Origin of the sequence: Clostridium tyrobutyricum (assembly GCF_019144085.1) — a bacterium.
Classification (GTDB): Bacteria; Bacillota; Clostridia; order Clostridiales; family Clostridiaceae; genus Clostridium_B; species Clostridium_B tyrobutyricum_A.
The window spans coordinates 115,344-170,276 of record NZ_JAHHUY010000003.1 but is presented as its reverse complement, the minus strand read 5'-3'; the positions used below and the strand labels follow the sequence as shown (position 1 = coordinate 170,276).

General features: G+C 30.2%; 52 protein-coding genes and 2 pseudogenes (1 of these 54 cut by a window edge). 9 read left to right on the top strand and 45 right to left on the bottom strand.

Translation table 11 applies throughout. The features are described 5' to 3' along the window. Window positions 1–23: 23 nt before the first annotated feature. The 11 genes and pseudogenes from KM800_RS02425 to KM800_RS02375 form a co-directional block, all read right to left on the bottom strand. Window positions 24–347 (bottom strand): annotated as a pseudogene (locus KM800_RS02425) (helix-turn-helix transcriptional regulator); the annotation flags it as partial. 410 nt (window positions 348–757) lie between these two features. Continuing rightward, window positions 758–1,180 carry a MaoC family dehydratase gene (locus KM800_RS02420; RefSeq protein ID WP_017751821.1) on the bottom strand — a complete coding sequence of 141 codons (423 nt, stop codon included), beginning with the start codon at window positions 1,178–1,180 and terminating at the stop codon, window positions 758–760. A 211-nt stretch (window positions 1,181–1,391) separates the two neighbouring features. After that, complete coding sequence (locus tag KM800_RS02415) at window positions 1,392–2,318, bottom strand: DUF4097 domain-containing protein (RefSeq protein WP_217811641.1); 927 nt, start codon at window positions 2,316–2,318, stop codon at window positions 1,392–1,394. A gap of 4 nt (window positions 2,319–2,322) precedes the next feature. Further along, window positions 2,323–2,979: a permease prefix domain 1-containing protein gene (locus KM800_RS02410; protein WP_017751823.1), complete on the bottom strand. Its 657-nt coding sequence runs from the start codon at window positions 2,977–2,979 to the stop codon at window positions 2,323–2,325. Window positions 2,980–2,981: 2 nt separating this feature from the next. Further along, window positions 2,982–3,314, bottom strand: coding sequence for a PadR family transcriptional regulator (locus KM800_RS02405; RefSeq protein WP_217811640.1), 333 nt, complete (start codon window positions 3,312–3,314; stop codon window positions 2,982–2,984). Between the two features lie 341 nt (window positions 3,315–3,655). After that, complete coding sequence (locus tag KM800_RS02400) at window positions 3,656–4,135, bottom strand: S-ribosylhomocysteine lyase (protein ID WP_017751825.1); 480 nt, start codon at window positions 4,133–4,135, stop codon at window positions 3,656–3,658. Window positions 4,136–4,174: 39 nt separating this feature from the next. Beyond that, a complete protein-coding gene (panD, locus tag KM800_RS02395) occupies window positions 4,175–4,558 on the bottom strand; it encodes an aspartate 1-decarboxylase (RefSeq protein ID WP_017751826.1) in 384 nt (127 codons plus the stop codon). A 27-nt stretch (window positions 4,559–4,585) separates the two neighbouring features. Continuing rightward, window positions 4,586–5,431 (bottom strand): pantoate--beta-alanine ligase, encoded by an 846-nt coding sequence (panC, locus tag KM800_RS02390; protein ID WP_217811639.1) that lies wholly within the window; start codon window positions 5,429–5,431, stop codon window positions 4,586–4,588. 2 nt (window positions 5,432–5,433) lie between these two features. Next, window positions 5,434–6,273 (bottom strand): 3-methyl-2-oxobutanoate hydroxymethyltransferase, encoded by an 840-nt coding sequence (gene panB, locus KM800_RS02385; protein ID WP_217811638.1) that lies wholly within the window; start codon window positions 6,271–6,273, stop codon window positions 5,434–5,436. A gap of 339 nt (window positions 6,274–6,612) precedes the next feature. Then, window positions 6,613–7,398 carry a polymer-forming cytoskeletal protein gene (locus tag KM800_RS02380; RefSeq protein ID WP_217811637.1) on the bottom strand — a complete coding sequence of 262 codons (786 nt, stop codon included), beginning with the start codon at window positions 7,396–7,398 and terminating at the stop codon, window positions 6,613–6,615. 1 nt (window position 7,399) lies between these two features. Further along, window positions 7,400–8,032: a YhbD family protein gene (locus KM800_RS02375; protein WP_217811636.1), complete on the bottom strand. Its 633-nt coding sequence runs from the start codon at window positions 8,030–8,032 to the stop codon at window positions 7,400–7,402. A 128-nt stretch (window positions 8,033–8,160) separates the two neighbouring features. Here KM800_RS02375 and KM800_RS02370 point away from each other — a divergent pair, with 128 nt between their 5' ends. Next, entirely contained in the window at window positions 8,161–8,730 is a 570-nt protein-coding gene (locus KM800_RS02370) for a TIGR00730 family Rossman fold protein (RefSeq protein WP_217811635.1), read from the top strand. A gap of 27 nt (window positions 8,731–8,757) precedes the next feature. Here the strand turns inward: KM800_RS02370 and KM800_RS02365 are convergent, their stop codons facing one another. Beyond that, complete coding sequence (locus tag KM800_RS02365) at window positions 8,758–9,834, bottom strand: stage II sporulation protein P (RefSeq protein WP_217811634.1); 1,077 nt, start codon at window positions 9,832–9,834, stop codon at window positions 8,758–8,760. Window positions 9,835–9,890: 56 nt separating this feature from the next. Beyond that, the gene (locus tag KM800_RS02360; RefSeq protein ID WP_217811633.1) at window positions 9,891–11,033 is read right to left on the bottom strand and encodes a YibE/F family protein; all 1,143 of its coding nucleotides are present in this window, start codon (window positions 11,031–11,033) and stop codon (window positions 9,891–9,893) included. 163 nt (window positions 11,034–11,196) lie between these two features. Between KM800_RS02360 and KM800_RS02355 the strand changes: the two genes are divergently transcribed. Then, window positions 11,197–12,120 (top strand): metal ABC transporter substrate-binding protein, encoded by a 924-nt coding sequence (locus KM800_RS02355; RefSeq protein ID WP_217811632.1) that lies wholly within the window; start codon window positions 11,197–11,199, stop codon window positions 12,118–12,120. 405 nt (window positions 12,121–12,525) lie between these two features. Here KM800_RS02355 and xdh read toward each other — a convergent pair. Beyond that, window positions 12,526–15,089 (bottom strand): annotated as a pseudogene (gene xdh, locus KM800_RS02350) (selenium-dependent xanthine dehydrogenase). 241 nt (window positions 15,090–15,330) lie between these two features. Here xdh and KM800_RS02345 point away from each other — a divergent pair. Beyond that, window positions 15,331–15,840: a dihydrofolate reductase gene (locus KM800_RS02345; RefSeq protein ID WP_217811631.1), complete on the top strand. Its 510-nt coding sequence runs from the start codon at window positions 15,331–15,333 to the stop codon at window positions 15,838–15,840. On the opposite strand, the gene KM800_RS02340 is transcribed toward KM800_RS02345, so the two are convergent. The 7 genes from KM800_RS02340 to KM800_RS02310 all read right to left on the bottom strand — a co-directional run bounded on the left by KM800_RS02340 (window position 15,830) and on the right by KM800_RS02310 (window position 22,202). Beyond that, window positions 15,830–16,738 (bottom strand): LysR family transcriptional regulator, encoded by a 909-nt coding sequence (locus KM800_RS02340; protein WP_136711090.1) that lies wholly within the window; start codon window positions 16,736–16,738, stop codon window positions 15,830–15,832. The two genes, KM800_RS02345 and KM800_RS02340, sit on opposite strands and share 11 nt — an antisense overlap. Before the next feature lie 97 nt (window positions 16,739–16,835). Beyond that, a complete protein-coding gene (locus KM800_RS02335; RefSeq protein WP_254906438.1) occupies window positions 16,836–17,174 on the bottom strand; it encodes a thioredoxin family protein in 339 nt (112 codons plus the stop codon). After that, window positions 17,167–18,003, bottom strand: coding sequence for an ABC transporter ATP-binding protein (locus tag KM800_RS02330; protein WP_217811629.1), 837 nt, complete (start codon window positions 18,001–18,003; stop codon window positions 17,167–17,169). The genes KM800_RS02335 and KM800_RS02330 overlap by 8 nt, the downstream gene beginning before the upstream one ends. A gap of 12 nt (window positions 18,004–18,015) precedes the next feature. Then, complete coding sequence (locus KM800_RS02325) at window positions 18,016–19,056, bottom strand: glycine betaine ABC transporter substrate-binding protein (protein ID WP_217811628.1); 1,041 nt, start codon at window positions 19,054–19,056, stop codon at window positions 18,016–18,018. Continuing rightward, window positions 19,056–19,862, bottom strand: a complete 807-nt coding sequence (locus KM800_RS02320) for an ABC transporter permease subunit (protein WP_217811627.1) — start codon at window positions 19,860–19,862, stop codon at window positions 19,056–19,058. Before KM800_RS02320 ends, KM800_RS02325 begins: the two co-directional genes overlap by 1 nt. Continuing rightward, on the bottom strand, window positions 19,855–20,202 hold the full coding sequence (gene trxA, locus KM800_RS02315) for a thioredoxin (RefSeq protein ID WP_217811626.1): 348 nt from the start codon (window positions 20,200–20,202) through the stop codon (window positions 19,855–19,857). The genes KM800_RS02320 and trxA overlap by 8 nt, the downstream gene beginning before the upstream one ends. Window positions 20,203–20,210: 8 nt before the next feature. Further along, window positions 20,211–22,202, bottom strand: a complete 1,992-nt coding sequence (locus tag KM800_RS02310) for an alkaline phosphatase family protein (protein ID WP_217811625.1) — start codon at window positions 22,200–22,202, stop codon at window positions 20,211–20,213. A 343-nt stretch (window positions 22,203–22,545) separates the two neighbouring features. Between KM800_RS02310 and KM800_RS02305 the strand changes: the two genes are divergently transcribed. Together KM800_RS02305 and KM800_RS02300 are read left to right on the top strand one after the other, a co-directional pair. Next, window positions 22,546–22,869 carry a DMT family transporter gene (locus KM800_RS02305; RefSeq protein ID WP_017751844.1) on the top strand — a complete coding sequence of 108 codons (324 nt, stop codon included), beginning with the start codon at window positions 22,546–22,548 and terminating at the stop codon, window positions 22,867–22,869. 14 nt (window positions 22,870–22,883) lie between these two features. Then, complete coding sequence (locus KM800_RS02300; RefSeq protein WP_217811624.1) at window positions 22,884–24,680, top strand: DUF2207 domain-containing protein; 1,797 nt, start codon at window positions 22,884–22,886, stop codon at window positions 24,678–24,680. Between the two features lie 21 nt (window positions 24,681–24,701). On the opposite strand, the gene KM800_RS02295 is transcribed toward KM800_RS02300, so the two are convergent. From KM800_RS02295 to KM800_RS02250, 10 genes are all read right to left on the bottom strand, one after another. Further along, on the bottom strand, window positions 24,702–26,639 hold the full coding sequence (locus KM800_RS02295; protein WP_217811623.1) for a GTP-binding protein: 1,938 nt from the start codon (window positions 26,637–26,639) through the stop codon (window positions 24,702–24,704). A 7-nt stretch (window positions 26,640–26,646) separates the two neighbouring features. Next, window positions 26,647–27,366, bottom strand: coding sequence for a phosphatase (locus KM800_RS02290; protein ID WP_017751847.1), 720 nt, complete (start codon window positions 27,364–27,366; stop codon window positions 26,647–26,649). Window positions 27,367–27,512: 146 nt separating this feature from the next. Then, the gene (locus tag KM800_RS02285; protein ID WP_217811622.1) at window positions 27,513–28,931 is read right to left on the bottom strand and encodes an APC family permease; all 1,419 of its coding nucleotides are present in this window, start codon (window positions 28,929–28,931) and stop codon (window positions 27,513–27,515) included. 36 nt (window positions 28,932–28,967) lie between these two features. Then, window positions 28,968–29,483: a cob(I)yrinic acid a,c-diamide adenosyltransferase gene (locus KM800_RS02280; RefSeq protein ID WP_217810618.1), complete on the bottom strand. Its 516-nt coding sequence runs from the start codon at window positions 29,481–29,483 to the stop codon at window positions 28,968–28,970. Between the two features lie 16 nt (window positions 29,484–29,499). Continuing rightward, on the bottom strand, window positions 29,500–30,270 hold the full coding sequence (gene eutC / locus KM800_RS02275) for an ethanolamine ammonia-lyase subunit EutC (protein WP_080755990.1): 771 nt from the start codon (window positions 30,268–30,270) through the stop codon (window positions 29,500–29,502). A 12-nt stretch (window positions 30,271–30,282) separates the two neighbouring features. Next, complete coding sequence (locus tag KM800_RS02270; RefSeq protein ID WP_039658493.1) at window positions 30,283–31,641, bottom strand: ethanolamine ammonia-lyase subunit EutB; 1,359 nt, start codon at window positions 31,639–31,641, stop codon at window positions 30,283–30,285. 32 nt (window positions 31,642–31,673) lie between these two features. After that, window positions 31,674–33,089, bottom strand: a complete 1,416-nt coding sequence (locus tag KM800_RS02265; RefSeq protein ID WP_217811621.1) for an ethanolamine ammonia-lyase reactivating factor EutA — start codon at window positions 33,087–33,089, stop codon at window positions 31,674–31,676. 258 nt (window positions 33,090–33,347) lie between these two features. Beyond that, window positions 33,348–35,099, bottom strand: a complete 1,752-nt coding sequence (locus KM800_RS02260; protein WP_217811620.1) for an SEC-C metal-binding domain-containing protein — start codon at window positions 35,097–35,099, stop codon at window positions 33,348–33,350. Window positions 35,100–35,137: 38 nt separating this feature from the next. Further along, a complete protein-coding gene (locus KM800_RS02255; protein WP_217811619.1) occupies window positions 35,138–36,556 on the bottom strand; it encodes a sensor histidine kinase in 1,419 nt (472 codons plus the stop codon). Beyond that, a complete protein-coding gene (locus KM800_RS02250; RefSeq protein WP_217811618.1) occupies window positions 36,549–37,139 on the bottom strand; it encodes an ANTAR domain-containing response regulator in 591 nt (196 codons plus the stop codon). Before KM800_RS02250 ends, KM800_RS02255 begins: the two co-directional genes overlap by 8 nt. A 208-nt stretch (window positions 37,140–37,347) precedes the next feature. On the opposite strand from KM800_RS02250, the gene KM800_RS02245 reads away from it, so the two are divergent. Further along, complete coding sequence (locus tag KM800_RS02245) at window positions 37,348–37,512, top strand: histidine phosphatase family protein (protein ID WP_017750528.1); 165 nt, start codon at window positions 37,348–37,350, stop codon at window positions 37,510–37,512. A 432-nt stretch (window positions 37,513–37,944) separates the two neighbouring features. After that, on the top strand, window positions 37,945–38,076 hold the full coding sequence (locus tag KM800_RS15405) for a hypothetical protein (RefSeq protein WP_254906437.1): 132 nt from the start codon (window positions 37,945–37,947) through the stop codon (window positions 38,074–38,076). Between the two features lie 49 nt (window positions 38,077–38,125). Here the strand turns inward: KM800_RS15405 and KM800_RS02240 are convergent, their stop codons facing one another. After that, window positions 38,126–38,587: an EAL domain-containing protein gene (locus KM800_RS02240; RefSeq protein ID WP_254906436.1), complete on the bottom strand. Its 462-nt coding sequence runs from the start codon at window positions 38,585–38,587 to the stop codon at window positions 38,126–38,128. 247 nt (window positions 38,588–38,834) lie between these two features. Continuing rightward, a complete protein-coding gene (locus KM800_RS02235) occupies window positions 38,835–39,512 on the bottom strand; it encodes an RsiV family protein (RefSeq protein ID WP_217811617.1) in 678 nt (225 codons plus the stop codon). A gap of 171 nt (window positions 39,513–39,683) precedes the next feature. Here KM800_RS02235 and KM800_RS02230 point away from each other — a divergent pair, with 171 nt between their 5' ends. Further along, window positions 39,684–40,394, top strand: coding sequence for a LysE family translocator (locus KM800_RS02230; RefSeq protein WP_217811616.1), 711 nt, complete (start codon window positions 39,684–39,686; stop codon window positions 40,392–40,394). Here the strand turns inward: KM800_RS02230 and KM800_RS02225 are convergent. Next, window positions 40,371–40,637, bottom strand: coding sequence for a hypothetical protein (locus KM800_RS02225; protein ID WP_217811615.1), 267 nt, complete (start codon window positions 40,635–40,637; stop codon window positions 40,371–40,373). The two genes, KM800_RS02230 and KM800_RS02225, sit on opposite strands and share 24 nt — an antisense overlap. A gap of 198 nt (window positions 40,638–40,835) precedes the next feature. On the opposite strand from KM800_RS02225, the gene KM800_RS02220 reads away from it, so the two are divergent. After that, window positions 40,836–41,174: a rhodanese-like domain-containing protein gene (locus KM800_RS02220; protein ID WP_217811614.1), complete on the top strand. Its 339-nt coding sequence runs from the start codon at window positions 40,836–40,838 to the stop codon at window positions 41,172–41,174. 1 nt (window position 41,175) lies between these two features. On the opposite strand, the gene KM800_RS02215 is transcribed toward KM800_RS02220, so the two are convergent. From KM800_RS02215 to KM800_RS02165, 11 genes are all read right to left on the bottom strand, one after another. Further along, window positions 41,176–43,050, bottom strand: coding sequence for a sigma-54 interaction domain-containing protein (locus KM800_RS02215; RefSeq protein WP_217811613.1), 1,875 nt, complete (start codon window positions 43,048–43,050; stop codon window positions 41,176–41,178). A gap of 50 nt (window positions 43,051–43,100) precedes the next feature. Continuing rightward, complete coding sequence (locus tag KM800_RS02210; protein ID WP_217811612.1) at window positions 43,101–43,718, bottom strand: histidine phosphatase family protein; 618 nt, start codon at window positions 43,716–43,718, stop codon at window positions 43,101–43,103. Beyond that, window positions 43,711–44,817 carry a DVU_1551 family NTP transferase gene (locus KM800_RS02205; RefSeq protein ID WP_217811611.1) on the bottom strand — a complete coding sequence of 369 codons (1,107 nt, stop codon included), beginning with the start codon at window positions 44,815–44,817 and terminating at the stop codon, window positions 43,711–43,713. Before KM800_RS02205 ends, KM800_RS02210 begins: the two co-directional genes overlap by 8 nt. Beyond that, entirely contained in the window at window positions 44,804–45,862 is a 1,059-nt protein-coding gene (locus KM800_RS02200; RefSeq protein WP_217811610.1) for an XdhC family aldehyde oxidoreductase maturation factor, read from the bottom strand. Before KM800_RS02200 ends, KM800_RS02205 begins: the two co-directional genes overlap by 14 nt. Next, window positions 45,859–47,178 (bottom strand): DVU_1553 family AMP-dependent CoA ligase, encoded by a 1,320-nt coding sequence (locus tag KM800_RS02195; RefSeq protein WP_217811609.1) that lies wholly within the window; start codon window positions 47,176–47,178, stop codon window positions 45,859–45,861. Before KM800_RS02195 ends, KM800_RS02200 begins: the two co-directional genes overlap by 4 nt. Continuing rightward, on the bottom strand, window positions 47,159–48,535 hold the full coding sequence (gene trsS, locus KM800_RS02190) for a radical SAM (seleno)protein TrsS (protein ID WP_217811608.1): 1,377 nt from the start codon (window positions 48,533–48,535) through the stop codon (window positions 47,159–47,161). Before trsS ends, KM800_RS02195 begins: the two co-directional genes overlap by 20 nt. A 2-nt stretch (window positions 48,536–48,537) precedes the next feature. Next, window positions 48,538–48,990, bottom strand: coding sequence for a DVU_1555 family C-GCAxxG-C-C protein (locus tag KM800_RS02185; protein ID WP_217811607.1), 453 nt, complete (start codon window positions 48,988–48,990; stop codon window positions 48,538–48,540). Window position 48,991: 1 nt separating this feature from the next. Further along, window positions 48,992–49,717 carry a DVU_1556 family methyltransferase gene (gene trsM / locus KM800_RS02180; RefSeq protein WP_217811606.1) on the bottom strand — a complete coding sequence of 242 codons (726 nt, stop codon included), beginning with the start codon at window positions 49,715–49,717 and terminating at the stop codon, window positions 48,992–48,994. Further along, on the bottom strand, window positions 49,717–49,923 hold the full coding sequence (locus KM800_RS02175; protein ID WP_017750544.1) for a DVU_1557 family redox protein: 207 nt from the start codon (window positions 49,921–49,923) through the stop codon (window positions 49,717–49,719). The genes trsM and KM800_RS02175 overlap by 1 nt, the downstream gene beginning before the upstream one ends. A gap of 2 nt (window positions 49,924–49,925) precedes the next feature. Then, entirely contained in the window at window positions 49,926–52,199 is a 2,274-nt protein-coding gene (locus tag KM800_RS02170; protein ID WP_217811605.1) for a pyridine nucleotide-disulfide oxidoreductase/dicluster-binding protein, read from the bottom strand. Window positions 52,200–52,334: 135 nt separating this feature from the next. Continuing rightward, window positions 52,335–54,933, bottom strand: the 3' portion of a protein-coding gene (locus KM800_RS02165; protein ID WP_217811604.1) for a molybdopterin-dependent aldehyde oxidoreductase. 125 nt of this gene lie beyond the right edge of the window; the window shows 2,599 of its 2,724 coding nt (coding positions 126–2,724); its start codon lies off the right edge, out of view; it ends in the stop codon at window positions 52,335–52,337.

Genomic DNA, 54,933 nt, shown 5'->3' with positions numbered 1-54,933 from the left:
TTATATTACGAATTGAAGTTATATGGTATAATACTCTTGACTTTTTCCATGGCTATTTCAACATTTCTATCATCCAAAACTCCATTTATATTTTTCAAAGCTTCCACTATGGAGATCATATCATTCAGTGTTAGAAACTGATGATTTATTTTGTAGTTGTCTAAAATATAAAATCCTCCATTGTTTCCCTGTCGTGAGGCTATTGGAATCCCTGACATATCAATTGCCTCAATATCCCTGTAAATAATTCTTATGGAAACTTCAAATTTTTCCGCCAACTCTGCTGCTGATATTTTATCCTTGTTTAAGAGCATAACTACAATTGCCAGCAACCTGTTTATCTTCATAAATTTCAAACCTCATTTTTCGTCACTATACTAAAATTCTATTATACATATATTAACACAATAATATAAAAATCAGCCATAAATTATTAAAGATACATTGGCTAAACAAGCTCATACATCTTTAATTGATTTTAAAATATATTAGATTTCTGAAGTTTAAACAGATAATTGTATGATCCCTTTGGATTTATCAATTCTTTGTGTTTGCCCATTAGTTCTTTTTTTGAGAAAAGATTTTCATGATTTTGATATTTCCCAGATACTCCTGAATTCCTTTGCTCACACTAAGCTTTGCATTACGATTTTTCAATGTCTTGATTAGTAGTAATAAAGCAAAAAGAAAATCCTCCTGTAATATATACAGAAAGATTTTTATAAAAAATTAAGTTGATTGGCATGTTAAATAACTTCTATACTACAGCTGGTGGCATAACAAGAGCTTCTCCTTCTATTACTGTCTTCCCAAGTTGATTGGTACAAGTAGTTTTCAATTTAAGTCTATTTTTTGCAATATTCATATCTATTACCTGTACCTCTGCTTTTATTGTATCACCAATATGCACAGGGGCTGTAAATTTAAGTTGTTGTCCCATATAAATGGTTCCAGGTCCAGGGAGATACATTCCAAGACATGCTGAAATAAGTCCTGAAACCAATATTCCATGAGCTATTCTTCCTTTAAACATGGTACCTTCAGATTTAACTTGATTTATGTGTGCAGGATTTAAATCACCGGTTATTCCAGCAAATAGATATACATCGGTTTCAGATATAGTCTTTTCTATGGAAACTTTATCTCCTATTTTTATTTTATCAATAGTCAAACCTTCCATAATTATTTCCCCCTTTATTTTAATATATAAGTACTTGACTTTACCTATATACACAGCAATAACCATGCCATAATACGCAAGCTTGATTTTAGATGCCATAAAAGTTTATGTACTGTTAATTATTTATACACAATATTGTAGGATACATTGAATTCAATGTATCCTACAATATTGTGTATTTAGTTTACATGTATTATATGCATACATGTGATTACTTTGAAATTTTTATATCTCCAGATACTGCATTTGCATTTATTTTTTTATATGGCCCACTGCCTACTTTAGCCGATGTCCTGCTCTTCCTTTCATTTTGATAATTCAACGGAAAGTTTGCATTTACATTGCCTGAAGTACAATTACCGTCAAATTCAAAACTCATATTTTCAGGAACTATCAAATTTATATCTCCGGAGATTGAACTCATATTTGAATATTCGTTTATACCTGAATAGTTTATCTTTACATCACCTGATATTGTCTTTACATTTCCAGAACCCGATATTGAATTTATATCCAGGTCCCCAGAAGTAGCATGTATATCATAATGTTTGGAATTTAATTTTTCTGCAGTTATATCTCCTGAAATAGATTTTATATATATATTACTCCCGCTAATGCTATTGTTAACATGAAAATCCCCTGAACTCTGACTACATTCTATATCATTTAATTTAATATCCGAATTAAAAGTAATATCTCCAGATGCCACATGAATATTTAAATTTTTAGTATAATTTTTAGGGATGTATAACTCTATTTTTTCATTAAAATTCCCAAAATCAAATATATTAAACACTCTATTATTATTTTTTCTGATTACAATACTGTTGCTTTGTCTATCTACTATAAATTTTTCTGCATCTTTAAGATTTGTGGATGCTTTCTGAACAACTTTAAGACCGTTCCCATCTGTTGTACTCACGAATACATCTGAGCTTGGGAAATCAATATTTATATTATCATAACCCTTGATTGCTATATTCTCATCTTTTTGTATGATATTAGCTTCACCAAATCTCTTTTCAAAACTAAAACCTCTAATGCCTTTATATCGTATACCATATACAAGAAAACACGAAGCTGTAATGGCAATAATCATCCATATTACAATTAAAATTTTTGTTAATCTTCTATTCATGCTTTTACTCCTTCAATCTAAAACTTAACGTAATAATTTTTTCTACGGCTGCTCCTATTATAAATATAATCCATGAATACGCCCATGCACCAAATACAAAACTCAAAATAAAATATAATGCAACTATACCAAGCCATACTATGGATTTTATAGATTTCATAATTTCCTTCTCGGCATTATTGGAAGATTTCCACTCTTTAAATTCTTCTACTATAGTATCATCTGATTTCACATATCTAGGTCTTGAAGCCGCATTATATATAATAAAACAAGTAGCTATAGCATCAATAGTCAACATAATACAAACAGATATGTTTTCATTTACCATAAAAACTTCATTAAGCATTATAAGAACTACTACACTCATTATATATAATCCTATTGATATGGACAGTATAAATGCACTCCTTTTACGATGCTTCTGCATCTGATCATAGTTAAACATATCCTTTTCTTTTAATCCTTCTATTAATTCATCTATGTCACCAATACTTGAAATTGCTATTTTAAAAGCATCTTCCTCATTTTTACCTGAAGATACAAGATCATCATACTTATCTATGAGGTTGGCTAAAAGTTCTTCTTTTAATTCATTAGCTCTGTTGGTCTTTGGGGCATTTTCAAATAACTCCTCAACGCTCTTTCTCAATTTTTCATACATATTTAAATACCTCCATTAATCAGTTTATTAATTAATTTTTTAGACTCATCCCAGTCCTTCTTATTCTGAATTAGTGCTTCTTTTCCCAATTCCGTTATAGAATAATATCTTCTTCTTGCTCCAGTAGTCTGATCTCCCCAATAGGAAGTTATAAGTGAAGCTTTTTCCAATCTTCTGAAAGTAGAATAGAGAGTGGACTCTTTAAGTTCATATTTGTTGTTGGTCTTTTCCTTTATAAATTTATTTATTTCATAGCCATAACTATCTTTTTCAATCAAATGTGCCAAAATTATGGTATCAGTATGGCCTCTTATTATATCGGATGTTATAGACATAGCATCACTCCTTCAATCACTTTAGTTTATGAAATTATATACTTTAATAACATATTTATAGTATATAAATATATACTTCGTCTGTCAATGTATATTTTATTTTGTTATATATAAAAATAGACTATAGAGTAAAATTTTCTATAATCCACTCCATAGTCCATTTTTTATTTTTATGTTAATGATTATCATAACTTTAATGATTCAAAAATTCTCTAGCTATAGCCTGACACTGCAGAATTAGGATGGGAATTATCACCTCTACCCTTTGCTAAAGAATCTCCCACCAGTAAAATATTTACAGCAGGCAATTATAAAATTACCTGCTATCCAATAGTAAAAAATTATTGTGGATAAATTAATCTATCCTCTGTTATATTATTCAAAACTTCATTGAGATATTTGTTGCCCCAGTAATTTGCCATAGAAAGATTCATGTCTAGATAATTTCCACAATCCTTTGCTGCAGCACCAGGGACATCTCCCTTAAAGTTAGCAATAAATCCGTACATCTCTTTCAACAGATCAATTATATCTTTTGACTCATAATCTCCGTTTAGTATAAGATAAAATCCAGTTCTGCAACCCATAGGTCCAAAATATACTGTATTAGGTCCATATGTCTTGTGATTTCTCAAAAAAGTAGCACCTAAATGCTCTATTGTATGAACCTCAGCAGTATTTATAACAGGCTCAAGATTTGGTGTTGTCATTCTTATATCAAAAGTAGTTATGATTACTTCCCCAAATTTATCTTTTCTTGAAACATAAACTCCCGGTTTGAGTTTCAAATGGTTAACTGTAAAGCTTGCAATTTTTTCCATAATAAGCTACCTCCTATAGGTTTAATTATATAGCAATAGCTATTTTATTTCACCATGTTTTTCATAATTTTTTATTTCAATTATTGAGTTATTTTCGTCCACAAATACTACTATAGGATTATAATTTTTAGCTTCACTCTCATCCATCTGACAATATGTCATAAGTATAACTTTATCTTCTGGCTGTACATATCGCGCAGCTGCTCCATTCAAACAAATAACCTTACTACCTTCATCTCCTGCTATTACGTATGTTTCAATCCTATTTCCATTATTTATATCAACTACTTGAATTTTTTCATATTCAAGTATATTGGCACTTTCCATCAACTTTCTGTCAATTGTTATACTGCCAACGTAGTTTAAATTAGCTTCAGTTACAGTTGCTCTATGAATTTTTGACTTTAGCATATTTAATTGCATAATCTTCCTCCTTGCCCAATACAGTCTCTAAATTTTAAAAGTAAAATTATCTATAAGTCTTATTTTCCCTATATAAACGGCAATTGCAACCAAAATATTTCCGTCAATATTTGAAACAGGTTTCAAATTTAAACTGTCCACTATCTCTACATAATCTATTTTTGCAAGAGATTCTGAATTCAACTTTTGTATAATTATTTTTTTTACTTTATCTGCATTTCTCTCTCCTGAGTTCAATGCTTTTTTCCCACACTCAAGACTTTTACCTAGCACTACAGTTGCCTTTCTTTCATCTTTTGAAAGGTAGGCGTTTCTAGAACTTTTTGCAAGTCCATCTGCTTCTCTTATTATAGGACACCCTATTATTTCAATATTAAAATTAAGATCCCTTACCATTCTCTTTATAACCGCCAGCTGCTGTGCATCTTTTTCACCAAAATAGGCTCTATCTGGAGTTACAATATTGAACAATTTAGAAACTACAAGACATACTCCGCCAAAATGAACTGGTCGTTTGGCGCCACACAGTCCTTCAGTCAATCCTTTTACATTTATAATCGTACTTACATCTTTATAATACATAGTTGAAGGTTCTGGATTAAATATCAGACTAGCTCCAGCACTTTTACATAATTCTCCATCTCTCGTAATATCCCTTGGATAAGTTTTAAAATCCTCATTTGGTCCGAATTGAGTTGGATTCACAAATACACTTACTACTACTTTGTCATTTTCCAATACTGCCCTTTTAATAAGACTTTCATGCCCCTCATGTAAATAACCCATAGTGGTAACAAGTCCAATAGTAGAGCCTTCTTTCCTCCATGATTTTACTTTATCTCTCACTTCTTCTATTGTATTTACTATATTCATTTCTATTGACCTCCATATAACTTTTCTAAAACTCTATCATCAACTTTAAAGCTGTATTTTTCATCAGGAAAAATACCAGATTTAACTTCTGATATATAATCTTTAAAAGCTTTTTTTACAACTTCTCCAGCATTACCATATGACTTTACAAATTTTGGCTTTAAATCTGAAAACAATCCAAGCATATCCTGATATACAAGTATTTGCCCATCACAATATTTCCCTGCACCTATTCCAATGGTAGGAACTGATACAGATTCTGTAACAATTTTTGCCAGTTTATATGGGATTCCTTCAAGTACAATTGAAAAGACTCCTGCATCTTCCAGCTTTTTAGCATCTTCCACTATGTTTCTAGCCTTGATTTCATCTTTGCCTTGAACCTTGAATCCACCAAACATATTGACTGACTGAGGGGTAAGCCCGATATGGCCCATTACTGGAATCTGTGCATTTACAATGGCTTTCACCTTTTCATAAACTGAAGCTCCACCTTCAAGTTTTACAGCTCCTGCTGATCCTTCCTGTACTATTCTTCCAGCATTTTTTACTGCGTCATATACTGAAGTCTGATATGACATAAATGGCATATCACCTACTACAAGTGCACTGTGTGCAGCTCTGGACACTGCCTTTATGTGATGAATCATATCCTCCATAGTTACAGCCAAAGTATCCTTATAGCCAAGACAAACCATTCCAAGAGAATCACCTACCAGTATACCTTCAACGCCTGATTCGTCTATAAGCTTGGCCATAGAATAGTCATAAGCAGTAAGCATGGTTATTTTTTCATTTTTATGCTTTGCATCAGTAAAAGTTGAAACACTATTTTTTGTCATAATCCATTCCTCCAAGTTTTTATTATTTTATACCTAGTTTGAATATGATAATTTCAGATAAATAAAGTAAATTCTGAAAATACATATACTGAATGGATAGAATATAAGAATGCGCCTGAAGTGCTAATATTTGAAAAGCTCGATAAAGATAATAAGCCATTTAATTTTTAAATGGTCTTATTTTTTAGATTATATTTTTAAATTAAACAACAATAGAAATTAAATATATCTAAAATAATAATCTTATGATATTTAATAACACTTACGGTGCAGTTCAAAAATGATACTACCCATGTTAATTTTATCACATATTTATTTAACTTTCAATTTTATTCCAGATTAAATTCTAACCTGTTTTCCAACTTTTCCTCCATTTATAATCTTTATTTCCCCACTATACTCAACTCTATTTATATTACATCCTTTTCCTATAGTAACATTGTTTCCTCTTACTATATTGGCAGTAGTTCCTTCAAGATAGACATTGTCTCCCTCCATAGATTCAGTAACAAGTTCCCTTCTATAAGTAAATACAGATTTCAAAAGCTTGCCTACTATTGATTCATCAAATGCAGATATTCTGATATTTATATTTTCCCCTCCTATTTCTCTTGCGGTAGATTTTCCGTGTAAAACTATGTCTATTTCGCCAGCATTTAAAAGTCCACCTATCCGTGCAAATCCATATGCCTTGAAAATTTCACTTTCACAATCACCTTTTACATTCAATCCTCCTGATATATCAACTTCCTGCGCATATAAATTTCCATCTATATTACCATTTCCAGATATCTTTATTTTTTTGACTCTTATATTTTCCGAAATTCTACATGATCCGCTTATTTTAATCTCGTCAGCTTCCTCTATATTTCCCTCTATATTCATAGAGCCACTTACATCTATTCTCTTTGATTTGACATTTCCATTTATTTCACCTGATCCACTAAACTTGATAATATCCTTCGTCGTTACATTTCCCTGTATTCTTCCAGTTCCACTTACTTTTAAAGAATTACATTCTATATTACCATTAACTTTTCCTGAACCACTTATCTTGACTTCATCATATATTCCTCCTCCTACACTTCCTGAACCTGAAATCTTAAGATTTTTTCTTTCTTCCAATTCAAAACAACTCCTTGATTTTTAATTTTAATTTTTGTATAGATTTACTAATATCCAATTTCATTACTACTTTAGATAAATTATCAAAATGAATTTTATCTGGTAGTAATGAGAGAAAACATATTCCAACTCCCATTTTCCTGACAAAGATTATTTCACAGTTTTTACCACAGTAGCTATTGTAATTATCATGAAGAATCTGAAGTACACTTTTACTCTCTTCGATAGTAATGTTTCCTACTGATAGAAATTCCTGTAATATACTCATGTATAGTATTTCATTGAATGAATAAATAGAAACTTTAGGATTAAAATCGTCATATATTTTTATTACATCTTCCATAATAATGCCATTTTCAATAATATCATCATAGGAAATTTTAATGCTTGAGACTTCATTAGAAAAAATTCGGGCCAAATCATCTAAAGACGTATCATCTTTTAAATTTTTTATTTTTTGTATTCTATCGAATATTTTTTCTCTCGGAAAAAAGGTTTCCTGACCTGTAAAGGAAGCTTTTTTTATAAACCATTCCTCAGGAATTATTTTTTTTCTCTTCCATCTATAGAGCTGGCCATAGGATATGTCAGTTAATTTCAAAAGTTCTTTTTTAGAAATCAAATTTTCTTCCATAAATTTCACTCCTCGAATATAGTGTAACATAACATTGTTATGTTGTAAATATTGTTTACGTATAATTAATTTACTTATACGAGCACATTAATTATAATTAATATATATCTATGACAGGAGGATCTATTATGAGAAGAATTTGTGTATATTCGGGGTCAAGTTTTGGAATCAACAAAAAATATAGTAAATTTGCCAGATTGCTTGGCAAAGAATTAGTCAAGAATAATATTGATTTGGTTTACGGAGGTTCCAAAACAGGTCTTATGGGGGAAATATCAGATGAAGTGTTTAAAAACAACGGTAACGTAATAGGTATAATTCCACAAATACCCCTCTTAGAAGAAAAGACAAGCAAAACTCTTACTAAACTTATTAAAGTAAAAAATATGAGTGAACGTAAAGAAAAGATGGCTGATCTTTCTGATGGATTTATAGCTCTTCCAGGAGGGCTTGGTACATATGAAGAATTATTTGATACTTTAAGTTGGGCTAGAATTGGAATTCATCATAAACCTATCGGTTTATTAAATATATCAAATTATTTTGATTCACTAATATATATGCTTGAAAATTCATATAAGGAAGGGTTTATAAGTAAAGCAAGTATGAAACTATTATTGATTTCAGATAACCCTTGCGAATTGATAAATAGTATGAAAATTTCATGTAAACAACAAATAGAAATCAGAAAGTCATAAAAAATTTTTCTGATTTCTATTATCAATTTACTTTATAACCTGTGCAATTATTCTTGCTAAATATTTCATAGAAGCCTGGGCTTCAGTTGTAGTATTTATATCTGAGCCAACTTCTATCAATATTGCATTATTACTCATACCCTGATTAAAATTTCTTATGCCGTGATTATAGTACAATACCCCTTTTGCAAAACCAGGATACAGCTGATTGGATACCTGAAGTATCTGATTAGCCAATGTCATATTTTTACTAAAATGAGGGTTGTTTCTAGACATAACCATCATATAATTTGCTATACTCTCTCCATTTATATTCATTGTAACAGCATTTTTGTCTTCTATGGAATCTCTGTGAATATCTATTATCAACTTGAAATCTCCATATTTTTTTAAATATTTACCTAAAGTAACGGCTGATCTGTCATAACTCCTATTATATGCCTCTGCGTCATGTACAGTTCTATCATTTATTCCAGATATACCATATTTATTTAATTCAGAAATCAACTTATCTCCTACAGATACAACATTTTGAGTATCATCAAAACTATTTGGATCTCCAGGTTTATAACTTTCCGTAGTATGTGTATGATATATTAATACATCTGGTTTTTCTTTGTTCATTGTTCTTTTTAAACTTGGATCAAATACGCTTACCTTGTCAGCTGGTGAATTTGAATTATTGCCCCTACTTAAATTTGAGTTGTCACCATTTTTTGCAATCTGCTTGTTGTCAAGTTTAAACTCATCCATATTTGAATTATTGATTTCACTCGAAGTATTTATACCTAAAAATGCTGCTTCTTTTCCCAATATAGATAGAGGATTTCGTGTATTTATATTAAAAATATTTAATGGAAAACTATTTGATAAAAAACTGCTTTCCGCCATATCATCTTCGTTGAATGATGTTGCTTTAACTGCAGGCATAGCATAATTCAATACCTGAACATAAAACATATTTCCTCTAACTTTATTATTGTTATTACCTGCCTCCACCAAATATGGAAGAATTATTACAAATATAAGACTTATAATCAAAGTGCATATTTCAAATTTAGGATTGTCATTTCTGCTGAATTTTTTATACTTCAATATATTCACTGCTTTAAATTATAAAGCAGTTTCCCCCTCTCATATACACTAATTGGTATTTATTTTTATTTATCATCTAAAATCCAGTAAACAAATACAGTAATAGGAATTGTAAATATCAAACCTATACTACTTGCAAAAGTTTTTATTATATCCGAAGCAATCATATCTTGATTTATTATATCTATAAATCTACTGTTATTTGACATATATCCCAGTATCAAAAATACAGTTCCACTAATATACGCCAATACCAATGTAGTAGTCATAGTTCCTATGGTATCCCTGCCTACACTCATACCAGCTCTTACAATACTTCCTCTTGAAATTCTTGGATTGTTGTCCCTTAATTCTTTCATAGTTGAAGCTATAGACATACTTACATCCATTATTGCACCTAAAGCTCCTATAAGTATACATCCAAATAAAATTGCCTTGAAATTCAATGGATTTTTTAAAACAGCATCCATAAGTAATTGGGCATCTTCAGTACCAACTCCCGAAACTCTAGTAGATCTAATGGACATAAAAGCTATTACACCTGCTATAACTACTCCACTGCTTGTTCCTAAAATTGCCGCTGCTGTTTTTTTATTGAAGCCACTAATTATAACAAAAGTTAATATAGTTATAAATATACAAATAACTATAGAAACCGTAATAGGATTATGTCCTTGTAGAATTAATGGCAAAAATACTTTTATAATTACCAGACATGTTATTCCTAAAGTTATCAATGATTTAAATCCTCTTATTCCACCAATTACAACAATAGAAATTATAAAAAATATAAGTAGATGAATTAATTGTTTATCTCTCACTACTTGATATATACTAAATGTATTTACTTTTCCACTATTATCTTCACCTATGGACAAAAAAACTTCATCGCCTGTTTTAAATTCTATGTTATCTGGTTTTGAAGTTTGCATATCATGCTCAATATCAAATTCCTCACCATTGTGCTTTCCTTCTATAATTTTTACTCGTAGATTTTGTTGTTTTAGGTTGTTGCCTTTATTTTTAGAAACTATTTTAATTATTTTGGATTTGACTATTTTCCCAGAATTACTATCTGAAACAGAAGCCTCATTATTCGCTGGTTGATCTGCTTTTACTTTTAAAGAACTAAATAGAACAATTGGAATTATTATAATTATAAAAAGTAAAAGACATTTATATATCTTTTTATGTATCTTATTGGACATTTTCATCACTCCCTGTTTTAACGCTTATTAAATACTATTCAATTATTTAAAAAATATAACAATGAAATATTTTACTTACTATACATTGACAATAATTATCCCTTGAACTATCATATATGTAAATGCAAATTAATTGCATTTACTTATTCTAGGGGGTAATAAAATGTCAAAAAAAAATAGTATAATTGCATTAATTGTGATACTTAGTTGTATTACATTTATTTTTTCTGGTTGCAATAATACAAATCAAAAAACTTCAAGTAGTAAAAATGACTCCAAGGTAAAAGTAGTTGTATCTTTCAATGCAATGAGAGAATTTGCATCAGCTATTGGTAAGGATAAAATAGATATTACAACTATAATACCTAATGGCACCGAGCCACATGATTTCGAGCCTACTGCCAAAGATATTAAAACTTTAGGCACTTCAGATATATTTGTATATAGTGGTCTTGGAATGGAGTCATGGAAAGATAAAGTTATAAATTCTGCAGGAAATAAAAATTTAATTGCAGTAGATGCTTCGCAGGGAGTTACACCAATTAAAAATACTGACAATGATGAAATAAAAGAACATGGTCAATATGATCCTCATATATGGCTAAGCCTAAAAGGAGCTGAAATTCAATCTAAGAACATAAGAGATGCGTTAATAAAAGCTGACCCCTCCAACAAGGTTTACTATGAGAAAAATTATAATGACTTTTCAAAACAGCTTAATAGTCTTTACAATGAATATACTACTAAATTTGCTTCTGTTAAAAATAAAAATTTTGTAACTGGGCATGCTGCTTTTGCATATCTTTGCAGAGATTATGGTTTAAAACAAAATAGTGTGGAAGGCATTTTTGCTGAAGGAGAACCATCTCCTAAAAGACTTGAACAATTAGTAAACTACTGTAAACAAAATAAAATAAAAACTATATTTGTAGAAGATATGGTAAGTCCTAAAGTATCTAATACACTGGCTAAAGAAGTAGATGCCAAAGTTGAAAAAATATATACATTGGAAAGTAAACAGGATAATAAAAACTATATTCAAAGTATGAGAGCCAATTTGGAAATGATTTATAACAGTTTGAAATAGAATAATTTCTAGAGTTTAACCTTTTGGTTACATTTAACTTAAAATCATCTTACTATTCTATAACTGTAAAAGCCAAAGTTATGGACTTAGGTAAGACAACGGGAACTGCATCATTAATATCATTATTCATTGTAATATTCAGTATTATAAAAATAATAATTTCATATATTAAGCCAGGTCATAATCCTACACTTATTACAATTATAGTATGTATATTTTTACTTATAATAAATAATCGGACTTATGCTTTTAGTACCATTTACTGTAATAAGTATGGCCTATTTACATTTTAAATTTAAAAAAGAGTAAAATAAAAGCATGGAATACAAAATTAAATATATATCCATGCTTTTATCATATTACTAAAAATAGTATATTTGTTATTACCAGGGAAATATTGTTGTGTTATTTTCTATTGTAAAAAGTATTTTGTAATGGTAGATTAAATCTTCTTTTTCCATCCAATTCATAATAGGCATCTGCTGCTGCAGAAATAGTAGGAATAAGTACAATCTCTCCTACACCCTTTGCTCCATAAGCCAGTTTACCCAATTTCTTTTCTATAAGTTTATACTGTATATCTGGTATTTGAGTAGATCTCCAGAGTCCTATAGTACCAAATTTTGATTTTACATATCCATTTTCTGTTTCAAACTTTTCTGTAAGTGCAAATCCCAGTCCCATAACTACTCCTCCTTCTATTTGCCCTTCTATATTGGTAGGATTTATTGCTGTTCCAACATCCTGGGCTACAAATACTTTGCATACTCTGCCTTCCTTATCCAAAACTACCAGTTGAACAGCATATCCATAAGATTCATGTTGTTTTGGATGTTCCTTTTTAGATGTAAGTTTATCTGTCACTGCTGTAAATTCGCCTTTAAATATTTCACCCTCAAGCTCATTTAAACTTTTATACTTTAATGCTTCCTTCAATTTAAGCGAAGCTCTTCTCGTAGCTTCTCCCGTAATTAATGTTTGTCTTGATGCTGTAGTAGCTCCTGAATCTGGGGTAATATCTGTATCCGGTGCACATCTTTCTATTAATTTAAGTGGTATTCCAGTAGTCTCTCCACATATTTGTACCATAACAGTTCCAAGTCCTTGTCCTATACACTGAGCTGAAGTTTCCAGTATTACTTTTCCACCTTTAATTTCAAGATTACATCGTCCTGTATCTATTGTTCCAACTCCACATCCAGTATTTTTCATTGCAAGTCCAATACCAATATGATAATTATTACTGTTTAAATACTTGTAATATTCATTCTTAGAAGCTTCAAGTACCTCAATAGCAGATGTTGTTTCATCACAAAGTTGACCTGTTGGCAATATATCTCCTGGTTTTACAGCATTCTTATATCTAAACTCCCATTTGTCCAATCCAATCTTCTCAGCCAGAATATTTATGTTGGTTTCACTTCCAAAAGTAGTCTGAGGAACACCAAATCCTCTAAATGCTCCTGCTGGAGGATTATTAGTATAAATTGCATAGCCATTAAGTTCAATATTAGGTATTCTATATGGTCCGCATAAATGAGTACATGCCCTTCAAGTACAACTGAACCAAGAGATGCATAAGCACCAGTATCTGCTAAAACTCTTGCTTTTAAAGCTGTTATTTTTCCATCTTTATCACATGCTGTTGTTATTTCAGTTTCCATGGCATGACGTTTTGGATGGACCAAAAGACTTTCTTCTCTACTAAAAGTAACTTTGACAGGTCTTTTAGTATAGTAAGTCAACAGTGCTGCATGGTGCTGAACCGTCAAATCCTCTTTTCCACCAAATCCTCCACCTACATAGGCAGAAATAACATGAACTTTATCCCTGGGCAATCCAAGTATATAACTTATTTCATCATGATCATGATGAATGTGCTGTGAAGACACATAAAGCGTTAAAACATCTTTCTTATAAAAGGCAATTGCAGATTCTGGTTCCATAAAAGCATGATCTATGGGCATTGTCTTATATGTCTTGGTTACTACATATTTTGAATTTGCAATAGCACTATCAGGATCTCCTCTTTTTACATAGGTATTGCTTAAAACATTTCCCTTTTCATGAATTTTATAGGCATCTTCTTTTAAAGCATCATGTACATTTGTTATAGGTTTTAACTCCTCATATTCAACTTCAATTAAACTTAAAGCTTTATTTAATATTTCCCTTGTTTCAGCTGCCACTATTGCAATAGCATCTCCCACATATCTCGTTTCTTCTCCTGGAGCAATCATTGTCGGCCAGTCTCTGAATATATATCCTTGATAATTGTTAGCTGGTACATCTTCAGCAGTAAGTACTGCATGTACTCCTTTTAATTTTTTAGCTTTACTAGTATTTATACTAATCACCTTGGCTCTTGGATACTTAGATCTAAGTGCTTTACCATACAACATTCCTTCCATATAGTAATCATCTGCATACATAGCTTGTCCTAAAGTTTTATCTATAGCATCTATTCTAGACATTCTACTGCCAACTTTAGCCTCTTCATTAAGTTTAATATCAACATCTTTTCTAAAAGCTTCAGCAGCCATAAGTATTGCCTTTTCTATTTTAACGTATCCTGTACATCTACATAAATTATTTTTTATAGCTTTCTTAACATCTACTGAAGTTGGCTCTGGATTATGATCTATCAATGCTTTAGCACTCATTACCATGCCTGGTATACAAAATCCACACTGAACTGCACCTGCTTTTGCAAAAGCTTCTGAATATATCCTTTGCTCAGTTTCATTTAATCCTTCTACTGTAATTACATTTTTATTCTCTAGATCTTTAATTTCCTTCGTACAGGCACGTACATTTTTGCCATCAATTAATACGGTACATGCACCACAAGTTCCTTTGGCACATCCATTTTTTACCGAAGTCAACCTTGCTTCATCTCTTAAATAATCAATCAATTTTAATTCTGCCGGCGCAGATACTTTATTTCCATTTAATATAAAAGTCATCATAATATCCTCCAGATTTATTTTCAATATTTTACAATAAAAAAGCTGAAACCAACTTTCCATATCGAAAAGTGGTCCCAGCACAAACTGTCCTCTATTCATTTTAAAATCTTAAGACTTAAGACACGATTATTATATTTATGCATTAATAATACATAATAATTTAAATACTGTCAATAAAAAATATATTATATCACAATTTGAATTATGATATAATATATTCTAAATTGGAGGTAAATATATAATGTTAAGCATAATTGCAATACTTAATCAGAACAATTTAATAGGTAGAGATAATAAACTTATATGGCATATATCCAGGGATTTAAAAAGATTCAAGTACCTAACATCCGATAAAACTGTAATAATGGGAAGAAAAACTTTTGAATCTCTTCCTGGAATACTTCCAGACAGAGATAACATAATTATAACCAGAAATAAAAATTATGCAGTTTCAGATAAAAAAGTTACTGTTATACATGATATTACTAGCATTTTAAAATATATGTATTGTAAGAAAGAAGCCTTTGTAATAGGCGGTGGTGAAATTTACAAACAGCTTCTTCCCTATTGTAACAAGCTTTATTTAACTGAAGTAATATCCGATGAAACTGGAGATACTTATTTTCCAAAATTCAATAGGTGTGATTATCATATTGTAGAATATGATAAATACTTTGAACAGAATATTGAATACAATTTCATAACCCTTGAAAAAATTGATTACAATTACATGGCTTTATTCAATCACTGAATTCACACCGAGGGCACATTGATTTAATTGTATTTATAAGTTCCTTCTCAATATTTGAAATTCTATGCCTCTTATTGATTACCATTATGACTTCTATTTCCAAATTTACATCATTTATGAGAAGTGTAGTTATAGAGTGTGAACCCTTATAATAATTAAACATCATCTTAGGTACAAAGGATATACATGTACCACTTCCTACAACCTCTTCTATTACATTTAAATTATCAAATCTATATGCAATTTCAAAATTACCATACTTTTTTAATATTTGCGAAACTGCACAACTTGTTTCATATCCAGTATTATAGAGAGCCACAGGGTGTTCTAGTGCCTCCTTTATAGGAATTTCATTTTTATTTCCCAGCAGAGAATTTTTGGATGCAATTACCATAAGATTATCTTTAAATAACTTTTTAACAATAATATCACTTGATTTCATATATTGTTCTGTCTTTAAATTTATACTTATACTAGCCTTTCCTGATAATACGTCATGTATCACATCGTTTGATTCACCAATTTTTACCATTAAATTGACTTTGGGGTGCTTATACTTGAATGTAGTAAGTATATTTACCATTATTGTATTGCAAAAACTTGGTTCAACTGCAATGCTTATATCTCCTGTAAGCTCTGCAGCACTGCTTCTAGTAACATTTTTTATATCTTCTATCTGATCTATAATGCTGGATGCTTTTTCTATTACGACTTTTCCTATTTCCGTTGGTACCATTCCCTTATTAGTTCTTTTAAAAAGTTCAACACCCAATTCAAGTTCTAATTTTGAAATAGATGAACTAATTGCAGGTTGTGACATATAACTTCTCTCAGCTGCCAGAGAAATAGATTTGGACTGGGCAACCTCTACTATGTGATAAAGTTGATCTAGACGCATAACATAATTTTCCTCCTTAAATACCCCTGCATTTTAGGTAATTATATCATGCAGTGACGCTTGTTTACAAACTTGTAATTTAATACTTATACTTTTATCAAGCCTCATCCAAAATACTCTCTACTATCTTAATTAAAATTTTTTCTGAATTAAGTCCACGAATTTTTTCTACAATTTCTCCATTATTGAATATAACTATATTAGGTATTCCCTGAAGTCTAAATCTATAAAATAAATCTTCATGTTTATCTACATCTACCCAATAAGCTTTAATTTTTTCCCTATATTTATAAGCTATACTCTCTACTATTGGAATTTGCTCTCTACAAACTTTACATCTTCTAGCCCCAAAGAATACTAGAGACACCATACTGCTTTCAAAAGTAAATTTATCAAAGTCCTTTTCATCAATTTTTTTTAATGTTAATCTATTCATGATTCTTTTCATCATCTTCCTGTATCTGATCTATTAAATACTCCCTCATTTCAAAAAATTCTTTCTGTGATCTAAGCATTCTAAAATTTTGTTCTTTAGATCTAATAAGAGGATTTTTATATTCTTTAATAATTCTTCCTGGATTTGAGTGCATGATAATAATTCTATTGCCGAGTAAAAGTGCTTCATCTACATCATGGGTAATAAAAAACAAACATTTTCGGGTTTTCTCCCATATAAAATAGAGATGTTTCTGCATTTTTTCTCGTGTAAGTGCATCAAGAGCACTAAAAGGTTCATCTAAAAGTATTATTTTAGGATCTGCAGCCAGAGTTCTTGCAATTGCAGCTCTTTGTTTCATCCCTCCTGATAACTGATGTGGATATGATTTATCATAATCTCTTAAACCAACTAATTCTAGATAATGAGAGACTATTTCTACTCTTTTTGCTTTAGATGCTCCCTGCATTTTCAGTCCAAATTCAACATTTTTTTGTATGTTAAGCCATGGAAGTAAGTTGGGTTGTTGAAATACCACACCTACCTGTGGATCTGGACCTGTATGTGCATCGCCTTCTATAAAAACATTACCCTCTGATGGTGTCAGATAACCTGCAATAATATTCAAGAGTGAGGATTTTCCACATCCTGAAGGTCCAAGTACACATACAAAATCATCACTACACAGTTGAAGATTAATATTTTCAAGAGCACGAAACTTTTTACCTGATTGACTATAATCCAGGCTTATATTTTCAAGGGATATATTGGAATCCTTACTTTCTAGTTCAGAAGATGTATATGCTGATAGTAATTCTATAGAACTCATGAATATCCCCCTTTATTTATCATATAATTTATTTAATATAGCTTTTTGATACACTTGTAATTTCGGTGAAGATTTTATAGATTTCTGTGTTAAAAGATAATCTCCTGTACTTTTTAATAATTTTCCAAAATCACCTGGTTTACTTGATGTGCCAAGATACTTTGGATCAGTTTGTTCTTTGGCATCTAAAACAATTATTTCTTTCATGGATTTAAGTGTCTCCTGCTCAGATAGTCCCAGTTCTTTTGAAAGGGCTGCAGCAGATTTTTCGGGTTGCTGTTTATATTCATGCACAGAATCATTCAATACAGAAATATATTGTTTCATAGTATCAGGATATTTATCTGCAAAATCTTTACGAACAATACCAAGTTCACCTGTAATAGCTCCTTTTTTAGCTAAATCTCCTGAACTTACAATAACTTTTCCACCATCAGCCAAGAGTTTGGATTTGGTAGTTTCCCATACATATCCTCCTTGAATATCTCCTCTCTGCCATGCGGCTACTATATCGGGCATCTGCATGTCAAGGATTGTCAATTGTGATTCCTTGATACCATTTAATTTCAAGGCATTAATCAAACTAAAATGAGAAGTTGAACTAAAAGTAGTAGCTATCTTCTTTCCCTTTATATCATCAATTGAATTTATTCCTGAATCCTTTTTGACTACAAGAGCTTCACTATCACCTATAATATCGTCCAGATAATATAGGTAATATGGTAAATTATTTGCTATTCCAGATGCTGCAGGTGGTGTTCCTATAGTAGCCAAATCCAAAGAACCACTTGCCATAGCTGTAATTATGTCACGACCTGCATCAAATTTTATCCACGATACTTTTGTACCTGGAAATTTCTTTTCAACAGATCCATTTGCTTTTGCAAGAAGTTCTCCGTTTGGAGAAGCCATATATCCAATTCGTATCTCCTTAGGCTTGTCTTTTGTTGTTCCAGAACTTGATTTACTTCCATTTTGGCATCCCACTGCAAAAGTTAAAATTCCTATAATAAATAGTATCAATATACTTTTAAAATATTTTTTTGTTTTCATTATTTTTCCCCCTCTTTTTCAATCCATGGAGATGTTTTTCTAAGCAATAGTCTTATACAAGCATCAATGAATATAGCAATTATGCCCATAATTACAATTCCCATATAAACTACATCATTTCTTAAAAATTTGCTAGCATCAAGTACCATCCACCCAATTCCTGAAACTGCCGCTACCATTTCAGCTGCTACCAATGTAGCATATGATACTCCCACAGCAGTTCTCAGTCCTGTCAATATGTCTGGAAGACAAGATGGAAATATAACATAAATAAATAATTTGAATTTAGCTGCTCCAAGAGATTTGCAGCCATTTATTCTATCTTGTGGTATCCTTTTTACACTAAATACAGTATTGATAAATAATGGAGCAAATGCACTTAAAAAAAGCAGCATTACTTTTGAAACATCAGTTATTCCAAACCACAATACTAAAAGAGTATAATAAGCAAGTGGTGGAAGTGGTCTGTAAAATTCAATAAATGGGTCCAATATAGCTTCTAATAGTTTCGAACTACCAGCAGCAATTCCTAGAGGAACTGCTGTTATAAAAGCAAAAAACAGTGCTATAAACAATCTTCTCATACTTGCAAATATATGAAAATATAAAGAATGACCTTTATATCCTTCTTTTAGGATTTGAATAAATGCAGACCAAACAGATCCTGGTGATGGCAAAAACACAGGATTAAACAAATTAAGTTTGCTGCCTATATACCATATTAGAAATACTACGATAACTGATATTACAGAAACAATTCTATATTTTTGCCTGGTAAAATTATTTTTTACTATATCCTTAAACATTAAAATCATTCCTTAAATGGTATTTTACTATGTTATCTAAATTTTTCTTGCTATTAAATCCAACAATTTTCTCTACTACCTCACCATTTTTAAACATTAGAACTGTAGGTATGCCTTTTAATCTAAATCTTTGTGCCAGTGTCTCATACCTATCCACATCAACTGAATAAATTTTTAATTTTCTAAAATAGTCCTCTGCTATTTCTTCTAAAATAGGATAGAGCATTTTACAAACTCCACATCTTTTTGCATAAAAAAGTACCAAAACAGGAATTTTATTATCAAATGTAAGTCTATCAAAATTTCTTTCTTCAATATTTAAAATAATATTATTTTTCATAGGATAAATTATTCCTCCAATGCCTGATATATTACTCCACCTTCAGTATTTTTTGGAACAGGAACTCCTGCAAGATAACTTATAGTTGGAACTATATCCACCACTTCAACAGTCCTATCAATAATTTGACCCTTTTTTATTCCAGCTCCTACTGCCGCAAACAATGCTCTCATTGAATATCCTAAGAGTTCATGGTTGCTTAATCCATTTCCGTGACATCTTGTAAATTCAGGTTCTAGTATATAAAATATATCTCCAGAATTTTCACCACCTAGACCAAGTACCTCCATATCTTTCCTGTTTAATGCAAAACTTATTACTCTTTTTCCAGTCTTAGGATCTCTATAATTATATAAATCATCTATTATTTTTTCTACCAAATTGTCATAATCTTCAGGATCAACAATTCCCTCGGGATCTCTTCCTTTTAAATTTACATATATGAAGGTAGCTCTTTGAGAAATTGCAGTAGTATTTTCCCAATCTATTTGCAATTTTCCATTTTCTTCTTTTAATTTAGTATATCCAAGTTGTCCCATAATTCCTGTATTTATTCCCCACATATCTCCTATTAAAGGAAATTCTGTTTTAGGATTCTTACCTACGCCACCGTGATCTGAAACTATAAATATGGTTGTCTCCCCATCAAGTCTTTTCAACATTTCACCTATAAACTTATCGCTTAATTCATATATTTTATATATTAAATCCTGATATCTCTTATATTCTTCTGAAGTTTCCTTAAATGTATAGTCAAGATAAAAATGATTATACATGTCTATTCCATGCATATGAATATAAAAGAGGTCCCATTCCTTATTATCCAGTAAATAGTTAATAGCTTTTACATGCCAATCATACATTTCAGTAATAGATTCAAGCATAATTTCATCAGCAGTTTTATTTAACCTGTCATAATTGGTAGGTTGGAGCATTGGTCCTACTTTATCATATATCTCTTTTCCTATTTTATCCGGATAAAAATATTTCCCTTTATTTAAATCCAGTACAAATGAGTAATAAAATTTCAATTTACTTCCATCACTTTTAATGTCAATTACTCTTATTTTATAAGCTACTTTGGTATTTTTACCATCTATTCTATAAGTGTCATATATCCAGCTGCTCCATTCACCTGCTTTTGCTTCTCCAATAGGTTCTTCATCTTTCTTGTTGGCATATATTTTTATCTTGTTATAATTTTTTCCGTCTTCTGCTACTATAAGACCATACCTTCTAGTCATACCGCTGTTTACTGGAAGTATCACCTCCTTGGCACCATCCGGTGAATTTTTCCAGTCAGAAGCAAATTTAATAGGAGTAGTTATCTGATCAGCATTTGGAAGATCAGAAGAAGATTCTCCATTTTCTTCAGAAGTAACAATATCAGGTGCAGTATATCCATATCCATCATATTCTGATTTACTTATATCAGCTTTTACTGAATTAACTTCTCCTTCAACCCTGCAATCAGTTCCTGTATTGTCTAATATATGTGGAACTTCCTTTATAGGGAAATCGCCTTCAATGCAGTTATATACTTTTTCATAATCTATATATCCTCTTAAATTTGTATATATACTTGTTCCATCTACATATATATCATCTTCAGTTTTTGGCGGCCATGCAGTGGGGTAATTAAATAGTATGCTTTTTTTACCTGAACGAGCATAGGCCTCCCATATTGTTTCTGCTTTTAGAAGTCTCGAGTCAAAACCATAATCCAATTGATCCAACGGGTTACCAAGTGTATGATTCCAAAAACAAGTTATACCATGAGTATTCGGAAATGCTCCAGTGGCCAGAGACGCCCAATTTGGAGGTGTAATTGCAGGCAGCACACTTCTCATAGAATAATCTTTTGTTGTAACACCCTGTGATATTACTTTTTTAAAATTTGGAAGCTTACCTTCCGACACATATTTTTTTACTTGAAGTGCATCTGCTCCATCCAATCCCAATAGAAGTACTTTTTTAGTTTTTATGTTGTTATTTGACATGTTTTCCTCCTTAAATTATGGTCAACTAAAAAAGACTGGACAACAAATTTAATATACAGCATCTATGCACTGTATAAAAATTTGTCTCCAGTCTTTCTGGTCAACAATTTAGTTTAGGTACATGGTATAGCATTTAAAAGTCACTGTCAATTAATTAATGTTTATACCCCCAATAGATTTTAATTATGTAATTCACAACAATTGGCTGTATACACCTTGATAACTTAGATTACCGGTACTAATAATACCTTAATGACTTTATAGTTTCATAATAAATAGCTTGTATATTATTTTTTATATATGTTATATTATAACTATAAAGTTCACAAAAGGAGAACAGCTAATGTACTGGCTTTTTTTATTTTTAGCAATCGTACTGGAATTAATAGGCACATCACTTATGAAAATTTCCAATGGATTGACAAAATTAATTCCATCCTTAGGCATGTTTATTGCATATTTTTTATGCTTTAGTATATTTTCACTGGCCCTTAAGAAAATAGATGTGAGTATTGCATATGCCATATGGTCAGGTGTAGGAATTACGGTAATATCCATTCTGGGAGTTCTGTTTTTCAAAGAATCAATGAATATAACTAAAATAATATCTATAATTCTAATTATTACAGGAATAATAGGTTTGAATTTAAGTGGTGTAAGCCATTAATTAGGAGGTCTTAGATGAAAAAATTTCTAATATGCTTTTTTATGCTAATACTTACAATTTCACTTGTTCCTATTAAAGCTTTAGCTTCAGATGGGGTAGATCTATCAAAACTAAATATAGAAACTAAAATAGACCAGGATGGTTCTATTAATATGGAGGAACTTATAACTTATGACTTTAAAGATAAATATAACGGAGCCTATAGAGATATATCAACTAAAAATACCGATGGTCTATACAATTTAAATGTATTACTCATATCTAAAAATGGGCAGGAAATTCCATTTAAAAAAGTAAACAATGCTAAAGATGGAGATACTGGTGTATTTGAGTTAATCAAACAGGAAAATGATCTTTATCGAATTAAAATTTATAGTCCTTCTGACAATGAAAAAAAGACTTTTAAAATATCTTATACCATGAAAAATGTTGCAGTAAAATATAACGATATAGGTGAATTCTTCTATACCTACTGGTCAGATTACAATGATACAGAAATAGACAATTTAAAAATACGAATTGATAATGCTATAATTCCAGATACTAAAAATATCAGAGCATATTATCATGGAATTTCAAATGGTACGGTTTCTATCAAAAATGGAAGTGTTGAATACACTTTTCCACATGTGAATTCCAATGAACTTGTAGAAACACGGGTACTTTTTCCTGTTGAATCCATTCCTCTATCTACCAATCTAAAAAATGAAAATGGATTGAGCAAAATTTTAAATGAAGAGGCAGCATACCGGGAGAAACAACAGCTTAAAATAATTCATGCCAAACTTATAAAAAAAGTATTAAATATTATAAGTATACTAATTTGTTTTTCTCTCATTATATTAATTATTATAATATGGATTAAATTTAGAAATAGTTATTCAGATTCATATGATACTTATTCTCCTCATGATATTCCTGAAGATTGCAGCCCTGCAGTAGCAGCTTATCTTGTAAACGGAACTGTAAACGGAAGAACTATATATGCCACAATACTTGATTTATGGAGAAAGTGCTATTTAAATATTGAAAAGATAGACCTGGAGAACAAACTTGATAAAGTAGATTTCATCATAAAAAAATCTAAAAGTGCAACTTCAGAACTTTTAAAACATGAAATATATTTAATGAATTGGATATTTAATATATCTGAAGATAAAAATAATGTAAGGACATCATCCATAAAAGAAGCAAGCAAAGATTCAGAATTCAATATGAAATTTCAAACATGGTTAAACCTTGTAAAAGAAGAAACTAAATCAAGAGATTATTATGATAAAAAAGCCAGTCATATTGGTAAGTGGCTAACTGCAATCTCTATTTCAACTATAGTTATTTCCATTATAGCTCTTGTTTTTACATCTTATTGGGGAATATTATGCCTAATCCTATCAATATTCATATTGATTTGTGGAATACATTATTGGTTCAGAAAAAGTCCTAATGGAACTTTGCAATATAATAGATGGATAAAATTCAAAAAATATATAAAGGCTACTGACTTTACTTATACTGCCGATACAGATTACCTGGAAAAATATATTCCATATGCCGAAGCTCTTAACATGAATAAATCATGTATGCTAAAATTCAAGGATGCATTTAATGATACCTCTCAAAATATGGGATGGATATACTATTATCTACTATTCAACACTTTAAATCTAAATAAAAATCAACACTTTAATAATTATATGTATGGTTGTTTTGGGATGGGATACTCTGGTATGGGTAGTTCTGCCAGTTCAAGCAGTAATTACGGAGGTTCAAGCAGTGGCAGTGCCGGTGGTGGAGGTGCCGGAGGATTTTAGTGGATTCCTTTGAATCCACTTTTATTTTAGACAGTGCATATATCTTTCAACATCTTTTCCCTCTACTAAAAATGGCTGACCTTTTGAACAGAATACAGAAGAAGACGTATACTCAATATCAGAATTTTTATTGTACCCTATTTTTTTAATAATTTCTTCTCCATTATGGCATATGTCATATCCATCAAAGACCATGCTGATTTTACCCTTACCTTTAGTGAATGATGTTAATTCCAAGCTATAATTCATTAATGTAGCCACAGGTCCCCTGCCTTCTACATTAACTGTATTGTCAGAAATTTCAGGAGTCTCAAAAACACCGTTTAATCTCTGTATATCTGATAAAATCCTACCCATATAATCCACATCAGCTTTTATATTAAACCTGTAAAATGGTTCAAGTAATATATTTTGTGCATTTTCCAGTCCCTGTCTAATTGCTCTGAAAGTAACTTCTCTAAAGTCTCCACCACATGTATGTTTTATATGTGATCTTCCATCCACTAATGTTATATTCAAGTCAGTTACAGGTAAACCTGTCAATATACCATGATGATACCTTTCATAAATATGCTTTTGAATCAATTTTTGATAATTAATGCCAAGAGTATCTACATTACATTGACTTTTAAATGTAATTCCAGCATTTCTTTGACCTGGTTCAAGTTTAAGATAGACTTCTGCATAGTGTCTTAAAGGCTCAAAATGGCCACATCCATAACTACTTGACATAATAGTTTCCTTATATAAAATCTCGCAAGGTCCAAAATCCACATCAATATTGAATCTTTCATGTACAAATTCCTTTAAAACCTGAATTTGAATAATGCCCATAATGGTAATCTGTATTTCCTGTAGTTTTTCATTCCATATAACTTTTAGTGAAGGATCCTCTTCTTTTAAAATATTGAAATATTTTAAAACATCTCTGCTATTTAAGCTTTCATCAAACAATACTTTGGATCTTAATGTTGGTATCATTTTATATCTAATGTTGCCCTTAAAGTTTCCAATTCCACAACCTATATATGCAGATGGCATTCCTTTTACCGCTATTAATTGCCCAGCTGCAGCTCTATCTACATTTTTGAATTTCATACCATTATATATTCTCATTTCACTTATTTTTTCAGTACTTGGTGCTATTTCTTCACGTATTTTTAAAGTTCCACTTAAAATTTTTATATAAGCCAATTTATTTCTCTGTTCATCATGTCTTATTTTATATACAAATCCACTAAGTTTGTCTTCGTCATTATATCGAGTAAAAGTCAACTGGTCCAGATTTTCCAAAAAGCTGTCTATTCCAATATTCTGGAGAGCTGAACCACTCATACATGGAAATACTTTATTATCTACTATCATTTTCATAAATGAGCTAAACCAAATATCATCTTCATAATCTTCCTCTATATATTTTTCAACAAGTGTATCATTTCTTTCTGCAATAAATTCTGCAACTTCTCTGTCAAATTTTTTACTTTTTATTGGTTGGGATATAAAACACATATCTTTAGTTAAATTTGATTTAATATCTTTAATTACAGTTTGAATGTTAGTACCTTCTCTATCAATCTTATTTATAAAAAGGAACGTAGGTATATTATGACTTCTAAGCGACTGCCATACTATTTCTGTCTGGGATTGAATCCCATCTGCTGCACTTATTATCAAAATTGCATAGTCCAGTATTTCAATAGCCCTTTCCATTTCAGAAGAAAAATCCATATGTCCAGGAGTATCTATCAAATAATATGTAGAAGAATTATATTGAAAAACCGCCTGATCTGAAAATACAGTGATTCCTCTTTCCTTCTCTATGCTGTTACTATCCAAAAATGAATCCTTATGATCAACTCTTCCTATAGTTCTTATACTCTTTGTATTATATAGAATTTGTTCTGCAAATGTAGTCTTACCAGCATCCACATGTGCAAACAATCCTATTGTCTTATTCATATTATAATCACCTAGTACTTCTACTTTTTATAAAATTAAAAAACTCTGTCTTGTTTCTATTTATAATCAGTTCTTCAGGCATATCTATACTTTTCAGCATTTTTAACGCAGCATCAAAGTTTCCTATATGAAAACAACAGTGGGCATCACTGTTTAATATTATTTTTACATTGTATTTTTTACATAAAAGAGCTACCTTTGTGCAAATTTTTTCACTTCCAATTCTTGATCTCACCAATGAACTGTTATTTATTTCAATAAGTACATTTTTTTCTTTTGCCTTCTTGACTACCTCTTCTTCATGAATTGGAAAACTGGGATTGCCACAGTGACCTATAATAGACACATAAGGATTATCCATTGCACCTAAAAAAGCACTTGTATTTAAATCCGGGTTATTATTTGGTTTCATTACCGGATCATGTATACTAGCTATCATTACATCAAGCTTCTGCTGTATTTCTGTTGGAAGGTCTATATTGCCTTCATAATCAACAATATTTGCCTCTGAACCATAAAGCATAGTAACACCATAAAGCTCCTTTGGCAAAACTTTAAGATTTCCAAAATACCATTCATGTGGTGCTCCCGGCATGCTTGGAGCATGATCTGTAGTACCTAGAATTTCAAGGCCCTTTTCACTGGCATATTTTGCATTCTCAAATAATGTATTATAAGCATGTCCGCTTGCTATAGTATGTGTATGTATATCAATAGGATATTTCATAAATTTAATTTTCCTCCTGTAAACATATTATTTGTTTATTCAAAGTTTACTTAAATTATAACTTAAAAAATCAATCATAACAAATAGACACCAGATGTTGACAATATCCGGTGTCTGACAATACTATTGTATAGTTTTAAATCAATTTAACTGGTTTTTCTATTTTCTGCTTCTTCCTCTACATTTAAACCTTCTACTTTTCTTTTAAATATTGTAAAATAGAGGAGAAATCCTATCAATATCAAGACTATTGATACAAGGGCTGTCTTATGAAAATCTTTCGGAATAGTAAGTATTGCAAGCTCAAATACCAACCATATAATGGATAAAATAAATACAGGTTTTGCTGCTTTCCCAAGATTAAAATGCCCTTCTTTAATCTTTATTTTTTTTCTTGTCAGTCCATAGCATACTATGGTTATAAAATATATGATTGCTGGAAGTATCGCAGTAACACCTATTAAAGTAGTTAATGAGCTTGAAAATACTGTAGCTATTATGCCAAATATCAATATCAAAACTGTAGCATATATTGGCGAAGATGTTTTAGGTGAAACTTTTTTAAACAATCCGCTTAAAAAGAATGCATTATCCCTGGACATAACATATACAAGCCTTGATCCAGAAGTCATAGCAACTGTTCCACATGCAAATATAGATATACTAACTATTATCAAGAATATTTTGCCTACTATAGTTCCCAGATTTGCCTGCAAAATATATGGCAGTGGACTATTTGATGCAATAGTTGCTGGAAGGTTTTTAATAGCAAAAGTTACGGCAATTAGAAATGCAGTACCAAATATTCCTGCTATAAATACAGATCCTATAACTGCCTTTGGAACAGTTTTGTGTGCATTAATAGTCTCTTCACTTAAATTTGCAGCAGATTCAAACCCTACCAGAGTGAATGCACCCATCAGCATGCTCATCATAAACGGCTTTACATAGGATACTCCTTGTCCAGTATTTGCAGTATTAAATAAGATAGATGAATTATTTCCATTTTTAAGAGAAATTACAAGCAATACAACAGTAAGGGCTATTATACCAATACTTTCTGTAAATACTGCGGCATTATTTATAAAAGAAGCAAGTTTCACTCCTGCTATATTTATAACTGCCTGAATAATCAAGGTGGCAATTACTATCATGGATATTTGTGCAGGTGTACCCTCAATTCCAATTAGTGAAGCAAATATTGGTGCGACACCTGAATCAATTGCAGGAACTACTAAAACCAAAAAACAAATACATATCCATCCTGTTATCCATCCCATTGTCTTTGTAGATAATCTTTTAATCCATTGATATGAGTATCCTGAAACTGGTATTACACCTGATAATTCAGCAAAAACAAGTGCTACAAGCAATTGTCCTATAAAAGTCACAATCCATGACCATATGCCTGCCGGACCGGCAGTAGAAATAACAAATTTATAATTTGCAAATATACCCGTTGTAATAGAAATAAATGAAAACGCTACAGCAAAAGAACTAAACAACTTTAGATTTCTTTTTAGTTCCTGCTTGTAATTGGATTCTTCCAACAATTCATTTTTCATAATTTAATCTCTCCTAACCATTATTTTTTAATATTATTAAAATTCTATACCAATTCTTGCCGGTACATTTTTTTTGTAATAATGTTTTATCTCTTTCATTTCAGTAACCAAATCAGCTTTGTCTATAATTTCTTTATTAGCATATCTGCCTGTAAGTATCACTTCGACTTTCGGGCATCTATTATCTAATATTTGAAGTACCTCTTCTACTTTAAACAGCTTATAATAAATAGCTATATTTATTTCATCCAGAACTACCATATCATATTTTCCTGATGACAGAGCTTCTGAAGAAATTTCAAGACCGTCTTTAGCTAATACTATATCCTCATTACATGGCATATCTGATATAAAAACATCTCTTCCAAACTGACATATTTTAAAATTCGGCAAATATTTTACTGCATTCAATTCACTGTAATCCATTCCCTTTGCGAATTGTCCAAAAAATACTTTTTTACCTGCACATACTGCTCTCAATGAAATTCCCAGAGAAGCAGTTGTCTTTCCCTTTCCATTTCCAGTATATACATGTATATATCCTTTTTTCATAAAAATACCTCTCTATTTATATCTTTAAATCAATCCCACTTTTCTTTTTTTTCATCATAAGCTCTATTAGATACATTATCTGTGCACCTGCTTCTACTGGAGGCGTACCATCTTTATATATGTTAGAAACCACTGTTCTCTGGGATTCCGGCTTTGAAGTACTTGAATGATATGCCATATATGAACTCATGCTTTCATTTGTTACAAGCCCTGGCCTTTCTCCTACAAGAAGTACTGTTACTTCAGCATTTAATGCTTCACTTATCATATCCATAGTAGCTACTCGTCCATATTTTACAAATATGGGTGTTCCTACTTTATAGCCTTTTGCTTCAAGTCCATCTGTAAGTATTGAATATACATCCTCCAAATTTGCATCTATGGCAAATGCACTGAGACCATCAGCTGCTATTATTTGAACATCGGGATCATGTATGCATTTATTCTTTATCATATCAATAGTTTCTTTTGAAAACTTTTTACCCAAATCAGGCCTTTTTATATATTCTTCCTTGTCTTTTACAAGTGTTTTTACTTTCAAGAATCCCAGTTTGTCTATTATATCTTCATCAACATAAGACCATACAGAATCCATGGCAGCAGCATGATCTGCCAAAAACTTAAGCAGTGTTTCTGTTTTATACCTTGCACCAGCTCTGCCTACACATATTCTTGCATTGGTAGACTCTTTCAATTTTATGCATGCTTCCATATTGAATGGATTTTCTATAGTGACTCTGGAAGTATAGTCAACAGCAGATATATCCCTTATAAATTCTTCATCCATATTATTTCACTCCTAAACCACGAATATAGAGGGATCTCCAGCTTTTTCTGTAAGCTTTCCATTTTCCATTATGCCAAGAGATTCCATACTTTTTTCAAATTCTTTTATCGGCCTCTTATTTGTTATTTCTCTAATTGAAGCAATGTCATGATAACTGGTAGTTTGATTCATTAGCATTACATCATCTGCTACAGGTATTCCCATTATGTATGTACAATCAGCTGCAGCAAGCAGTATTTCCAAATTTTCAGAATCATTCTGGTCAGAATTCATATGGTTTGTATGACACGCATCTACTCCCATGGGAAGTCCAGTAAGTTTGCCCATAAAATGATCTTCCAGACCAGCCCTGATAGTTTGTTTACCATCATATAAATATTCTGGTCCTATAAATCCAACAACTGTATTTACTAAAAATGGATGATATCTCTTTGCCAATCCATAGCATCTTGCTTCCATGGTAACCTGGTCTGAACCATTATGACCTTCTGAAGAAAGCTCAGAACCTTGTCCAGTTTCAAAATACATAAAATCATTTCCACAGCAATGCTTCTTTTCTTTCATAAGCTCATATCCTTCATCTAAAAGAGATACATTCACACCAAATGATGTATTTGATACCTCTGAACCAGCTATGCTCTGAAACATCAAATCCATAGGTGCCCCTCGTTTTAATGCTTCCATCTGAGTTGTAATATGAGAAAGCATACAGTTTTGTGTGGGTATATTCCACTTTTTAATAAATTCTTCAAACTTATTTAGAATCAATGACACCTGATTTATATTGTCTCCTGCAGGATTCAATCCAATAACAGCATCACCAACTCCATAGCTTATTCCCTCCATTACAGATGCCATAATTCCATCTATATCATCTTTGGCATTATTGGGTTGAAGTCTTGAAGAAAAAGTTCCCCTTTCACCAATTGTAGTATTGCAAGTAGCAGTATTCTTTATCTTTTTAGCAGCATAAACTAAATCCATATTACTCATAAGCTTTGTAACTGCTGCTATCATTTCAGACGTTAATCCATCACGTATTTCCTTTATAACCTCTTCACCAGATTTTAAAATAAATTCTCTAAATTCTCCTACAGTAAAAGATTTGACCTTATTATATGCTTTTTCATCTACCTGATCCTGTATTATCCTGGTTACTTCATCTTTTTCATAAGGTACTACTGGATTATTTCTCAAATCTTGAAGTGTTATTTCAGATAACACAACTTTTGCAGCAACTCTTTCTGCTGCACTACTTGCCATAATTCCTGCTAGTTCATCTCCTGATTTTTCCTCATTTGCTTTGGCAAGTACATCTTTTATATCTTTAAAAGAATACACTTTTCCAAAAAGTTTAGTCTTCAATATCAATTAAAATCACCTACTTTACTTCTGAATTATTTTCAATTTTTAAAAATCAATGTTTTTATTACTACAGGAACCGTATTAGATATAGATTTTCCTATGTCTATATAATCTCCAGTGTCAACTCTTATATTATCAATACATATAACCGCCTTAGGATTTTTGACGATATTTTTAATAGTTTGTCCTAATGCCTTTGCAAAATCATTTTCTATAACTATAATTATTGGATTGCTTCTGTCTTTAAAAGCTTCTACTATGGCATTTGCCATTTTTTTTATCTGTACATACTTTGGAGATTTGGGTCCCTTAAAAGCAATTGCAATATTTTGATTTTTATAAAAAGTACTTTTTTTACAAATATTTTTATAAATGTTATCTATATTTTCATCTTCATCTTTGTTGTTGAATATCCTTATAATTGGAATATTTTTAATTGGCAGTATATCATCTTCAAATATTATTGTGCTTCCACTTAATTTTATAGAATGGCTGCCTGCTCCTATTACTGTTGCTCTTATTTTCTCCCTTGGTTCTATAAGAATATATCCTTTTTCCTTAAATGTATTTCTTATGGAACATCCAAGAAGAGGTCCTATATCTCCAAATTTGGTAGTATCTGATAAAGTACTTATACTATCGTTACCATATACAAATTCGGAAACTCCTCCTGAGAACATAAATAATTTTATAGTAGTTTTCTTATTTTCATGTTCAATAAACAATTTTCTTTCTTCTGCATTCAGATTCACATTATTGCTGATTTTGCAAATTATATTTGCAAAATTATCTGTAAGTATTTTCAAGTCATTAAATACCGGTTTTTTACCAACAGATAAATTTAATTTAAGGTTTTCTATAAGCTTATTTATTTTTTCCGATATGTAAATTATCTTACCTTCATTATCAAACCGTATAAGCCTTCCACCTATATCCAATGCAAAGGAGTCTAAAGGTTCTCCACCAGAAAACACAACAGCATTTGTAGTACCCCCACCTACATCAAAATTAATTATTTTCTCTGCAGTATTCTTAGAAATCTCGTAGGCTCCAGAGCCATATCCTGCTAATATGGACTCTAAATCAGGTCCTGCAGTAGCTACAACAAAATCCCCTGCAAAATCTGAAAGAATATTCAAAACTTTCTCAGAATTATCTTTTCTTGTACTTTCTCCTGTCATAATTATTGCACCGGTAGAAATATTTTTTTTATCTATACCAGCTTTTTTATACTCACATAATATTATATTTTCCAACTTATCCAAATTTATTTTTTGTGAAGATATCAATGGAGTAAAATATATTTTGCTTTTATAAACTATAGATTTTTTAGTAATTTTTACTTTTGGGACAAGAAAAGAACCTGCTGTATTCTGAACTACAATTTCGCTGAATATGATCTGTGTAGTAGTTGTCCCAATATCAATCCCTACACTTAATATCTTATTTGTCATTATTTCCTTACTTCACCCCCTTAGTATCTAAAATTAAATGGAGCCCAAAACACATAAATGTTCTAAGCTCCATTGCTTATTAAAATACTATTAATTTTTAAATTAGCTAAATTATAAATTTAAATAAATGCCCCATTGCACTTGATTTATAATTTATATTAAGTTTATCATAATAATGTGTTAATGTAAAGTAGGTTTTAGTATTAATTTAATAATATAACTTATTTATGTTCTGATATTTATCAATAAACAGTGCAGTTATTTCCTTCCGCAGCAATTTTTGTATTTTTTCCCACTCCCACAAGGGCATAAATCATTTCTTCCTATTTTTATTTTGTTTTGTACTGTATTATGATTAAGTTCTTCAATTGTATATCCTTTTGTAATCCATTGTCTCGTATTATTGGAAAAATAGCATATTTCATTTGTAATGTGAGCGGCTTGTTCTACTTTTTCGAATTTAAAATCACCTATAAGATTTAAAACCATTTCATCAAAATCTTCCCCATTTTTTATACTAATCTCTAAATTATACATAAGGCTTTCTACTGAAGATTTACTTAAATTCAAATTGTTTATTAGATAATTTGAAAGTCTTCTATAAAATTTAGTTCTGTCTATAAAACCAGGTTTTGAAGAACTTAACAACTGCTGCTTTTTAAAAGGATAAAAATTTAAATTACGTTTTTCATTGCGTTTATTTAATATATATGAAATATCCTTTACATATATATTGCATCCTATACCATTTCTGAATTTAAATATACCATAGTATTCAGAGGCATTTTCCATGATTATATCCAAATTAAAATCTGATAAATTATAATTTACATAAGATTTAGCTAATATTCTAAAGTCATTTATATTCAATACACCATAGTAAAAACACATTCCACAAAATAATTTTATCAATTCTTCATTTTTCTTAAGTCTATTTTGAAGATTATTTTTATTTCTTATTATTTCTTCTAATTCCTGAGGAATTATTATACTCCTTTTACCATTTATTATACCGTTAAATAAAACAGCCCTATTTTTAAAATACATAATTTTATCTATATGAGAATTGTCATTTCTATATTCACTATTATTTAAATAATTTAAAATATAATGAAATCTAGCAATGTCTATGTTGTCTATGAATACATTCATTCTATCTTTATATACAGACTTTATTATATTTTTTAAATTATCTTTTTTTAAACCAGATACCTTTTTTATATATAAATTTTTACAAATATCCAACAATTGCTTTTTAGTAAGTCTTTCTAAATGATATGTCAAATCAAAATTTTCATCCATCTTGTCCCATAAACATGCATCATCTTCTAAAACTTCAGGTAAATAGGGAACTTCGTTATATTTATTTCCATGATATGAACATACACGATCCCTTGGAGAATTTTCATATTCTAATTTTTCTATCATTTCTACATTTCTAAATGCCTTTTTGCTGCACTTTACACATAAATACTCCTGATTTTCATAATCATAGTATTCTGCTTTTCTGTCACATTCTGCACATAATATATCAGGTTTATTATTTCTTGCCATTATCTCTATCTTATTTTTTGTTTTTAACCATTTGATTTCATCTATAACCTTTATTTTTAAATATGTAGTATTTCCAAGATCATATTCATAATCTATATCATCTTTTAATTTTATTATATTCTTAATAATTACATTCATATTATTCTTAGATCTATTCCATATTTCATCCGTATCAATTTCTGAATCATAATTTTCTCCATGTATACTAAATCTGCTTAAATGTCCACAACATTCAACCCAAATATTTCTTAAGAATCTATCTAAATCTTTTAATTTCGCCTCCTTGTCTATATTTATATACAACCAGTAATCAGGATTGTATCTAGCCTCTATAAACAATATAAACTTACCTGCACTATTTACAGAAGATTTATCTAGCCTATTGCAGTTTTTTAAGTGTCTTGACATTCCTGATTTGGTGAATTCATTATTACAATAATAACATTTTCCTTTCATATTGACCTCCTTATAAAGTATACCTATTAATTATAATATTAAGAGATCAAAAATGAAAATATGATTTTCGTTCCACTATTGTTTGATTCAATATTTATATCTCCATTCAATTTATCTTTTACCATACTTTTTACTATATCCAAACCAAGGCTTTGATGCTTTGCTGACTTAATATCAAATCCAATTCCATTGTCAATTACAGATATATTAGAATACATAATTCCCCTGTTTATAACTATTTCTATGTATCCTTCATCTTTATAAACAAATGCATGTTCAAATGCATTTGACAGTAATTCATTTATAATAATGGCTATAGAGGTTGCTTTATCAGAATTTACATAAAAGCTATCTCCAATCAAATTTATAATTATATTTTTATTATTCTGTATAGATGATCTTATAGCATTATTCTTGATTTTATTCAATATATTCTTTATATCCACATCATCTATACCATTTTTAGCCAATACTTCATGGGTAGCTGCTATACTAAGTATTCTTCCTATACTATCATTAAAGGCTTTTTTTGCCTGGGTATTTTCTATTCTTCTTGATTGAAGTCTTAGAATACTGGCTATAGTCTGTAAATTATTTTTAACTCTATGATGAATTTCCCGTATTGCTACTGATTTTAAAACAATCTCTTTTTCCTTCTCTCGTATATCCGTTATATCTTTAATAAGCATAATTACTCCAAGTCCCCCATTTGATGTTTTCGCCAATGCATATTTTATCTGCAAAGAAAACTTTCCTACTGTTACTTCTGAAGATATAGATTTATTTTCACTTATAATGTTTATAAAATTAATTTTACTCAATACAAGATTATGAAATTTCATTCCTATTATTTTATCCTTGTATCCAAGTTTTTTATATAAGTTTTCAGCAATATAGTTGGCATATATAGAATATCCATTTTTATCAAATATAACTATAGCATCATTAATAAGATTAAAATCAAGGGAATTTTGTAAATCAGGCTGACTAAAATTCATAATAGTCTCAGTTAGCTGTTCTGTAGTTTCAGATAGTATTTCCATGTTTCTATTTTTACTTACATCTTCAGTTACATCTCTTTCCATTATCAATACACCAATTACCCTACCCACATTGTTTTTAATAGGAACAGTATTTTGTTTAACCACTCTATTTTCCTGGGTAACGGCTTTTAAATCTGAAGTTCCCATACCTACTTCAAGTGTTCTAAGAGCTGCCGGTTCATTTTCTCTTAAAACCAAAGCTCCAACAGTTGAAGTCTTATATAAAGACAAATTATTCGACGGCTTTGCCTGTGCTACCGCAATGGCTGTATCCGTATTTTTGATAAGACAATCTATAAATATATCTGCTCTTACTAAGTCAGAAATGATTTTTATGTATTTTTCCATGTCTTCTAATATACATATATCCTCATGAGATAAATCCGTATACTTTTTACACAATTTTCTAAGCATTTTTATCTGCCTTTCTATACCTTCTAATTAATTTTATTGAAGTTTCTAGAATAGATTTTTGCCCATCCATGCTTAATTTTCTTATTTGTCTGTAAGCATCATTTTCCTTCATGGAGTACTTATCCATTAATATTTCCTTTGCCTGATGTATGATTTTAATATTTTTTGCTGTATCTTTGGCTTCAATTATTTCATTTCTAATATTTCTTATTTCTTTTCCCTTTGAAATTGCTATTTCAATCTGAGGAATTAAATTTCTTTCATCTATAGGTTTTACAATGTATCCAATAGCTCCGACTTCTTTTACTTTGTCAATAAATTCACTTCCGCTGTAAGCTGTAAGCATAACTACTGCATCTACAATGTTTTCATCAATTAGTATCTTTGAAGCTTGTATTCCATCTAATTTAGGCATTTTTATATCCATAATTGCCAAATCAGGTTTGTATATTCTACATAGATCCACGGCTTGAAGTCCATCAGCTGCCTTTCCAACTACATCATAACCAGAAGATATAAGCATTTCAGAAATATCCATTCTTGTAATTGGTTCATCTTCTGCTAATACTATCTTACCTTTCATACGTAAAAGTCCTCCTTTCACCATATAAGCAAAAACAATTGTGATAAAATTATAAATAATTATTTTATAATTTTATCACAAAATCATACCTATAACTATTATATTTTCATATAATAAGCTAAAAAAATATTAATCATACTTTTCTAGCTTATTTTAAATATTATTGTCAATAATATTTAATAAACATATTTTAAGGAGATATTGTGTAATGAAATTAACTAGAACAGAAGTATTGTTAATACGGCATGGTGAAACTTTATGGCATAAATTGGGGAAGTTACAAGGAAATTTTGATATAGATCTATCCTCTGATGGTATGATACAAGCTGAATATTTGGCTCAAAAATTAGATGGAAAATTTGACTTCATATAAATACTTCCATATGCCAATTGTCCTTTAACGAAAGCTTGACTCCTTCTATTTTTACATTGAATGATGATTCTCATTTAAAATGGAATTGAATGCCTCTTAATTATATATTCATCTCTTTTCCCTGATATTAAACTGAATATGAAGATATGATAATTTATTTTCAAATACTATTACCAATCTATCGTATCTTAATTTTCTTAATATTAAAACATTTAAATATATCAACAAAACGATACAACAAACAACATATATTTATAAACTCATTATGAACATTTAATGTCGATTCATGGCTTATTTTACGCTTTTTATTGTTAATATAAAATTCGTTAAATTCTGATTATTAATAAGTAAACTATTAATCCTTTAATTTTATTGACAATTTAAAATTTTTGATATATAATTAATGTATAATAAATAAAGGTGGTGAAATGAATGAAAGAATTGAACAATAAAAAAGTAAATTTAATAACTCCGGAAGTTATCAATGAGTGTCTATGTGAATCATTTGGAGATATTGAAAAAAGTGCTCAAGCGCATAAAAAAGCCAGAAAACAATTAAATTAGCCTTTTAAGTACAGGCTATTCTATTTTTAATAAAAATAGAATAGATGTATTAAAAGGTTTTTTTAATACAATCTAAATTGAATTCCCCTCTATTACTTTTATCTTTCAAAATCTTATTTAATTTCTCTGAATTTAAAGGTTTACTAAATATAGATCCTTGTATTTTATTACATTTTATACTTTTTAGATACATTAGTTGCTTATCTGTTTCTACCCCTTCTGCTACTATATCCATATTTAAGTCATGACTTAAAGCAACAATATGATTTACAATCATTAAATTTCTTTCATGTATTTTTATACTGTTTATAAAAGATTTATCTAATTTTATACCATCAACAGGTAAATATGTTAAATAGTTTAACGAAGAGTACTTTGTCCCAAAATCATCTATAAATATCTTAACTCCTATATTCTTTATTTCGAACAAAACTTTAAGTATTGATTTCGCTTTTTCTACCAGGACCCTTTCCGTAATTTCAAAACATATATATCTAAGATCTATTTTCATATTGTTTAAAATCTCTATATTCATTTCTTTATTATAAATTTTATATTTATTATTGCCATTTCTTTTAGCATTATTTAGAGCTATATTGAAATATTTAAAAGATGAAATTGTTATAAAGATCAATAAATGTAGTGAAAAAAACATACATCTTATTGCAAAATTTTGCGACTTGTTGATAGAAGAACAATCTAATGAATAAAAAAAGCTATCCCAAAATAGTATTAAATACTATTTTGGGACAAATATGTCAATATTCATTATTTAAAATTTGGGCTATTGGTCCAACAGGACTAATTATATTTTTAATTTTCTCGTATGGAATTTCTATTTTAAATAACCCATGAACATAAGGCGTATAATCATATACTTGATAGTAAATAACCAGACTAGTAGGAGTCAAATAATATTTTTGATCTGGAGTTATACCATTATACTCATTAATTAAAGTAATATTATTTTGTTCTATATATTGTTTTGCAAGTTCATTTAAAACCGCTGTATAATTTACTTTAGGATTAAACAAATCACTAAAACTATATACTCTTCCGCTTTCTATATTGACAGTTGTAGAAGAATATTTAGTATATCCATGTGCAGCTCTATTTACATAAATATACATACTAAACAATATACTTAGTATACCACTTTCATTTAAAGTTACTTCGTAGTCTCCAAGAATCTGATTAAAATCCACAACACCATCTACAAGTGCTTGACTTTTAAAAAGTTCCCCCACTTCATTTATAATAGCATTATTTATATTAGATATATTTTCCTTATTTTTTGTATTATCTACAACAGGATAGGATATTTTAAATTTATCCGGTTCAAGTATCTGTTCCTCTAATTTAATGCCCTCCTTTAAATTTTCGCTCCTATATTTCATATTATTTTTAAAATTGTCAGGATAACTAAAATAAATCATTTTAAGTTCCTTCTCCGCTCTTAATACACTAACATACTATTCTACAAAGCCGTTTATTGTGATTATATTATTATAATTTTAACATATACTGTTGAATATAAATTATATTTAAGATAAAATGTCCATGTACTTAATAAGTATAATACATTAATATTAAAGGCAGGAATTTTTATGTTCATAAATTTATTTAGAGGAATACTTATAGGTTTAATAGTAGGCATGCCCATTGGTCCAATTGGAGCCATATGTCTTAAGAATACTATTACTTTTGGTAGAAAATATGGTTTAGTCTGTGGATTTGGTTCGGCATTTGCCGACAGCATTTATGCATTCTTAGTTTCATTTGGACTTATGATAATAACAAAATTTATATTTTTATATCAGTCATATTTTCATATAATAGGTGGAATTATACTTATTTGTTTCGGTATATATATATCATTAAAAGCAAATTCCAATATTAAAAAGAAATCTATTTCAAATAGTGCTTCTTTATTTACGGGATTTATATCAACATTTTTGCTGGCATTGTCAAATCCAGCTACTATTTTTTCATTCATAGCTATATTTACAGCGCTTCACTTAGTCAATATAAGTACAGATATCAATAGCAAAATCATTTTAATAATTGGCGTATTTACAGGAAGTATGCTGTGGTGGTTTTTATTGATTTTTACAACATTCAAATTCAATAACAAACTCAATGTAGAAAGTACATCTATTGTAGACAGGATTTTAAGTTTCATAGTTATACTTTCAGGAATAATAATATTTTTAGGTGCTTTTAAATTCTTTCACTTAAGAAATTTTCCTGTTTTACACACAAAATTATTTCAGTTTTTCTTTAAAATCAAAACTTTAATGTATCGTTGCTCTTATTAGTTTTTCCTGTGCTTTTAAAGATTTTTCAGTTAACTCATTTATTTTATTGTTTAATTCCATCCTATTGGAATCATTCAAATAAATATTTTCTAACATTTTAGTTATTTTAGAAGTTGCATTACATAAATCATTAAGCATATCTTCATTTTTACGCCAATCCGAAGATATTGCTTTTGCTTCATTGATCTTATTTTCTAATTTTTTTATCAAATAATCTTCTATACTTATAGATTTATTATTCATTTTATCATCACCCTGATTTATATTTTCTACATAATAACCTAATTTCCTTCAATTTTAATACTATTTTTTATTTAATTTTAAAATATATACATATAGTATAAGACTATATTATCTAAAACAACAAATGTCTTTACTAAATAGAAATTTTTAAGTTATAATAAACATATTAAACTTTTTATGGAGAAGAGGTTCTATACAATGCATAATACAAATTTACCATATGAAAAACATTCTATGAAAATAACTCAAGATGATTTGAAAAAAATTCTTGAAAGTGAAAATTCTTCTATTTTTATTGATCTTAGAACTCCCACAGAATTTTCCCAAGGTCATATTATGAAAAGCAAAAATATACCTATTGAAGTTTTTAATGAAGTTATAATTAAAATGAATTTAGATTTAAAATCACCAATTATACTATATTGTCGTACTGGTAGAAAATCAGGTATAGCTGCGAATATATTATATCAGCTTGGTTTTAAAAAGATCTATAATTTTGGTGGTATAAATAACTGGAATTATGCTTTAGAAAAATGAATTATATCTTTATGTTATATTTTTTTATCTTATTATATAAAGTATTTCTCCTTATTCCAAGTGCTTTTGCAGAATGTGTAATATTATTATTAAATATTTTAAGTGTTTTAACAATATGTTCCTTTTCTATGTACTCGAGACTTAAATATTTTTTCTTAATATTTAATATATTATTATTTTCATCTATTTTTTGTTTTCCAAAATATTCCAATGGTATTGAATTCGTATTTACTAATAAATTAACTAAATTTTCCAGTTCTCTTACATTGCCCGGCCACTTATAATTCATCATTTTTTTCAAATATTTTTCAGGTATTTCTATATTCTTTTTGTCTGATTTTTTACTTATCTTATTGATAAAGTATTTTATAATAGGAAGTATATCGGATTTTCTTTCTCTCAACGGCGGTAAATAAATAGGAAGTACATTTAGTCTATAGTAGAGATCCTTTCTAAATCTACCCAATTCCACTTCTATTTTTAGATCTCTATTAGTAACTGCAATAATTCTTACATTTACAGACATAGGTTTTGAGCCGCCTATTCTGGTTATAATTCCTTCCTGTACAACTCTTAGTAGTTTTGTTTGCATATCAAGAGGCATTTCTCCTATTTCATCCAGCATTATAGTTCCTCCATTGGCTAATTCGAATTTTCCAGGATTACCTCCTTTTTTAGCCCCTGTAAACGATCCATCTTCATATCCAAAAAGTTCTGATTCTATAAGTTGTTTTGGAATAGCACCACAATTTAGTGCTACAAAAGGGCCATCTACTCTATTACTATAGTTATGAATTGATTGTGCAAACAGTTCCTTTCCTGTTCCGCTCTCTCCCATTATAAGTATAGTAGACTTACTATTTGCAATCTTTTTTGCGTACTCAACTACTTTTATAAAGTTTGCATCTTGTCCAACTATTTTATCAAAAGTATAGTATGCCTGCCCGCTTTTATTTTTATTTATAGTTTTTATCTTTTGAAATACATATATTATTTCAATGGTATTTTGTTTGGAATTATATATCGGATTGGCAGTTAGCTGAAATTGCAATTTATTACTTGAGGTTATTATATTTACCTTTCGGGAAAAGTTTTTATCTGAATATATATCATTTTTTATTTTATCCCAATCTTTTAAAAGATATTTCATTTCTGATACTTTTAAATTTACATTATTATTTTCAAACATTTCTAAAGCTTTTTTATTATAAACACCTATTTTACCATCCATATCGGAGGTAATTATAGCCAATGGGATTGAATTAAATACTGTTTTTTTATACTTGTTATCTGTATCATGTTTTATACAATATGACTTTCTCTTTAATTTCTCAGATATAACATCAGAAGCTGAAATAACCATTCCCAAAGTATGAGAATTTACATTTTCATTATATCCTGTAAAATTTAGAATACCTATAATTTTATTTGCATTATCCTTTATGGGAGAAGCATAACACGTCCATTTGTAATATTTATTTATAAAATGTTCCTTTCCACATATACAAGCCGGCTCATTGGTATTGATAACTGAACTTATTGCATTAGTTCCAATATTTTCTTCATTCATAAAAGCACCTGGTATCATTTTTATAGAAAAAGCTTGAGATAATATTTCTTCATCACCTATAGCATTTAATATACAGCCTTCCCTATCTGTAAGCAATATAAAAAAGTTCAATCCTTGTACAAAACTCATGAGCTTTTCCATATATGGTACGGCACATAATATTAAATTTCTGTTGGAATTAATCCTATTCTGCAACTCCATATCACTAATAATTTTTTTGCTATAGATTTGTTCTGGTTTAATGCCAAATTTTTTACACCTTTCATGAGAAGTCTCTATATATGATTTATAACCAGCCTTTATCATAATAACCCCTTCTTTTCAACTATTAATTTAAGGTATACAATTTTTTGTAGTTATTTTTCAAAAAGTATCATGTTCAAATTAAACTCCTTTTTTAACCAAAAACTATTTTTATCATTCCATACCAATTCATTTATACATCCATAATTTTGCCTTATTCTAAAAATATCATTTAATGGAATTCCCAAAATATTTCCGATTATAACTCTATTTACTCCTGAATGAGCAATTATAAGTACATTTCCTGTTGTTTGTTTTATAATATTTTCAACCGCTGGAACTACTCTAGTTTGCAACTGTTTAAAACTTTCTCCGCCTTTAGGAACAAAAGTATCTATATTTTCTCCTCTTTTTTTAAACTCCTCAGGGAAAAATTTTTTTATATATTTAAAAGACTTACCTTCCCACTTTCCCAAATTTATTTCCATAAGTTCTTTTATTTTAACTCTTGGTACATTTCTATTTCCTATAATTATATCCGATGTCTGGATACATCTTTTCATAGGACTTAAATAAACTTTTTCTATATAAATACTAGAAAAAAACTTTTTTAAACTCCTACTTTGTGCTATTCCCTCCATACAAAGAGGTAAGTCTGTACTTCCTATATACCTTTTTTCTATATCCTTTTTGATTTTACCGTGTCTGATCAAATAAATTTTTCTACTCATACTTAACTGCCCTGCCAATTGCACACTTTAATTTTTCCATTATATCTTCAGCTGCATCAAATCTAAGATTTATTTTGTATAAAGCTTCTTGATTATCTCTATATTTATTTAGACAATACTCGCGTCTCGCTTTTAAATTAATAATTTTATCTTTCTTTACAAGTTTGTCGGATAAATAAAGTATTTCACTTTCTTTAATATTTTCTTGGCTTGAAACTTTTATATTCATATGATGAGATATTATATTGTCTAATTTGGGATAGCCTAATTTTCTTAATAGTCTACCTCCTGCTTCTGCATGATTTTTACAATTTCTAGCTACATCATGAAGGAGTCCCGCTGTTTTCAAAATATTCTTGTCAAAATTGTATCCTGCATCATTTAGTGACTCACAGATACCCATTGCTACTTGTGAGACCTTGACGCTATGCTCTATTACATCTAAAGGTACATTATATAATTTTAAAATGCATAAACATTCTTCTATATTTGGAATCTGCGAATTAAAATAATCTAATAATTTACAATACTCATCTTTATTATCCATATCCATTAAAATACTATTATCACAGACCGCAACCCCTACAGAATCATTTTCAAATCCAGCAAGCAATTTCTTTAATCCTCCATCCCCACTCCAATTCTTTATTACATCTTTATATTTACAATCTATTAGAGGAGGATGTCCTTTTTTTCCATTAAAGACAGGATATATAATTCCAGCATTTCCTTTTAAGTATTCGTTTTCTAATTCATTAATGGTATTTGCTTTAACAAGAGGTATGTCCACAGGAATCATAAAAAAGCCATCCACATTATCATCTAAAGCTCCCAATGCCGTTACTATAGATGAGTACATACCCTTTGGGTAGTCCATGTTTTCCACACATTTAATCTTGTTGTTTTTTAACAATTCCAATATTTCATTTCTTCGATGTCCCACTACCACAACAATATTGTTGATACCTGAGGATATAAAGGTATTTATAAGCATCTCCACTGCAGTGTATTTCCCAAATTTCAAAAGAGGTTTAAAGTCCCCCATTCTAGAAGAATAGCCAGCTGAAATAATTATTGCTCCAAAGTTATTCCTTTTCATTTGTAATTGATCTCCTAACCTTTATCAATTCAGCTGCAATACTTATTGCTATCTCTTCAGGAGTCTGGGCATCTATTTCAAGTCCTATTGGGCAGTGTACTCTTTGTATATCTTCAATGATATATTCTTTCTTTAAAAGAGTATTGTATACAAAATTTCTCTTGGTCTTACTACCTATCATTCCTATATATCTAGCATCAGTTTTTAGAACTTGCTCCAGAACCTCTTTATCACAAGCATGCCCTCTTGTAACTATTATAACATAACTTCTATTGTCAATTTTAACAGTGTCAAGAAGATTTTCAAAAGACTCAAGTACTACAATCTCATCTGCAATTTTGAACTTTTCTCTATTGGCAAACTCTTCCCTATCATCTAAAACAATGGTTCTGAAATCAAGCATTTTAGTTAAAGTTGCAATTTTTTGGGATATATGGCCGGCACCCATTATAAATACTTTTTCATAATTGAATACAGGTTCTATTAAATAATTACTCTCACTGTCAGTCATATATTTAAATTTAACATTTTTAAAATCTTCCCTTATATTTCTAAATATATGTTGAACCTTGTCATTTTCCTTACCATAAAATCCTGTTTCCGTACATATCCATTTATCTACTCCATTTATATATTTTGTATTTGGTCTTATTTCAGTTACCAGCACAAAGTCAGTGCCCTTTTTCTTTAATGACATTGCTTTCTTATATGTTTCAATCATGAAAGTATCACTACAGTCTATATACTCAAGCAGCAATTTTACACTTCCACCACAAACTGAGCCAAGTGCAGCAGCTCCTTCATTTGAAAAAGAAAAATCTTTAACTATGAATTCCTTGTTTTCAAAAACCTTTGAAGATAATTTTATGGAAACAGCCTCAAATATTCCACCTCCTATAGTGCCTTCAATAGAAAAATCCCTCTTTATAATCATCTTTGTACCCTGTTCTCTAGGAGCAGAGCCAGACTTTTCCAAGATAGTAGCCAACACAAAATCCTCTTGTTCATATATTAAATCCTCTATGATTTCATATATATCCTTCATAAATAAACCTTCTTTCTATTATCATATATTTTTCTCTTTAACATGCTATTTTTTATTTGTTTATCTTCTGTTGAATTTATAATTTTAAATTCTATTATATTATTCAATAACTCATCTTCTATGAAAGTTATATTTTTAATCCCTTTCAGTATTTCTAGTGACAACTTGTTAAAATCACACTGATTAAATAATGTCAAATACACATATATTTTATTGTAATCTTCAATATGCAAACTATAATTCATAACTTGTGGAAAAGATAAAATGATTTCATCTAATTGACTCATATAAATATATTTATGTGAACTTATTTCAAATCTATTGTCAATTCTCCCAAGTACCTTGTTCATGGTTTTTAAAAAGCTTCCACATTTACAACAATTTTTACTAAAAGAAGCTATATCTCCAGTTTTATACCTTATAAGTGGCATTCCCTCACTTTTAAGAGTTGTAAATACTACTTCTCCCGGTTCACCATATTTTATCTCTCTTCCTGTAGTTGGATCTACAATTTCAAAATAGATATCATTTTCTCTAAGATGATATCCATTTAAAGTTTCACATTGAACTGCTCCTCCATATCCCATTTCAGTCATGCCATAATGTGTAAATACTTTAGTTTTAAATTTACCTGTTATCTCATTTACAAGAGTTTCAGGCACATAATCGGAACTAAGAAGTATTTTATCTATTCTGTCTTTAAATATACTACTTTGACTTCTGCTGAATTGAAGTAACTGTATTGGAATTCCAACTATACAATTTATATACTTGTTTTTTATAATATCAGCCGTATCACTAGTATTCTTCATAATTCCCTGTACATAGCAGTATATATTTATTTTCTCCAGTGCTCTTTTAAGCAGATACCCGATACTTCCATAAGAATTTCCCGGAAACATCACCAATATCCTGTCACCTTCATCTACCAAGGACTTCATTCCATAACTAAAAAAATCAACTGTCAATTCCAGATCCTTTTCTGTAAAATATATTCTTTTCTCATATCCGGTTGTACCTGAAGTTTTAAGTGTTACAACTCTTTTAATATTCTTTTGTGGTACACATAAAAATCCAAAAGGATTTTGAATTATATCTTTAGAATTAGTAAATGGTATGTTTTTAAAGTCTTTAAATGAATTTATATCATCCGCTTCAATATCTTTTAAGTGTTCTCTATAGAATTTGCTGTTTTCTTTTACATAGTCTATAGTCTTCTTTATTTTACGGAGTTGATATTCTTCTAAACTTTTTCTACTTCTATATTGTATCCCAGTTTTATTCATTATAAGTTTTTCAATTGTTGTGCACTTCATTTGTGTTTCTCCTTCTATACATATAATTTCCATTTACATCTGTAATATTGTATAAGCAGAAAGGTATCAATTTTCCCTCTGGATTGACTACATGAATACAACAGTCCTTTACTCTCTCTAAATCTAAGTTCCATATGTCTTGAAAAGCCATTGCGGATATACTAAAAGAATAGTTTTTTATTCTATAAAGTATGCTGTCCCAGGTATTTGATCTTTTGAAATTCAACTTCTCTTTTAAATTTATTGGTTTTCTTGCCGACCAATTTCTTGATACAAACTTTTTTGCTTTTACTGCTCCCTTTACTGCTGTTTCAACTGTATTGCAGCAGCTATTTGAATTGGTAACACTTAATATTTCATCTTTATTTTTATATATATAGTTACCATGAAAAGAACAAAGGGCATTTTCACATCCTGGAGGCTTCATACTGTTTATTTTAATTTTGCCAGAAGTTTGTTTTTCTATATTATCCATAATTTCAGGCAATGTAATTCTATCTGAATCCTCAGGTATATTAGGAATTCTTCCAAAATAACTTACAGGCTGGAAATGTACACCTCTAACTGAAGGAAGATTATCAATTGCAAAATCTATTATTTCTCCTATATTGTCTATATTTATTCCTGGAACTAAAGTTGGCACAAGAACTACTCCTATTCCATATGTTTTACAATTTTTTATAGCTTTCAATTTGAGTTCAAAAAGGTTTCTTCCTCTCAATTCTTTGTATATAGAATCTTTAGTTCCGTCAAATTGTAAAAAAACAGAATCAAGTCCTGCCTCACCTAGTCTTTTAGTAAAATCCTCTTCTAGGGCAATGCGTATTCCATTAGTATTTAACTGTATAAATTCAAATCCAATATTTCTTCCTAAAAGTACTATTTGTGGAAGATCATCTCGAAGTGTTGGTTCACCGCCTGACAGCTGTACATTGCACCTTCCAGAGGATTTCATCAAGGACTCATATAGGAATTTTATCTTTTCCATAGAAGGATCTTCTCCCTTATCAAAACAAGAACTTGCAAAACAAAATCTGCATTTCAAATTACATTTCTGAGTAACTTCTATAAGGCCAGTACATGTGTTCTGTCTATGTTCACTGCACAATCCACAATCATAAGGACACCCTTTGTTCACAGTAGTATTCGGATAATTTATATATGCTCTCTTCTTATTTCTAACCCAGCTATTTAAAGGTATACTTCCATCCCATATAATAGTAGTAAATTTTCCATGTTCATGGCAGTACTTCTCCATATATACTTTATTATGTTTCAGTATTTTCTTTGCAGATATTTTTTTCAAACAGCAGGGACATATACTTTCAGTTTCTGATATCAAATTTGAATTTGTCATGATTATTCCCTGTCTCCAAAGTCATATTCATTTTCATATAATATCTGCTGTATCTTTAAATAACATTCTTTTACTATGTCCCCGCATTTTACTGGATATGTTGCATTACCTTCATCATCCTTTATAATTTGAACTCCTACTAGATCTATACAATCCGTACTTTCAAATTTTTCCTTAAACCATTCCATATATTCATCCATCATTACTTTAAAATTTTCTTTACAGTATTCATCCTCACTGCCTTTTCCTCCATACATGCCCAATATTTGTATTCCGGATATAATACATCCACAAGTCTTTTGTGTAAGATTTATACCACCGCATAATCCATGGGAAGCCTTTACTAAATCTTCATTTTCTCTTTCTTCTTCTTCTAAAGCCATTATAATCATAATCTGGCTACAACAAAATCCAGATACTGCTAACTTGTATATACGAAACGATATATCATCCATATTATTTATCTCCTCTTTTAGCTATAATAATAAAATACCCTGGCTTACATCTTCTAAGCACTTCCTCAAATTGACATCCATTCACAGAGCAATCCATGGCCTTATTCCAAAAGATTGACATGGAGCCATAAGTAAATATGGTCTTTACCATAAGTTGTTTCAACATATGGCTGCAATCTTGAAATAGTACTATATTAAAGCCTCTGTGTTCAAGCTTACTTTTCAATACTTCTAAATTATGCAATCCCCTCATACAACTGTTAACTGAAAATGAATTCATATCATCTATAAATTCAGGTCTCTTTGCATACACATCATTTACGATAATCCATCCTTCTTTTTTTAAAACTCTAAATACTTCCGATATAACTGTATCTAAATCATCCATAAGAGAAAGCGTACACTCTGCAAATACTCCTTTGAAGCTTTCATCCTTAAAGGGCATATTTTCTCCTCTACCATGAATTAATTTTATATTTTCATATTTGCTCATACCCTCATTTATTAATTTATCGGAAGAATCCAGTCCAATAGCTTTTATTCCATATTTTTTATAGATATAGTAAACAGTAGCACCCATTCCACTTCCTAAATCAAGCAGTGAATCCTCTTTGGAGAATTTGCAGAACTTTATCCCCTTATCTGTAAGTGAAAAATCTCCAGGTCTTAAAGTTTCTCCCGTAATATTTCTCATATGCTGACTTTCATAAGCATTAAAAGGTTTCATTATTTATCCTCCAATCCCTTTTCAACTTCCAACATTTTTCCAAGAGCTAGGTCCTCATTTATAATTACCATTTTACATTGTGGACATTGCATAAGCTCTACTTCAAATCGTCCTCCAAGATAAAGTACGCTTACCTGTTTGAGTTCCAATTTTTTATGACATCTATAGCAAATCCAGCAATCATCTTGATCTACATCAGTATTCATATTTATTCCTCCACTATTTCCATTCTATGAGTATAAACACTATGAACAACTAATCCTTCATCCTTTTTCTCGTATTCTACCCAATGGGTCACGTTTCCAATTCTAAGTCTGGCCAAATAATGTGCATTTTTAGTATTAATAAATTTTTCGTTATTTTTTTCCGCATTATAGATAACTTTTTCAACATCTTCAAGAAGAATAAACCTATCATTCATACTCTCTTTTACATCATTAGATATTATCAAATTTAAATTATAGATTACATTTGGATTATCAACTTCTTCATTCCATATATTTTTTAACAAATTAATTTTTAAAAGGATTCTGTTTTTATGTCTTTCTGAAAGAGTGGGTGCCTTTTTAAGAGAAACTTTCTCAATATTATCACTATATATCAAATCCAAAATATGATATGTTTTCTTGCCTTTAGATACAAATAAATCCTTGCACATAGCACAATAAACTAGATAATCTTCACTGCTTTCCTGAATCCTGTCATTTACAAATTCATCCGATTGCTCTCTGTTAGCAAAATATACAAGCCCCCCATATCCGCAGCACTTTGTCTTCTCTCTTGAATATTTCAATTCTTCCACAGTGTATCCTAAACCTGATACTATACGTCTTATACTATTATGAATTCTATTGTTATGCCTTGTAGTACATGCATCATGTATATTAATTACATGCTTTTTAGAAATTTTATTTTTAATAGGAATTCCATATTTATCCATCATTTCCCATAAGGAAATATATTTTATTTCAGGCATGTATTTTTCAAAAACACTACAACAACTAGAACAAGCTAATATAAAAATAGGTTTTTTCATAGCTTTCCACTTATCTCTAATGTTTTCTACATTGAGCTTCATCAAGTCCTGTCTTCCTGACCAATCTGCAGGTGCTCCACAACATCCTAAGAAAATCCCTACTCCTCTCTTAATATTTGATATAAGATATTTATAAGTCTTTTCAATATACTCAGGCTGTGATGCTGAAAGCTGACAACCTGGATAAAATACATATTTTACTTCATTATATCCCGGCTGATTTTTTACCATATGAAAGTATTTGCTGTTGCTGAATTCCATATCTTTCAAAGCAAAATCATGGGCAGATATTGGCATTTTACCTCTCTCTACCATACTTTGTCTTGTTTCCTGTATTATTTCTTTCATATCTATACAGGATGGACAGACCTCCTTGCACAGTCCGCATAATGTACATGAATTTATTATTTTATTAGCATAATGATTTCCAAGAACTATAGTCTCATTATGATTTATCTCCCGTATGTATTTCTTGGGAACCCTGTTGTATTTCTTTAAATGGCTGCAAATTTTCACACAATTCAGGCATTGACATTTAAGGCATCTTTTCGCTTCTTCCACAGCTTCTTCTCTTGTATACTTATCTCCTTTTCTTTCTATCTTCCCTTGAAATTCAGTAGTATCTGTGTTGATTGTCAAAGGTGTCATATGAGTTCCTTCTTTTTCTCTGGCAACTGTAATGGAGATTTTTTGTATATACCTATCCATTGAAATTGCAGAGCTCATTGCTGAACTTACAGAATATATTACGGAATCATTTTGATTAAAAAGTCTTCCTCCTGCAAATATAGAGGATGTGCCAATTTGATGTGTTTCATTATTTATTTCTAAATTTTCATCCCATATGCCAGTTCCAATGTAAACTGCATCAAATTGTTCTGATATATTCCTCAATTGAACTTTATCAACTTTTGTATTATAATTAATCTCAATATTTCTGTTTTTAAACTCATTTAATTCTGTTTTTATAAATTCCCCGGTAAGGTCTTCACCTTGGCGCGCCCATATTCTTCCACCTATTTTTTCAGTACATTCATATATTGTTACATTATATCCTTTATTATCAAGACTGTTTGCAGCTACTATGCCACTTAAACCACCACCTACTATTGCAACCCGCTTGTCATTTTTAGGTATTGAGAAACCTTTTCTTTTAGGAACAAATCCTAAATCTACAGTAATCTTTTCCAAATCTCCTATACTTATGCTTCCGCCTATATTTTTTCTTACACATACTTCTTCACATGGATGATCACATATTTTTCCTATTAATCTTGGAAAGGGAATCTTCTTGCTCATAACTTTATATGCTTTTTTAAAATCACCATTTTCTATTTCTTCCATAAAAGATCTTAAATCAACATGAACAGGACAAAAAGCTGTACAGGCAGATGGTTCATCAGTAATACACATATCACTCATTTTTAATAATTTATTTGAATCCATGTATTTCCTCCATTTCTTTTGATAAATGGAAACCAAAATTTTTATTTAATAGATTACGGTATTTGAAATAATAGTATTTAATCTTGGAGAGATTAAATACTATTATAGGATTGAATGCTTTATTTAATATAGCATCTAAAGTTTCTTGAGTGCAGCTAAAATTTTATCAGGTTTTGCCGGCAACTTAGTTATACGTACTCCACAGGCATCATAAATTGCATTTACTATTGCTGCATGTGGTGCTGAAAGCGGCATCTCACCTGCTCCTGAAGCACCAAATGGTCCATATGGTCTAGGTGTCTCCAAATATTCTATATTTATATCATCAGGCACATCTCTTACTTGAGGTATTCCACAAGCTGTAAGTGTAGTATGTTTTTTAATGTCTTCAAAATCCTCACTCAAAGCCAATCCAATACCCTGAGCTAAACCTCCATACATTTGCCCGTCAACTACAAGTCTATTTATTATAGTTCCAACATCAGACAACATACTTAAACCTGTTACTCTTGCCTTTCCTGTTTTAATATTTACCTCTACCTCTGCTAAAAGTGCTCCATACATGTAGCAAGGGAAGGGATTTCCCTGACCGGTATGCACGTTGGCTGCTGTACAAGGTGCTGTCCATTTACCGCTATATTTAACAGGTAAGTTCTCAGCTATCATTTCATCATAAGTTCTGTAAGTTCCATCTGGCTTTTTAAGTGCCGTTACTAGATTTTCACAAGCAACTCTTGTAGCATTTCCTGTTAAAACATTTGAACGACTTCCACCTGCCGGACCACTATCTGGAGTTTTCTGCATATCATTCATAACCAATTTTATCTGTTCCGGTTTTATACCCAACTGTTTTAAAACTTCATAACTTATAGTAAGTGTTCCCATATCTGCTCCCTGTCCATGATCTTCCCATGAATTGCCTACAGATACACCTGTTGGTGTTATTTCAGCCCAGGCTTCAGACGTATCTGCTCCATCAAGTCCTGAACTATACAGAAGTAGTGCTATACCTGAACCATATTTCTTGTCTTTGCTGATTTTATTTTTTTCTGCTGCTGCCTTTTTAGATTCTTTATACTGAGGTCTCAATTTGTCCAGCATCTCTGGAAGACAAATTATATCCGGCTCACAACCTGTCGGAGTAGTAGAACCTTTCCTATAAACATTTTTATATCTCAATTCCAGTGGATCTACTCCCATCTTATCTGCCAATTCATCAATCAATACTTCTGATGAAAACAAACTCTGTGGTGAACCATATCCTCTAAAAGCTGAACCCCAGGCATGATTTGTACAAACTTCCCTACCTTCTCCTCTTATGTTTGGTATATCATAACCTGCTCCTATAAATTGCGCACCTCTTGTAGTAAGCATATCACCAAATTCACAATATGGTCCATGATCAACTGACCAATCTGACTCTAATGCCAGTAATTTTCCATCTTTATCTGCACCCATTTTAACATGCATAAAAAATGGAGACCTCTTTCCAGTATAAGTTATCTGCTGATACATATTAAATCCTAAATATACTGGTCGTTTTGTTATTAGTGCAGCAACGCCTAAAAGAGCTTCAATAGTTGGACTGAATTTATATCCAAAAGTACCTCCTGTTGGATTCTGAACTATCTTCAATTTTTCAAGGGGAATTCCTATTCCTTCTGCTACCATGGCAGCGTGTACATGTATTCCAACACTTTTTGAATGAATAACTAGTTCTTCCGACTCATTTATATATGCAAAACCAACGTCTGGTTCAAGTGGAAGATGTGGCTGTCTACCTACATAAAAATCATCATCAACTACATAATCCGCCTTTTCCATTATCAAGCTGGTATCTTCTCCTTTAACTACTTCAGTTTCAAAAAATACATTTGGAGTTCCAGGATGAATCTCGATAGCATCTTCAGCCATTGCAGCTGGTGCGCTCATATAAGCTGGAAGTTCTTGAATTTCTACCTTAACCTTGTCTATTGCCTGCTCTGCTTGATATTCCGTATCTGCAAGTATCATAGCTATAGCATCACCAAATTGGAATATCTTTTTATCATTCAATATAGGTCTTTCTTTTCCATCACCCTTGTTATTAGGAAATGCCAGACCATTTATTCTATTAGTTCCTGGAACATCCATGTATGTTATAACTTTATATACTCCCGGCATTTTTTCAGCTTCTGATGTATCTATTGATAAAATATTGGCATGAGAAACTTTAGCTTGTACCAACTTAATGTGAAGTGTATTTTCAGGAAGTTCCAATCCCAAATCCGCACCAAATCTCCAATTTCCAGTTACTTTTGCAACAGCAGAAGGACGTATAGCTTTTGTTCCTATAAGGCTATCACCTTCTTTTAGTTTAAACCATAAATCCTCCTTTTTTACCTCACCTCTCATAAGCCTTGAAGCATCCATTACTGCATCAACCAAAGGTATATATCCTGTGCATCTGCATATATTCCTATGCTTTTGGAACCAATCTCTTACATCCTGTCTAGTAGGATTTATATTTTCATCAAGTAATGCCTTGGCAGATACTATAAATCCAGGAGTACAAAAACCACATTGTGCAGCTCCATGAATCATCCATGATAATTGAAGAGGATGTAAGTCATTTGCAGTTCCCAATCCCTCAATAGTAGTAATTTCAGCCTCTTCTTCCACTCTTTTCATTCTTGTAATGCAAGCTCTTACCACCTTTCCATTCATTATTACAGAACAAGCTCCACATTCACCT

What these genes read in the sequence shown, in the direction of transcription:
- KM800_RS02305 (WP_017751844.1), top strand. Translation starts at nt 22,546, where the DNA reads ATGTACTGGCTTTTTTTATTTTTAGCAATCGTACTGGAATTAATAGGC.
- KM800_RS02255 (WP_217811619.1), bottom strand. Translation starts at nt 36,556, where the DNA reads ATGCTTAGAAAATTGTGTAAAAAGTATACGGATTTATCTCATGAGGAT.
- KM800_RS02360 (WP_217811633.1), bottom strand. Translation starts at nt 11,033, where the DNA reads ATGTCCAATAAGATACATAAAAAGATATATAAATGTCTTTTACTTTTT.
- KM800_RS02410 (WP_017751823.1), bottom strand. Translation starts at nt 2,979, where the DNA reads ATGTATGAAAAATTGAGAAAGAGCGTTGAGGAGTTATTTGAAAATGCC.
- KM800_RS02300 (WP_217811624.1), top strand. Translation starts at nt 22,884, where the DNA reads ATGAAAAAATTTCTAATATGCTTTTTTATGCTAATACTTACAATTTCA.
- panC (WP_217811639.1), bottom strand. Translation starts at nt 5,431, where the DNA reads ATGAATATAGTAAATACAATAGAAGAAGTGAGAGATAAAGTAAAATCA.
- KM800_RS02400 (WP_017751825.1), bottom strand. Translation starts at nt 4,135, where the DNA reads ATGGAAAAAATTGCAAGCTTTACAGTTAACCATTTGAAACTCAAACCG.
- KM800_RS02415 (WP_217811641.1), bottom strand. Translation starts at nt 2,318, where the DNA reads ATGAATAGAAGATTAACAAAAATTTTAATTGTAATATGGATGATTATT.
- KM800_RS02310 (WP_217811625.1), bottom strand. Translation starts at nt 22,202, where the DNA reads ATGTCAAATAACAACATAAAAACTAAAAAAGTACTTCTATTGGGATTG.
- KM800_RS02335 (WP_254906438.1), bottom strand. Translation starts at nt 17,174, where the DNA reads ATGAATAGATTAACATTAAAAAAAATTGATGAAAAGGACTTTGATAAA.
- KM800_RS02245 (WP_017750528.1), top strand. Translation starts at nt 37,348, where the DNA reads ATGAAATTAACTAGAACAGAAGTATTGTTAATACGGCATGGTGAAACT.
- KM800_RS02200 (WP_217811610.1), bottom strand. Translation starts at nt 45,862, where the DNA reads ATGAAGGATATATATGAAATCATAGAGGATTTAATATATGAACAAGAG.
- trsM (WP_217811606.1), bottom strand. Translation starts at nt 49,717, where the DNA reads ATGAAACCTTTTAATGCTTATGAAAGTCAGCATATGAGAAATATTACG.
- KM800_RS02290 (WP_017751847.1), bottom strand. Translation starts at nt 27,366, where the DNA reads ATGAAATATCCTATTGATATACATACACATACTATAGCAAGCGGACAT.
- KM800_RS02175 (WP_017750544.1), bottom strand. Translation starts at nt 49,923, where the DNA reads ATGAATACTGATGTAGATCAAGATGATTGCTGGATTTGCTATAGATGT.
- KM800_RS02340 (WP_136711090.1), bottom strand. Translation starts at nt 16,738, where the DNA reads ATGCGTCTAGATCAACTTTATCACATAGTAGAGGTTGCCCAGTCCAAA.
- KM800_RS02170 (WP_217811605.1), bottom strand. Translation starts at nt 52,199, where the DNA reads ATGGATTCAAATAAATTATTAAAAATGAGTGATATGTGTATTACTGAT.
- KM800_RS02355 (WP_217811632.1), top strand. Translation starts at nt 11,197, where the DNA reads ATGTCAAAAAAAAATAGTATAATTGCATTAATTGTGATACTTAGTTGT.
- KM800_RS02235 (WP_217811617.1), bottom strand. Translation starts at nt 39,512, where the DNA reads ATGATTTATTTTAGTTATCCTGACAATTTTAAAAATAATATGAAATAT.
- KM800_RS02225 (WP_217811615.1), bottom strand. Translation starts at nt 40,637, where the DNA reads ATGAATAATAAATCTATAAGTATAGAAGATTATTTGATAAAAAAATTA.
- panB (WP_217811638.1), bottom strand. Translation starts at nt 6,273, where the DNA reads ATGACAAAAAATAGTGTTTCAACTTTTACTGATGCAAAGCATAAAAAT.
- KM800_RS02320 (WP_217811627.1), bottom strand. Translation starts at nt 19,862, where the DNA reads ATGTTTAAGGATATAGTAAAAAATAATTTTACCAGGCAAAAATATAGA.
- KM800_RS02195 (WP_217811609.1), bottom strand. Translation starts at nt 47,178, where the DNA reads ATGAAGTGCACAACAATTGAAAAACTTATAATGAATAAAACTGGGATA.
- KM800_RS02240 (WP_254906436.1), bottom strand. Translation starts at nt 38,587, where the DNA reads ATGAAAATAGATCTTAGATATATATGTTTTGAAATTACGGAAAGGGTC.
- KM800_RS02280 (WP_217810618.1), bottom strand. Translation starts at nt 29,483, where the DNA reads ATGAAAAAAGGATATATACATGTATATACTGGAAATGGAAAGGGAAAG.
- KM800_RS02345 (WP_217811631.1), top strand. Translation starts at nt 15,331, where the DNA reads ATGTTAAGCATAATTGCAATACTTAATCAGAACAATTTAATAGGTAGA.
- KM800_RS02285 (WP_217811622.1), bottom strand. Translation starts at nt 28,931, where the DNA reads ATGAAAAATGAATTGTTGGAAGAATCCAATTACAAGCAGGAACTAAAA.
- KM800_RS02220 (WP_217811614.1), top strand. Translation starts at nt 40,836, where the DNA reads ATGCATAATACAAATTTACCATATGAAAAACATTCTATGAAAATAACT.
- KM800_RS02250 (WP_217811618.1), bottom strand. Translation starts at nt 37,139, where the DNA reads ATGAAAGGTAAGATAGTATTAGCAGAAGATGAACCAATTACAAGAATG.
- KM800_RS02295 (WP_217811623.1), bottom strand. Translation starts at nt 26,639, where the DNA reads ATGAATAAGACAATAGGATTGTTTGCACATGTGGATGCTGGTAAGACT.
- KM800_RS02260 (WP_217811620.1), bottom strand. Translation starts at nt 35,099, where the DNA reads ATGAAAGGAAAATGTTATTATTGTAATAATGAATTCACCAAATCAGGA.
- KM800_RS15405 (WP_254906437.1), top strand. Translation starts at nt 37,945, where the DNA reads ATGAAAGAATTGAACAATAAAAAAGTAAATTTAATAACTCCGGAAGTT.
- KM800_RS02420 (WP_017751821.1), bottom strand. Translation starts at nt 1,180, where the DNA reads ATGGAAGGTTTGACTATTGATAAAATAAAAATAGGAGATAAAGTTTCC.
- KM800_RS02210 (WP_217811612.1), bottom strand. Translation starts at nt 43,718, where the DNA reads ATGAGTAGAAAAATTTATTTGATCAGACACGGTAAAATCAAAAAGGAT.
- eutC (WP_080755990.1), bottom strand. Translation starts at nt 30,270, where the DNA reads ATGGATGAAGAATTTATAAGGGATATATCTGCTGTTGACTATACTTCC.
- KM800_RS02215 (WP_217811613.1), bottom strand. Translation starts at nt 43,050, where the DNA reads ATGATAAAGGCTGGTTATAAATCATATATAGAGACTTCTCATGAAAGG.
- KM800_RS02325 (WP_217811628.1), bottom strand. Translation starts at nt 19,056, where the DNA reads ATGAAAACAAAAAAATATTTTAAAAGTATATTGATACTATTTATTATA.
- KM800_RS02330 (WP_217811629.1), bottom strand. Translation starts at nt 18,003, where the DNA reads ATGAGTTCTATAGAATTACTATCAGCATATACATCTTCTGAACTAGAA.
- panD (WP_017751826.1), bottom strand. Translation starts at nt 4,558, where the DNA reads ATGCAATTAAATATGCTAAAGTCAAAAATTCATAGAGCAACTGTAACT.
- KM800_RS02370 (WP_217811635.1), top strand. Translation starts at nt 8,161, where the DNA reads ATGAGAAGAATTTGTGTATATTCGGGGTCAAGTTTTGGAATCAACAAA.
- KM800_RS02205 (WP_217811611.1), bottom strand. Translation starts at nt 44,817, where the DNA reads ATGAAAAGGAATAACTTTGGAGCAATAATTATTTCAGCTGGCTATTCT.
- KM800_RS02265 (WP_217811621.1), bottom strand. Translation starts at nt 33,089, where the DNA reads ATGACAAATAAGATATTAAGTGTAGGGATTGATATTGGGACAACTACT.
- trsS (WP_217811608.1), bottom strand. Translation starts at nt 48,535, where the DNA reads ATGACAAATTCAAATTTGATATCAGAAACTGAAAGTATATGTCCCTGC.
- KM800_RS02405 (WP_217811640.1), bottom strand. Translation starts at nt 3,314, where the DNA reads ATGTCTATAACATCCGATATAATAAGAGGCCATACTGATACCATAATT.
- trxA (WP_217811626.1), bottom strand. Translation starts at nt 20,202, where the DNA reads ATGAAAAATAATATTATTTTAAATATTGAAGAAAGAAATTTTGATAGA.
- KM800_RS02375 (WP_217811636.1), bottom strand. Translation starts at nt 8,032, where the DNA reads ATGGAAGAAAATTTGATTTCTAAAAAAGAACTTTTGAAATTAACTGAC.
- KM800_RS02230 (WP_217811616.1), top strand. Translation starts at nt 39,684, where the DNA reads ATGTTCATAAATTTATTTAGAGGAATACTTATAGGTTTAATAGTAGGC.
- KM800_RS02185 (WP_217811607.1), bottom strand. Translation starts at nt 48,990, where the DNA reads ATGGATGATATATCGTTTCGTATATACAAGTTAGCAGTATCTGGATTT.